Source organism: Algoriphagus sp. AGSA1, from assembly GCF_021390545.1.
GTDB lineage: Bacteria > Bacteroidota > Bacteroidia > Cytophagales > Cyclobacteriaceae > Algoriphagus.
Genome location: NZ_JAJUWR010000023.1, coordinates 57,672 through 106,681 on the forward strand (window position 1 = coordinate 57,672; position 49,010 = coordinate 106,681).

Here is a 49,010-nt window from a genome sequence, read left to right on the forward strand (position 1 = left end):
CGTAGCGGCAGCCAAGAATTCCCTCTATCAATTGATCGTCAGAAATCCTGATGATCTCCGCTATGTAGAAATGCTGGGATCCCTTTATTATGAAGCAGGCCAGTCCATGTCGGCGGCACTTGTTTCCATGGATGTGTTGAAAGTCAATGATAAAAGTATTGCCTCACTGGAGATAGCGGCATATTCCCTGGAGCAGGTAGGCGCTTTGGAGCGTTCCCTCCCTTATTTCGAAAGTTTATATTTGCTGAGTGGCGACAATTTTAGTTTATACAAATCCGGCTATATCCAATATAGCTTGAAGAAATATTCTGAAGCGCTTAATTCTATGGATATGCTTCTAAAAAATTCTAAGGATGATGATAAGGTAGGATTCCCAAAATCACAGACCGAGACACAGGAAATCAGCATGAAAGCAGCTGCGTTGAATCTGAAGGGCATGATTTATCTTGAACAGGATTCGAAAACCGAGGCAAAGAAGGCATTTGAAGAGGCTGTTGCCCTGGAGCCAACTTTTGATTTGGCTAAAGAAAATCTGGCAAAAGTGGATTAATCTATCAAAGAATCTCTAATGAAACCGGCTGAATGGCCGGTTTTTTTATGGCAAGAATGAAATTTATAATTGGGAATGTAGCCAACAACAGTTCATGTGGGGTAAAAAGCAAAGAAAGACAGGAAGTAGCCTCCCTGTCTTTCTTTGCTGATAAATTGACGAGCAATTAAAGTTGCGCGTCCAATTTTTGCGATAATACAGATTTTGGAACTGCCCCAACTTGCTTATCTACAATTTCACCGCCTTTGAAGAAAAGAAGTGTAGGGATAGATCTGATTCCAAAAGCCTGAGCGACCGCAGGGTTGGCATCCACATCCACTTTACCTACAACAGCCTTACCGTCATAATCTCCAGCTAGTTCTTCAACTACTGGGCCGATCATTTTACAGGGGCCGCACCACTCTGCCCAGAAATCCACTAGGATAGGCTGTTCGGATTTGATGATTTCTTCAAAGTTTGCGTCAGTAATTTCGATTGCTTTTGACATTTTATATTAGGTTAATGATTTCTAAGATTTCAAATATATGAGCTAAAGCCTATACCAGATTAATAAGTTCCGACGGATTTGATTTTTTTGGCTATAGGCCATTGAGAAAAGCTATGAATCAAGGAATTAGATGTCCGGGAATTACTGCTAAATGCTTATACTACCCGATAAACCACCTCGGGGATTTCTTTCAGTTCCTTGATCATTTCAGCACTGGGATCAATTGAGAATCTTTTGGAGAAAAGCTCCAGAGTAATATTCTCTTTGCGATCCACCACATCGAAATAGAGCTTGGCATCACCTTTATATTTTTCAGTGATTTTTTCCAGCTTCTCCATCAAGTCAAGCGAAAGATCATCCAAATCTATATTTACCCTTAGTCCTTTTACCATTTTTCCCCGGATCTCATCGAGGAGGGTGATGTTGCTTATTTTGAATTCCAGTTCATTTTCTGCCCATCGTTTTCCCGCCACTGTTCCGCTGATGAACAGAAACCAGCCGGGCATAAAGTATTCTTTGAACCTCACATAATCATCCCCAAAAAGAAAGAAAGTAAATGCCCCTTGATAATCTTCTAGCGTTAGGGTGCCGAAGGGTTTTCCATTTTTTGTTGTCCGGTGTGCAAAAGTGGATACAGAACCTGCAAGTTTGATGTCTGTCCGGTTTCTTAGGGTCTCCAGATCGTTCAGATCGGGCAAAGAAGCATTGGTAAAGGATTCGATCTCTAATTTAAACTGATCTAGCGGGTGCCCTGAAATATATAAGCCCACCACTTCTTTCTCTATGTTTAGTTGCTGTAATTGGGTGAAAGGTTCCATCGGCGCAATGCTAGGAAGTGGTATTTCCATGCTTCCGGCCCCTCCGCCGAATAGGCTCACTTGATTGCTTTCTTCTTCTTGCTGCACTTTTTGGGCGTACTTTGTCGCTTTCTCAATCAGGTTCAGGTCTCCGTCGGCTGCTTCCAAATATTGCCTTCTGTGGTGTTGTGGAAAGCAGTCGAATCCTCCCGCCATAGCCAAGGCCTCCATGGTTTTCTTGTTGAGAGCTTTGGAGCTTACCCGCTTCGCAAAGTCAAAAATGTTTTTATATGTCCCGTTTTTCTCACGCTCATCGATAATTGCGTCCACTGCCGCAGATCCGGCGCCTTTAATAGCTGCCATCCCAAAGCGGATTTCCCCTGCGGCGTTTACTGTAAAGCCATTTTTCGATTCATTTACATCGGGACCTAACACAGGAATTCCTGCACGCTTACATTCTTCCATGAAGAAAGTCACCTGGGTGATATCGTTCATGTTGTTGCTCAATACCGAAGCAAGGTATTCTGCAGGATAGTGGGCTTTGAGGTAGGCGGTTTGATATGCAATCCAGGCATAACAGGTAGAGTGGGATTTGTTAAACGCATACGATGCAAAAGCTTCCCAGTCAGTCCAGATTTTCGAAAGTTTTTTGGCGTCATGACCCTTGGCAGATGCCTGCTCCACAAATTTGGGCTTCATTTTGTCCAGCACATCCTTCTGCTTTTTGCCCATCGCTTTACGCAAAACATCAGCTTCACCTTTGGTGAAGCCCGCAAGTTTTTGGGACAAAAGCATGACTTGCTCTTGGTAAACCGTAATTCCGTAAGTTTCCTCCAGATATTCCTTCATGTCTTCTAGATCGTACTCTATTGGCTCGATTCCATGCTTTCTTTTGATGAAGGAAGGAATGTATGCCAAAGGCCCTGGTCTGTACAAAGCGTTCATGGCAATCAAATCCGCAAAGACAGTAGGTTTCAGCTCCCGCATGTATTTTTGCATGCCGGCGGATTCATATTGGAAGATGCCGACTGTTTCACCCCGTTGGAAAAGCTCATAAGTCTTCACATCATCAATAGGAAAATGATCCGCATTTAGCTCGATACCATGCCTTTCCTTTACAATTCTGATGGCGGTTTTTATAAGAGTCAGCGTTTTTAGACCCAAAAAGTCCATCTTCAGCAAACCGGCTGATTCTACTACCGAGTTATCAAACTGTGTGCAGACCATGTCTGAATCCTTGGCTAAGGCTACCGGGACAAAATTGGTAATGTCAGAGGGGGTGATGATCACACCACAGGCATGGATACCAAGGTTTCTCACAGAGCCTTCCAGCATCGTGGCCTGATTGATGGTTTTGGCTGATTCGTCCTGGCCTTTCGAGATTCGGATCAATTCATCAGCTTTTGCTATCATTTCGCCCTGGCCTTTGAGTTTGTCCGAAAGTGCAGCTCTATTGCCTGCCAAGCCAAAAAGAGCCTTGAGCTTGATGTCAGGGACTAAATTGGCCAATCTCCCGGCCTCTGCCAGCGGAAGGTTCAGCACTCGGGCGGTATCACGGATGGCGGATTTTGCTGCCATGGTGCCATAAGTGATGATTTGGGCTACCTGATTGGAGCCATATTTCTTGATTACATAATCAATGACCCGCTGTCGGCCTTCATCGTCAAAGTCAATATCAATATCGGGAAGGGATACCCTGTCAGGGTTTAGGAATCTCTCAAAAAGGAGTTTGTATTCTATAGGGTCAATGTTCGTAATACCCGTGCAATACGCTACGGCTGAGCCTGCAGCGGACCCACGGCCTGGGCCAACGGAAACTCCCATTTTCCTTGCTTCCACAATGAAGTCCTGTACAATCAAGAAATAGCCGGGATATCCTGTGTTCTCAATGGTAGCAAGCTCGAAATCCAATCGTTCCTCGATTTCTGGGGTGATTTCTTTATACCGTCTTTTTGCCCCCTCGTACGTTAAGTGTCTAAGGAATGCGTTTTCACCCCGTTTACCCCCATCCACCTCATCTTCAGGATGCTTGAATTCTTCAGGGATCTCAAATGCCGGCAGGAGTACTTCACGGGCAAGTTTATAAGCTTCTGTTTTATCGGTGATTTCTTGGGTACACTCGATCGCCTCAGGCAGATCGGCAAAAAGCTTTTTCATCTCATCCGGAGACTTGATGTAAAATTCGTCATTTGGAAAGCCGTAACGGAATTCCCTTCCACGTTTTCCTATGTACTTTTTAGGTTTGTCATAAAGCTCCCCGTCTTTCACACAAAGTAATACATCATGGGCCTTCGCATCAGATTTCTCAGCATAATAGGCATTGTTTGCCGCGAAATATTTGACCCCGTATTTTTTTGCGAATTCGAGTAGCACTTCATTGACCTTTTCCTCCTCCGGCACTCCGTGGCGATTGAGCTCTACGTAAAAATCCTCACCAAACTGCTCTTTCCACCAGACAAAAGCTTCCTCAGCCTGAGTCTCTCCCACATTCAAAATCAAAAATGGGATTTCTCCCCAAAGACCGCCAGTCGTGGCAATCAGGTCGCCCTTGTATTGGACCAGCAGTTCTTTGTCTATCCGTGGAACATAATAAAATCCCTCGATATTGGCATAGGAGGCCAGTTTCGCCAGATTATGATAACCGGCTTTGTTTTTTGCGATGAGTACTGTTTGGTAGCCGTCGTCTTTGTTGCTTTTGTTTTTCCGGTCTCTACACAGGTTGAATTCACATCCCAAAATCGGTTTGATATCTTTTCCCATCGCTTCTTTTACGAAGTGGAATGCACCCATCATATTGCCATGATCAGTCATTGCTATTGCAGGCATACCCAGTTCTTTGGCACGTGCCACCATAGCAGGGATCTCACAGGTAGCCTGAAGTACAGAATACTGACTATGCACATGCAGATGAGTGAATGGGATATCTGTAAGATCCGAGATGTCAGCTTTGCCGGCCTGTTTTAATACATCCTTTGCGGCAGCTTTTTGTGCATCTTTGGCTTGCGCAAAATTTGCTTCCTCCAGCGTAGGGGCTTCATAGTGTACTTCGGAGATTGCTACCCCTGTTTCCGGTGCCTGTACGCCCTGGGTAATTAGTCCAAAGAAACATCGGGCTGTGGCATCCACATCATAAGCAGCATCGTGTGCATCTCCGAAGTCTTTGCCAAAGAGTTTTTGATGTAATTCAGTGAGGGTAGGCCATTTGTATTTGCCCCCCCGTCCTCCTGGGAGCGCACAGAAGTCCGTAGAGATGTCTTTGGTATCCAGCTGCTGCACCGTGAGTGGCATAGTGGCTTCAGCCCGATAATATTCCGAGCCGACTACATTGACATCAAACTCCACATTGTGGCCAACTAAGTATTTGGCTTGCTTCACATCTCCTTCGAAGATTCCAAGAACCTGCTTCAGGTCATGTCCTTCCGCCAAAGCCCGCTTGGTGGAAATTCCATGGACTTTTTCCGCATTGTATGGGATGGTAAATCCGTCAGGACGGATGATGAAGTTATGATTCGAAATCAGATTTCCTTTTGCATCATGTAGTTGCCAGGCGAGCTGGACTAGCCTTGGCCAGTTGTCCACATCGGACATGGGGGCATTATAATCGCGGGGAAGACCTGTGGTTTCGGTGTCAAAAATTAAATACATACAGCTTTGGGAATTGAGACTTCAAATTAGGGCTAATCTCTGAAATGAGACAAGCGGAGTGGGGGTAATTGTCGGATTTTATACCAAATTAAAACAAGTCGGCTTACAAGGTCTGGTTAAATCTCACTTGATACAATTGACATGACTTTTTTTGAAATTTTTCAAATTGTTTCACAGCTTGCGCCTTGTGAGGTACAATTTTTTTCTAAAAGTGTATCTTCAATAATACAGTTTTTAGGTTTTCCTGTTTCTGAAAAATTCGAATTTTGTAGTCTATTATTGGACAACAAGCATCCGACATCCAGCATCTAAACTACCTCTTGTCCTCCCAAGGCATGTAAATCACCTTCTTTGTTTCAAAAAATTCTTCCTTGAAATAGTCTTCTAGGTGGTAAACCACATAAGATTTGCCTAACTCCTCCATTTCTTCATCTACTTCTCCGCCCTTCAGGTAGAGAATTCCGTTAGGATATTCGTTGAGATCTTCCTTACGGATTTTGTTTTTCACCCAAGGATAAAAATTAATCATCCGAGTCACGGCACGGCTGATCACAAAATCATATTTCCTGACCAGCTGCTCTGCCCTTGCCTGCTGTGCTTCGACATTGGATAACTTTAGCTGCTTTACCACATCTTTTACCACGGTGATCTTTTTTCCTATGGAATCCACCAAATGGAAATGGGAGTCGGGAAACATGATCGCAAGAGGGATTCCTGGAAATCCACCGCCAGTGCCAATATCCAATACTTTCGTGCCCGGGACAAAGGGCATCACTTTCACAATGCCTAGAGAGTGGAGCACATGATGAACGTAGAATTGCTCCATATCCTTGCGACTGATCACATTGATTTTGGAGTTCCAATCTTCATAAAGCTCTTGAAGCTTGTCGAACTGTGCAAGCTGAGTCTCGGTAAGGTTAGGGAAATAAGACTGGATAAGCTGGGTGCCAGAGTTCATCAAATGTGTTTTTGTTTGCCGGAGGCAATTTCGTAAAGTAATTCTCTCGATCTGTGAAGTTGAGCCTTCACTGTACCCAAAGGTTTTTCGAGCTCTTGGGCGATTTCTTCATAGCTCAATTCATCAAAGTAACGGAGCTGTACAAGTTTGCGGTATTTCGCAGGAAGCTTGTCCACAAATATCCTCACCATTTCTATCCTCTGGGTCCGGATAAATTCGTCCTGTGGATTATTGTCATCATCTTCCACATCGATGGTCACAGAGTTTCCACCGTCATCAGACATGGTGGTGTTCAGACTCATTGTTTTGAGCTTTTTCTTCCGGATAAAATCAATGGTGTTATTAGTCGCTATCCTGAACAACCAAGTGGAAAAAGTATAGTCCTTCTTAAATCGATGAAGGTTTTTAAAGGCTTTGGCAAAGGCCTCCATGGTAAGGTCTTCGGCATCATCCGCATCCCTGATCATCTTCAGGATCATGTAATACACGGCCTTTTTATAGCGCTTCATCAATGATGCGAAGGCCTGCTGGTCTTTTTGCCCGACCGCCTGATCGATCAACTCAAAGTCTTCTAGTGCTTTCTTAGAAAATCCGCGTTCGTTTATTTCCATTGGATGTCTTTTGCCTGATGGGATATGGTCCCTAAAATCCAAAAATAACCTAAATACAGGAAATCCAGCATCCAGATATATTTCGGTGGTTTAGTTCCTTGGATCTTTTTCTCAGCAGCTTTGAATATAAGCGTAACAAGTAAGGACCTTAGTAGGATAATACCGAAAACTATGGAAAAATGTTCCCAGCTTTGGGCTAAACCCAAATAAATAAGTAAACCAATGCCAAAAATCCAGAAAAATGCATGGGAAAGACTGAAAAGTCCAATCTTCCTTTTATCCGCCCCATCATAATATTTCCCGGCGTTCAGGTGTCGTTTCTTTTGTATTAAATATTCCTTGCGGGTTTCCTTAGGTTTGGAAATCGTGTTCGCCTCTGGGTCAAGTACGATGGCTGTATTTTTTCCTGTGGTATAAAGATTGACAAAGAGATCATCGTCCCCACCTTCTATATGCCATAGTTTTTTGAAAGCTTTCACTTCCATGAAGAAACTTTTACGATAACACAGATTCCTTCCTACCGCCATAAAAGGCCGCTTCCACAGCCCAAATGACATATAGTACAGTGCTGTAAGCAGAGTCTCAAACTGAATCCAATTGTTGAGAAAACCTGGCTTCTGCTCGTAGCCGGAAAAACCCACAGCAAAGGTTTTCTTCTGGTTTCTTACCGGTGCGGTCATTTTTCTGATCCATTGGCTGGATTCGGGCAGGCAATCGGCATCAGTGAGGAGAATCACGTCGTGTTTGGCTACTTTGATTCCGAGAGTCAGTGCATATTTCTTTGCGGTGACATGTAGAGGAGTGTACTTCACCGTGACAGAACGGAGCTTAGGGTACGCTTCCATCATTTTCTCCAAAAGCCTTTTGGTTCTATCCGAAGAGCGGTCGTTGACTATCATGACGTCAAAAACAGGGTAGTCCTGCTCGAAAAGCTTCGGGATGAGTGTTTTAAGATTAAGGTATTCGTTGTGAGCACAGATTACTATTGTGACTCCTTCTTCACTATCTGATAGGGATTGATCCGTATTACCTGGGTAAAAGGCCGACTTTCCAAAAATAACCAAGAGGTAAACCGCCTGGATGAGTATTCCGATTCCGAAGAAAAACCAAAGTAAAAATAGGCCCATAGGTCGCTTTTGCAGCGCAAATATAAAATCAAATTCAGCAAACCATTTAAGAATAAGCGTATATTTTTGATGGAAGCCTTTTGCTTTTTGGCTAAGCCCCATAGACAACGGCTTGCTGTTATGTGAAAGAATAATTTCAGGATTTATCAAGTTTTTGTGTTCCAGAAAATCACTTTTGATGACATTTTCCAAAAATTGCAATAGTGACTCGACGGAGGTTTTGCAGATCTAATTGGGGCTTTACTCATTTTCTTCTATTTTGCCATTTGACTTTTTCGGAATGAAAACAGAAGAAAGCAGGAATTTATCTCAAGAGGAAATATTGCAGGCTCTCCGGAAGAATGAATCCCATGCAGTGGAATCGCTCTACCGGGCATGTTGGCCAATTGTAAAAAATCACATCATGAGTAACAGTGGATCCCTTCAGGAAGCAGAAGATGCATACCAAGAGGCTTTTTTGGTCTTTTGGAATAAAACCAAGCAAGACAGTTTCACTTTGTTTCCCGGTGCGACCCTACAAGCGTTTTTGATCCAAATCACCAAAAAACTCTGGTTGTATCACCTCAGGGAAAACAGAAAGATGCACCCCCTTACCATGGAAGAAATTCCCGAGCTGCAGGAGGAAGTCGTTGTGGAGGAAATCGACCTGGTTCAGGCGACATGGGCCGTATTTCGGAAACTTGGAGAAAAATGTCAGCAGATTCTAAAGGCATTTTACTTTGAGAAAAAAAGTATGGATCAAATCGCTCAAGAAATGGACTTGACTCCACAAACTGCCCGAAACAGCAAGTATCGCTGCATCAAAGAAATGAAGTCAAAACTTAATCCCTGATCGGTGAAGCACTTTCCCAACATATCTCCCGAAAGACTCGAGCAGATCGAGCGCTACTTCCGCAATCAGCTATCTCCCGAGGATAGATCCGCTTTTGAAACCATGCTCTCCCAGGATGGGGAGTTGCGGAAAGAGGTGGCTCATGTAAAAGAAAGCCTTCGGGTTCTAGAACTGAGTCTGATGAAAGATGAGATCAGTAATTACCATAAAAGATTGCCAAGTGCCCGGCAAAACTGGATTAAACCTTGGCAGAAAGTGGCAGCTGGCGGTATCGGATTTCTGTTGATTGCGTGTGCTTATTTCTTGCTTCGTCAGTCTCCCGAGGAAAAGCTATACCTCACTTATTTTGAGCCTGACCCTGGACTGGTCACGGCCATGAACCCTTTTTCTGATTATGAGTTTGATCGCGGGATGGTCGATTACAAAACTGGGGATTACCGAGGTGCCACCAAAAGATGGGAAAATCTGTTGGACGAGGGGTATGACTCGGATACGATCCAGTTTTATCTAGGTAATTCTTACCTGAAGTTGGGAGATTTGGAGCTTGCCATGGAAAGTTTTGATGCCGTTACTACAGACTCTCTTTCGGTATTCCGCTCCGATGCCTTTTGGTACCAAGGGCTGATCCACCTAAAAAATGGAGATCGGGAAAAAGCGATCAAAGCCTTTGCACAATCCGATTTTCCTCAGGCAGCTGAACTCATTCAAAAATTAAGGGAATAAGCATGTTAGGTTTTCGTTTTTTCTACTTGCTGTTAACTTTCACGCTCTTGATCCAAGATCAGCAGGAGACACCTCTGCAAAAACTTCAAGCGACCCAAAACCCCGAAGAAATCAGTCTCTTGTTGGATCAGTTTATTCAGGAGGTGATCTGGAAAATGGAAGGGAAAAACCTCGACCAAGAACTCGATCAGCTGCTTGCCATTGTGAGATCGGGTGAGTCACAGGTTCTGGAACAATTTCTCGGCAAAGTAGAGCCGTTGGATTTACCTCAGTCCGTCCAACTGGAGATTTTCAAAAAAACAGCCCAATACTATTCTGATCAGGGGGAACTGTCAAAAAGCAAGGCAATCTATGAGGACTTGTTAGGAAAGTTTGGTGAAAAGGTTTCTCTGGAAGAGTCGGCCAAGATCAAAAGTGACTTGGGAGAAATCTTCCACCGGATGGGAGAACTCAGCCAAAGTAAGAAATGGCACTTGGAGGCGAGAGGAGAATTTGAGCGAAGTGGTGTTTTGAATGGAGAGAACCAGTACATCTCCGCTCAAAATCTAGGACTGGTGTATTGGTACCAATCCCAGTTTGATTCTTCTTTTTACTATTTCGGTCAAGCAATGGAACTTTTGGAAGATTTGGAGCCCAGTCCAGTCAATCAGGTCTATCGCAAAGCCATGCTCAAGAGCAATCTTGCCGGATTGTATAATTTCACTGGGCAGGCAGCCAAAAGTATGGAGGAATTGAATTCCGCCGTTTTGCTGCTCGATGAATTTATCAGGCAAAATCCTGATGCCAAGGAAAGGGAGCAGGCGCAGACCAATTTTTTTAACGGGAAAACCAATTTGGCGGGTATCTATCGGGGAATCGGGGATTATCACCGGGCATTGAAGCTCTTGCTGGAAGCAGACCGGACAAGTCGTGAGCATCTGCCGGCACTGCATCCCAAAATTGTCGAGCGCAAGATCATGATCGGTCAAACCTACCGCCAACTCAAAGATCATACACAAGCGGAAACTTGGCTAAAGGAAGCCCAAGACGATTTGGAGCAAATGGATGGCGGTTACCCTTTGATGTGGGGTGACTTGCATTACACTTTGGCTTTGCTCTATGAAGAAAAATCGAAGACTCGTCGGGCAGAATTTCATTTTGAACAGGCTGGAAGCTATTACGGATCCATCATGAATGACTTTTATGACCCGATTTTTTTAGAGTATATGGGGCATGCGGCGGATTTTTATTCCAAAAATCAGGGAGCTCACAAGGGTCTGGAAATGGTACGGAAAGCCTTGGACTATTCCGTTTGGGCTCATGGTGAGCAAGTGGATCGAAATTTTCTTCAGTATTTTTTTACTGCAAGGGTCTTGTATAACGTGGGCCAATTTGAAGAATCAAAACGCCAGGTGATCAAGGCCGAACAGCTTTTGACTAGAAGAATGAAAAATGCTGAGAGTTTGATTGATTCCCTGCAAGCCCAATTGGAATTACCTCAGATCATTTATTTGAAGTCACAGCTGGAAGATCAACTCAATAAGGAAAATAGCTTGGCTAACTTACAGCAGGTGGACGCTTGGATGGAGGATGCTTTGGACATCCTGGAGATACGAAAAACGCTTCTTTATGAAATTGAGGATCAGGGGATTTTGACTGCGAGAAATCGGGAATTGATGGATTATTATAAAAGTGTTTTGCTTAGACTTTATTCCCAAACTCAAGAGGAAAACTATCTCGACAAACTGCTTACTCTGCACGAGTCTTCCATTTACGCTCGGCTGAGAAGTCGGATTCTCGCTCAGAAATCGGTCAAATTCAGAGATGTTCCCGCAGAGTGGGTCATGCGTGAAGACTCGATCCGGGCTCAATTCGATACCATGTGGGAAGAGGGCGGAGAAGGGGTGGAGTTTGACAAACTGCTTTCGGAGTGGAAGGCGTTTCTTGATGAGTTAAAGTCTGCCTACCCGGCGTATTTTGAGTTGCGTTACGGAAAAGCTTGGAAAGAATTTGTTTTCGAACCGGCGCAAGAGCCCTTGATCCAGTGGATTCAGGTGAATGATCAGCTTTGTGCGGTAGTGGAAACCAAGGGTAGAAGAAATTTTGTGAACATCGGCGGTATTCCTGGAGAGATCAATAAACTCCTTTCCAAAGAGCTTTCGCTCGAGGAATATAGTCAGGCAGCCTTTGCGCTTTACCAGCAACTGTGGAAGCCGATCGAGCAGTATATCGGATTCGGATCTGTGACAGTGATTCCCGATGGAAGGCTTTTTAGTTTGAATTTAGAGCAATTGGTTAGAGAAGAGTTAGCCTCGTTTGAGGGAATTCGCACCAAGACGCTTTTAAATGACTATGCTTTTTCCTATGCCTTCTCCAGGTCACAGCTGGATCAAATACGAAGGGAGACCTATTCGGATCGGGCAATTGCTTTTGCACCTGTTTTTTCGGATGAAATGAAAGAGGCCTACAAGTCCCAAAATCAGGTGAGCGATTCGGTTATGGAGGATTACCTCAGCTTGCTTCCTCAGCCTTTTGCATTGAATTTGGCCGAGAAAGTAGCGAGGGAGTACAACGGTACTTCCTACCTCTTTGAAGCTTCGAGCATCCAAAATTTCAAGGGTTTAAGAGGCTCATTTCCGGTTTTGCAATTAGCCACGCATGCTTTCTCGGACAATATTTCACCGGAACGCTCCTATTTGGTATTTGCCAAAGAAAAGAGAGAGGTCGAAAATCACTTATACGCCTATGAGCTGTATGATCAGAAGATTGATGCCGGTCTTGTCATGTTGACTGCCTGTGAGACAGGTCAGCCTGTCTATCAAGCGGGAGAGGGGATGATTTCTCTGGCTCATGCATTTAATTACGCGGGAAGTGAATCTTTGCTTACGTCCTTGACCAAAACGGATGAACAGGCAGGAGCTATTATTTCAGAGTATTTTCTGGACTTCGTAGCATCGGGAAGGCCACTGGACCAAGCGCTTCAATTGGCCAAATTGGAATATTTGAAAAACTCCCGGGGGAGGGCGTTAATGCCGACTTTCTGGTCAGGATTGATAGTGATGGGACAAAAGGACCCGATCGCATTAAAAAAAGAAGGGGGCTTTCCATACTATTTCATCTTCGGAGTCCTGGCTGTGCTCTTATCTGTGATTTTTTTCATTTTTATAAAGAGCAAAAAAGCGATGTTGAAATAATTTCTCACATTTATTGATGACATTTTTGAAAAGCTGCAATAGGAGTTTATAGTCAAACTTCTGTGCCATGAACAAAAAGATTTTTACCCTATTCCTCAGCCTTTTCATTTTGATGTTTTCCTGCAAGGAAGACGAGATGATTCCAGCCCCTAACCCTACACCTGATCCCGGTCCCGTGGCCAACATTCCCACTCAGGTGGCCAAGATCAGCCTCCCTGGAGGAGTCAGCTATGAGCTGAGCGGACACAGCATTTGGTCCAATGGGTTAAAAGAGCCTGTTACTTCTAATGGAGATACCAAAATCCCCCAAATCACCGAAGGGTATAACGTTGCCTTTGTGTTTGATGAGGAGGACAATCCTATTCTAGCCGGATTTGTGACCAAAGACCAGAGCATGATCTCAGTGGAAACCACAGCCAAGGTACTCCTTTATTACAGCACTGGTGCCGTGCTGATGGCCGATACGGTCTCCAATATTTTTGTCAATCAAATCCATGAATTGCCAGAGTTTCAAGAGTGGGCCAAGCAGTTCGAAGAACTGTGGAAAGCTGATCCCAAGATTCTATCCAAACCTGCCGAGATCAGAACGGCAATAGCAGGGACAACGAGCGAGGTTCTCGGGGAGTCCCGTCCGTTGGATATCAGAAGTGAGGAAAATGATGGAACTTCGAATGGCCGGGTTTGGTCGGTGGCGGTGGACGATGGGAACATCAAGAGCGGCTTGCAGATTTTTTCAGAAGCCGCAGGTGAGGTAAAAATCAGGAATAGATACAGGAGAAGAGCCCACGCCTTCCTGTATAAGTCTAGATTTAAGCCTAACGGCTCTCAAAACTACACCGAGGTACTCCAAAGCGTCAGCTCCGGAACCACAGCCGATGCGGATTTGGCAGTGGGTCCGACCGAGGGGATTTCCAATGTGTTTGGCTCCCTGATCAAGCAGGTCAAAGGGGACGGTATGGAAATGGCGGTAAAAGAAGAAGGACCTCTCGCTGTACAACTGGAAGAAAATGAGGAGGTGGCAGTTTACTGGCTGCGGATCGTAGGGCCTGGAAACCGTCGTACATCGATGAACAAAAGTGATACCGAGCGTCGTAGGATGGAGCGTTTGGCATTGGAAACATTCGCCTTGGACTTTTTGATTCCGCTGGTCGGTACGGCTACGGGAGGGCTCAAAAATCATTCGGTCAGTCACTTGGATGGTGCTGAAAAGACAAAAGCAGAAGACCTAATCACTGCTGTTGAGGTATTTTTGGATGCCTTTCCGAATATCTATGATGCAGTGAAAGAGGGAGATTTCAAGGCGGCCACAACCGCTTCCATCGATGCTCTAGGTGCTGAGGCTGCTGGACAGGCTGCCGAAACCTTGATCAAGGAAATCGTCAGGGTCTATGTAGATGATATCACAGATGCCGGGATGGAAGGAGTTGAGAAGCTGGCAAGCAGAGTTTTTCTTATAGCAGATGCGTTGCTTCAGACGGCTGATTGGACACGATTGGTTTCAGATTTTAATTCATCCACTTCCCTGGAGCAATGGGAAGTAAAAGCTGTGGCCAGTCAGGTGAAATTGCTTCCCAAAGAGGCGGCGATCACCAATGCTTCCCAACAAAAGCTAACTGCCTCTACAGTCGATATCGATGAGTCTCAGAAGAGGGACCTGAAGTTTAAGTGGAGCACAGAGGGTAAATACGGCTATCTGATCGAGACATCCAGCAATCGTGGTTCCTCGATTGAGACCAATGATCCTGAGATATTCTACAATGCCAGCACCTCTTCAAGCAACCTCTCGGATGATGAAAACCTGGAGACGATCGTGGTAGAAGCCTTTTTGGGGGACAATCTGATCGGTAGTGATACCATGACGGTGAATGTGAAAAAGAGCCTATATGAAATCAAGCCGGACGGGATCACCCTGACCGGCAAAGAGGAAGGAAGTAATCCCACTAATGTGAGACTTCATATCGAGCCGGCAGGAGACAGTGGATCGCCGCTAGGCTCTAATCCGGACTCGGATTACAAAATAGTCTGGACGACTCCTGGCAGCCACGGAGGATTGATGGAAGGAAGCAATGGTCAGACCATGACTACCATCACCACTTATGGTAATGGATCGGTTTGGTACAAAGCCACAGATGACCGGACCAAAGAAAGTGTGGAAAATATCAATGCCCGTATCTACTCTAAGCCCAAAGGAGCATCAGAGGATGAATACCGCCTATTTGAAGATCTAAAGGCAACCGTGAAGATCAATAATGATGAGAAGAAGAAGATTATTCATGTTGCCTTAACGCCAAATTACTTCAGCAGGACATATTTTTTGGGGTCAAGTCCAAGATTAAATTGTGCTGCACTTGAAGCCATTTTAGTCCCCAAGGAAGAGGACGCAGTGAGATATGATGTCAGATTTTATGATCTTTCACATCCTTTACCTGGTACACCAAAAGTATATGGCTGGACACCTAATGGTTCAAATGTTTATCCATTCCCTGAAGACCCCAATCAGGATTTTCCCGCAAGATCCTTTCCCCTTGACCAAGGGGAGGTTTATTTCTTGGGTCTAACATTCTCAGCTGTTGACACCAGTCCAGACGATCCACTGGGCCGTTGTGCGAGATTACAGGGTCAGTTGTTCACAGGTAAAGCTGAAGTGATTATCACTCTAAAATAAAATTGATTAAGAAAGCAGTATTTTCAATAACCGCAGTTTTCTTCATTTGCTGGATTAGCGCATTTTCTTCTTGTGCTAGCCCAGTGGAGAAAGACATTCAAAATTGGAATATTATATCAAGCTTCTCTGGATCTGGAAGTAAACCAAGCAGAAAATAAGCAAGAGCTAAAATCCCATCAAAAAAGGAAATTATGATTACTGGTACACCAATGAGTTTGGTGAATTCCACGGCACCGATGATCCGAACTTTAAGCCGGGGAATCATTATAGTGGGAATTGGAAACCGATTCAGCCATTGAAAGTCGATCACTGATTTTAAAATTGATATCAAGCAAATACAGAGCGAATACATGGAATAAAAGAGGAAAATCCGATCTTTGCGGCCATGAAGTTCACTCTAGAGAAAAAAGATTCCCAATCTCAAGCCCGTGCAGGACTGCTAGAAACCGACCATGGCGACATCCAGACCCCGATATTCATGCCTGTGGGTACAGCCGCCAGCGTAAAGGCGGTACACACCCGCGAGCTAAAGGATGATATCCATGCCCAGATTATCCTAGGAAACACATACCACTTGTATTTGAGACCGGGGTTGGATATACTGGAAAAGGCCGGAGGGCTGCACAAATTTAATGGCTGGGACAGGCCTATCCTTACGGATAGTGGAGGGTATCAGGTTTTTTCATTGTCGGGTACCCGCAAGATCAAAGAGGACGGAGTGATGTTCAAATCCCATATCGATGGTTCAAAACATCATTTTACCCCGGAGAATGTAATGGATATCCAACGGACGATTGGGGCGGACATTATCATGGCTTTTGATGAGTGTACGCCTTATCCTTGCGAGTATGGTTATGCCCGGAACTCCATGGAAATGACGCACCGTTGGCTGAAGCGCTGTATAGGGCAATTTGATTCTACTGAGGGAAAGTATGGCTATAGTCAGACACTTTTTCCTATAGTGCAGGGATCTGTTTATAAGGATTTGCGGAAGCAAAGTGCTGAGTTTATCGCCGCACAGGACCGTGAAGGCAATGCAATCGGGGGGCTTTCTGTGGGGGAACCTGCGGAGATGATGTATGAAATGACTGAGTTGGTTACAGATATTTTGCCTCAGGATAAGCCCAGATACCTCATGGGGGTGGGAACCCCGGCCAATATCCTGGAGTGTATTGCCTTGGGTGTCGATATGTTTGATTGTGTCATGCCGACCAGAAACGCTCGCAACGGTATGCTCTTTACCTCGGAAGGTTTCATTAATATCCGGAATGAAAAATGGAAGGATGACTTTAGTCCCATCGATCCGGCAATTGGTGGATATGTAAGCACATTTTATTCTAAGGCATATTTGAGACATTTAACAGTCTGTAAGGAGATATTGGCTGCCCAAATTGCCAGTATTCATAATCTTAGTTTTTACCTTTGGCTGGTAGGCCAGGCCAGGGAACATATCCTGGCGGGTGATTTTGCCGTTTGGAAAGATCACATGGTGAAAAAAGTGAGCACCAGACTCTAATATGAAATCGAGCATGCCGAAGGCGACTCACAAAGGAATGATTATTCTCCGTGCGAGATTCCATGTGACCATTGAAAAACAATTATAAACACATGAAACTACTCGACAAACTGATCATCAAGGATTTTCTCAAGACCTACTTTTTTGTAGTGGTCATGTTGGTGTTGGTGGTGTTGGTGCTGGATTTCACCGAAAAGAATGACGCTTATATACGGAATGATGTGCCTTCCAACGAGATTTTTAAATACATGGCCAACTACGGCCTGTATCTGAATAATCTTCTGACTCCTATCACTGTTTTTATCTCGGTGATCTTCATTACTTCCAAAATGGCTGGAAGAACCGAGATAATAGCTATCCTCAGTAGCGGGGTTAGCTTTATGAGAATGCTTAGACCGTTCCTTTTTGCTGCGGCCATGATAGGCAGTGTGAGTTTTTTGTTGAATGGATGGGTTTTGCCAGGAGCTACGGAAGGGGTCACCAGGTTTAAGCTGACCTATCTGGAAAATGAAAAAACCTCTGGCGCTTCAAATATTCACCTCAAAGTAGGAGGGGAGTCCTATGCATATATGAGCCGGTTTTTTAAGACAGGAAATACGGGGTGGAACTTTACTTTGGAGACGATCAAAGATGGTGAACTTTTGGCGAAACTCTCTTCCGACCGGATAGAATGGGATACGGCTAAGCGTGTATGGACTCTAAGGAACTGGAGACTGCGGGAGCTACGGGAGCGCGATGAACTTTATTCAGTGGGTGAGAGGTTAGACACGGTGCTTTCGATTAGACCAGAGGATTTTGATTTGCCGGACAATCACCATGAGACGTTAAAACTCCCAGACTTAAGTAAACAGATTAAGATTTTGGAAGATAGAGGTGCGGATAATGTGGAATTCTACAGAATAGAGCGTTATGTTCGTTTAATGTCGCCTTTCGCAGCGATGATCCTGACCTTTATAGGAGTGATTATGTCCGCGCGGAAAACCCGAGGTGGTTCAGGGTTTCAGATCGCTATGGGATTTTTGCTAGCCTTTGTTTATATCATACTTTTTATTTTATCCAGAACCTTTGCGGAAAACGGCGCCACCTATCCGATTTTTGCGGTATGGCTCCCCAATATCATTTTTGCCGCGACAGGTCTTTTACTATACAAAACCGTCCCGCGCTAGATGAAGCCTGCATTCAAGGATTATCTGCTGCTTCATTTGATTGTACTCATATGGGGAGGCACTGCAATATTAGGTTTGCTGATCAGTTTGCCGGCTCTAGAGCTGGTTTTTTACAGAACGCTGATTGCCGCTGTAGGGGTGGCAGGACTTTTCTTGTTCCGCAAGAAAAATCTGCTGCTTCCTTTTCCTGAAATGATCAAAGTAACAGGAGTAGGCATAGTGATCGCTCTCCACTGGATTCTGTTTTTTTGGTCAGCAAGGGTTTCTACAGCATCTGTGTGCCTCGCAGGGATGGCGACCACATCATTGTGGACGGCTTTTGTAGAGCCTCTGTTCAATAGAAGCAAAATCAAATGGTATGAAGTGGGGCTTGGCTTGACGGTGATTTCCGGGCTTTTAGTGATTTTTAGTTTTGAATCAGGATATTGGCTTGGACTGAGTATGGCACTTGCCTCTTCCTTTCTGGCAGCGGTGTTTTCTGTGCTGAATGGGAAACTGACACATAGGCACAATCCCTATCAAATTACTTTTTATGAAATGGCAGGAGCATGCATGTTCGCGGTACTATTTATGCCTATTTATTCCTATTTCTTTACTGAGAGTGGATTAAATCTTACCTGGATAGGTTATGATTGGCTCTGGCTTTTGATTCTTGGAGGAGTTTGCACGGTGTACGCGTTTTCAGTCTCAGTGGAGCTGATGAAGAGATTGTCTGTCTTTTCGATAAACCTGACTGTAAACCTGGAGCCTGTTTATGGGATTGTCTTAGCAGTCTTGATTTTTGGGGAAAGCGAGAAAATGACGCCAGAGTTTTACTTGGGGACAGGGATCATTTTGATATCAGTGTTGAGCTATCCCATTTTGAATTACATCAACAAACGGAGGAAACCTGTACGGCCGCTGGGGTGATAAAAATCTAGAGTGTTGTAATATCCTTAAGGGTATTCAGTGCCATTGTTAATTCCTCATTAGATATTTCTCCCATTTTTTCGATGAGTCTATCCTTCGACAATGAGCGGATATGGAAAACCATCAATTCGGACTCTAGTTTCAAACCATTCTTTTGAGATGGTTCTAGGATAGGATTTCCCTGATAGTTTTTGACTTTGGAAGTCAAGGGAGCAGTAATCACCACCTTTAGGAATTTATTCATCAGGTTCCCACTAAGAATGACAACCGGCCTTCTGCCGGCTTGCTCGGATCCTATCAAAGGATTGAGATCGGACATCCAGATCTCACCTTGCCTCATCTTCGATTTGCTTCAGGTAATTGCCCATCCCTTCTTCCGCCACTAGGAGTATATCATCATCTTGGGCTGCCTGCTTATATGATTTGACATATTCAGCTCTCTTGAGATGGTCGAGGTAGAGGTTGAGGGCATTTTCTACCAGCTTGTTTTTTGGTAGAGAAAGCTTCTTGGCGTAATCCGCAAGCCGCTGAAGAAGATCAGCAGGTAGTGTACTAGTGTAAGTGGCCATTGTGTTTTATATTTATGATTCACAAATATAATCTATTGGATTCAGACTATCAATCTTGTTCTCAGTATTTTACAATATCCCCTCAAATTTAAAATATTGCTCTTCCCATTTTATTGAAGTTGGTTTCTCCTCAAAAAGCCCAAAAACAGAAGAACCGGAACCTGACATGGCGGCATAGTAAGCTCCACTTTCATAGAGCTTGTTTTTTATTGCTGCGATCTCAGGATGGCTTGGGAAAACACTTACTTCGAAATCATTCACCAACTCATCTTTCCATCGCGCTTTATCCGCTAAAATCTCCTCTAGTTTACCCGCCGGTTTTTTGGGAGTGACACCAGCATATGCTTCTTTGGTGCCAATATGAATCCCAGGGTTGATCAGGACCAGATAAGTTCCTTTCAGGTCTAACTCTACAGGTTCTAATATCTCGCCTCGGCCTCTGGCTATTTTTGGTATGTTCTCAATAAAAAATGCGCAATCACTTCCAAGTTGAGCCGCGTATTCTTCCAGGAAAAAATCATCCAAGATCAGGTCAAAAAGATTGTTCATCATGGTAAGTGCAAAAGCCGCATTTGCCGAGCCGCCACCAAGACCTGCGCCCATTGGGATGTTTTTATGCAAATGAATGCTTATATGGGGGAGGTTTGGAAAGTCTTTTTTCAGCAAGTGATAGGCCTTTAGGATGAGATTTTCCTTGGGGTCACCAGGGATTTCCAATCCGGTAGCAGAAAATGTGGTTTTTTTGGAGTCCACGATCATTTCTAGGGCATCCACCAATGGAATTGGTACCATGCAGCTCTCTATTTCATGGTATCCATCTCTTCTTTTGGCGGTAATGTGAAGTCCTAAATTGATCTTTGCGTTTGGAAATGAAATCATTGGCATAAATGTTTGATCAAAAATAAGATAAAAAAGCAGGAGAAGTGAAGCTTTTGGTAATTGAGAATTTTGTAAAAAAAACACTAATTATTGAAGTAAATGTGGTATATCATTTTTCTTGTTAAAAAAAAGAGAATAACTTTTGTTAAAATTTAAAGAAACTCGAAATCAGTACAAAATTTTGGAAATTGAAAAAATAGACAAATCATTTCTTGAAAATGAGGAAAAAAATGAGGTGTTTATGGATTTTAATTTTGAAAAAATAAATTTTGCATACATTTTTTATCTGAGAAAGTTGAAATTTGTAAAATTAAATATTGTAAGTGTGAAAATTCGGTTTTAAGTTTGTCATACAATTCCCCAGCGGATAGGAAGAAACCAGAACATCTATGTATAAAGTAGTCATTTTGCTAAGCGTCATTATTCTCATTGGATTCTAATGTGAGGCACTAGACTATTATTTATAATGAAATAAAAAACATCTAAAGTGCCTCACTGAACTGAGGCACTTTTTTTTATACCCTAAATAAATATGACCCTTAAAAAGCACAGTTGGGAAATAAGTGACAATCCCGAGCATCCGGCAGGTATGGCCATGCTGTATGCTACAGGTATGAGTGACAAAAAGATGAAACAGCCTTTTGTAGGGATAGCCAGTTGTGGTTATGAAAGCAATCCCTGCAATATGCACCTGAACGACTTCGCCGGTCTGATCAAAACGTCCTCACAGGAATATGATCTGACCGGTTTGGTTTTTAACACTATCGGTATATCTGATGGCACTACCATGGGGACTTTGGGTATGCGTTATTCTTTGGTGTCCAGAGAAGTAATTGCGGATTCTATCGAATCATTTATCATAGGTCACTCTTTTGATGGCTGCGTCTCTGTGGCTGGCTGTGACAAAAATATGCCTGGTGCGCTTATGGGCATGATCCGTACGAATAGACCAGGTATATTGGTGTATGGCGGGACTATCGCCTCAGGCAATTATAAGGGGGAAAAACTGAATATAGTATCTGCCTTCGAGGCATTTGGTAAGCGTGTGAACGGGAATATCTCGGATGAGGATTACGATGGAGTGATCCGCAATGCATGTCCTGGCCAAGGTGCCTGTGGAGGAATGTACACCGCTAATACCATGTCTTCGGCCATAGAGGCGATGGGTATGTCTCTTCCGTATTCCTCATCTTATCCTGCCAACTCACCTGAGAAATTGCGGGAATGCCGTGAGGTAAATAAATACATGCGGATACTTCTGGAAAAAGACATCAAACCAAGTGATATCATCACCAGAAAAAGCATAGAAAACGCAGTTACGGTGGCAATTGCATTGGGAGGCAGCACCAATGCGGTAATGCATATCATCGCCATAGCCAGGACTGCTGGAGTGGATTTTACGATTCAGGATTTTAAAGCTATAAATGCCAAAACCCCCATGATCGGGGATTTCAAACCATCTGGGAAATTCATGATGGAAGATCTTCATGAGCAGGGTGGGGTTCCTGCATTTATGAAATACATGTTGCAGAACGGGTTTCTTCATGGGGATTGCCTTACGGTGACTGGCAAAACTTTGGAGGAAAATCTAGAAAATATAGAGCCTGTCATAGTTTCTATGGTGAATGTGATCCATCCGTTAGAGACACCTATCAAAACATCAGGTCACTTGTGTATCTTAGATGGCAATCTAGCTCCTGAAGGTGCTGTGGCCAAAATCACAGGTAAGGAAGGAAATGCATTTACGGGGCCGGCGCATGTGTTTGATTCCGAACAGGAGGCCAATGATGCGATTCGTGATCATAAGGTGAAAAAAGGAGAAGTCCTTGTCATCCGCAACATAGGGCCAAAGGGAGGCCCGGGCATGCCAGAAATGCTAAAGCCGACTTCTATGATCATAGGTGCGGGTCTTGGGGCAGATGTGGCCTTGATTACAGATGGAAGATTCTCAGGTGGTACACACGGATTTGTTGTGGGGCACGTCACTCCCGAGGCTTGGTGCGGAGGTCCGATTGGGCTGGTTAAAAATGGGGATATCATTACGATAGATGCAGACAATCTTAAGCTATCCGTGGACGTGTCAGAGGAGGAACTTGCAGAACGTAAAAGATCTTGGAAGCAACTGGACATTTCTCATCTGCAAGGAACATTAAAGAAGTACAATAAACTTGTTGCAACTGCATCAGAAGGTTGCGTAACTGATAAATTCTAGACCCATGAAGGATTCGATGATCAGAGGGGCTGACATTGTTGTCAGATCACTTATTGCCGAGAATGCCGAAATCATTTTCGGATATCCCGGAGGAGCTATTATGCCGGTTTATGATGCCTTACATGACTATCATGACCGGTTGAGGCATGTGCTTACCCGGCATGAGCAAGGAGCGATCCATGCCGCACAGGGTTACGCTAGAGTCTCGGGAAAAGTAGGTGTCTGTTTGGCTACTTCCGGGCCTGGTGCTACCAATCTGATTACGGGGATGGCTGATGCCCAGATTGACAGCACTCCTTTGGTGTGTATTACCGGGCAGGTAGCCTCACATCTGTTAGGTACTGATGCCTTTCAGGAGACTGATGTGGTGGGGCTGTCTATGCCAGGGACTAAATGGAATATACAGGTACGCCGTGTGGAGGATATTGCACCTGCTATAGCCAAGGGGTTTTATATAGCCAGAACCGGGAGACCGGGGCCCGTATTGATCGATATTACCAAGGATGCCCAGGTAGATTTTGGGAAATTCAATTACGAGGCCTGTAAAGGATTCAGATCATATAGGACACATATCCCTGTAGAGAAAACAGCTATACAGGAAGCTTCTTTTCTAATCAATATGGCCAAGAGACCTTATTTATTGTTTGGTCAGGGAGTTGTGTTGGGACAGGCAGAAGCTGAGTTGAAAGCGTTTTTGGAAAAATCCGGCATACCTGCGGCCTGTACTTTGTTGGGTTCGGGCGCATTGTCAGAAGATCACCCAAATTATGTAGGGAAACTTGGGATGCATGGCAATTATGCCCCAAATTTGCTGACGAATCAATGCGATGTTTTGATCGCGGTGGGGATGAGATTTGATGATCGGGTCACAGGAGACCTAAAGCGCTATGCCAAGCAGGCAAAAGTGATCCATCTGGAGCTGGATCCTGCGGAGATCAATAAAAATGTGAAGTGTGAGGTAGCGGTATTGGGGAGTTGTAAGGATAGCCTGGCATTATTGACTGGGGCGGTGAATGAAAATTCCTACCCGGAATGGATGGCTAAGTTTAAAACGCTGGCCGACCAGGAGAGAGCCACGGTAATCGATCCTGATCTTACTCCTACCAAACCTGGGTTGACCATGGGTGAGGTGATCTTCCAGATCAATAAATATAAAGCTGATGATGCGGTATTAGTGACTGACGTAGGGCAGCACCAGATGATCTCCTGGAGGTATTTCAACTACAAGAAACCAAGGACGCAGGTAACTTCCGGCGGACTGGGTACCATGGGATTTGCGTTGCCTGCGGCACTTGGAGCTCAGATGTACGATTTCTCCCGACAGGTGGTGTGCGTAGTGGGAGATGGAGGTATCCAGATGACCATTCAGGAGTTGGGCACTATCATGCAGACTAAGGCTCCCGTGAAGATTGTTTTGCTCAACAACAATTTTCTGGGAATGGTGAGACAGTGGCAGCAGATGTTTTTTGATAAACGCTACTCATTTACCGAACTTGACAATCCTGATTTCATCAAAATAGCTGAAGCATATAATATTCAAGCTCAGAAAGTGACCGAACGAGGTGATTTGCAGGAGGCGATAGAAGATATGCTGATTCACGATGGCCCTTATTTCCTCGAAGTGGTAGTCGAAAAAGAAGATAATGTGTTTCCAATGATTGCCACTGGATGTTCAGTGGAAGAGGTTAGACTTAGCTAAACCAACCCTATGAAGCGATATACTATATTCGTTATTACCGAGAATTTCATCGGTATCCTTAACCGCATCACCATTATTTTTACCCGGAGAGGTATCAATATTGATGCACTTACAGCATCTGAAAGCCGGCTGGAAGGTATCCACCGGATTACCATAGAGGTGACGGCCTCTGAAGACACGGTCATTCAGCTGGTCAATCAGATCGAGAAAATCATAGATGTGATCAAGGCTTTTTACCATGAAGATGAAAGTGTGGTCTATCAGGAAATCGCCTTGTATAAAATCCCGGTTTCACGTCTTGATGGGGGGCTGGAGAAAATCATCCGACAGCACAATGCAAAAATCATTGCAGCGGAACCTGATTTTGTGGTGTTGGAACTGACAGGCCATAAGGAGCAAACACAGGAATTACTTGAGATACTGAAAGGGTACGGGCTTCTGGAATTTGCCAGGTCAGGTAGGGTCGCTGTAGCCAAAAGAATGCTGACAATCGACAGTTTTGTCAAATAATTATAAACCAATGAAGGATTCCTCCGGAACCTATTGAACACTAGTAATAAATTTTAAAAAATCATGAAATCAAGCATGGCATGAGCGTCATACGAGAGTGTGATTATCAGCCATGCGAGATTCCATCTGACCATCGAAAATCAAAATATAAAAAACAGATGAAATTAAAATTCGGCTCAACAGAAGAAAACGTAGTAACTAGGGAAGAATTCCCACTGGAAAAAGCTAGAGAAGTACTCAAGGATGAAGTGATCGCAGTATTGGGTTATGGCGTGCAAGGTCCAGGTCAAGCTCTCAACTTGAAAGACAACGGTTTCAACGTGATCGTAGGCCAGCGTAAAGGCTCCAAGACCTGGGACAAAGCCGTAGCTGACGGATGGGTGCCTGGAGAGACACTTTTCGAATTGGAAGAGGCGTGTGAGAAAGGAACAATCCTTCAATTCCTTCTATCTGATGCGGGCCAGATTGCTCTTTGGCCAACTGTGAAAAAACACCTTACACCAGGCAAAGCACTATACTTCTCACATGGTTTTGGTGTGACTTATAAGGAGAAAACAGGTATCATTCCTCCAGCGGATGTAGATGTGATCTTAGTGGCTCCAAAAGGTTCCGGTACTTCGTTGAGAAGAATGTTTGTAGAAGGCAGGGGACTGAACTCATCTTATGCAATCTATCAAGACGGAACTGGTAAGGCTAAAGACCGTGTTATAGCTCTTGGAATAGGTGTAGGCTCAGGCTATTTATTTGAGACGGATTTCTACCGTGAGGTAACGTCTGATTTGACAGGTGAAAGAGGTACCTTGATGGGTGCAATTCAGGGTATATTTGCAGCACAGTATGAGGTGTTGAGATCAAATGGACATAGTCCTTCCGAAGCATTTAATGAAACCGTGGAAGAATTGACCCAATCATTGATGCCCTTAGTAGCTGAAAATGGGATGGATTGGATGTATGCCAACTGTTCCACTACTGCTCAGCGTGGTGCGTTGGACTGGTGGAAGCCATTCAGAGATGCTACCAAGCCCGTATTTGAAGAATTGTATAACTCTGTGAAAACAGGTCAGGAGGCTCAGAAGTCAATTGACTCAAACTCCAAAGAAGATTACCGAGTAAAACTGGAAGCTGAATTGAAAGAATTGAGAGATTCTGAGATGTGGCAGGCAGGTGCTGTCGTCCGTCAGTTGAGACCAGAAAATAATTAATATAAAAACCCCCAAGAATTATGAGTGAGAAGCTATGGATATTTGACACTACCCTAAGAGATGGGGAGCAAGTACCCGGGTGTCAGCTGAATACCCAGGAGAAAATTGTGGTAGCAAAAGCACTGGAAGAACTAGGCGTGGATATAATCGAAGCTGGTTTTCCTATTTCGAGTCCAGGAGACTTTAATTCTGTCCTCGAAATTTCAAAGGCAGTTTCCAACCCGATTATCTGTGCCCTCTCCAGAGCTGTGGAAAAAGATATCGAAGTAGCGGCTCAGTCCCTCAAATTCGCAAAAAAAGGTAGGATCCATACTGGAATAGGTGTTTCTCCTTACCATATTCAATACAAACTGCGCTCCACCCCTGAGGATATCATTGCTCGGGGTGTAGCAGCGGTGAAGTTTGCCAAGAGATTTGTAGATGATGTAGAGTTCTATGCAGAAGATGCAGGCCGTGCTGAATCGGACTTTCTGAATAAAATCATTGAGGAAGTTATTAAGGCTGGCGCCACCGTTGTCAATATTCCTGATACGACTGGCTATTGTCTTCCTGAACAATACGGGGCTATTATCGCCAGTTTGAAAAACAATGTTCCAAACATAGATAAAGCAATCATTGCCACGCATTGCCACAATGATCTAGGGATGGCTACGGCCAATACCGTGGCGGGGGTGCAGCAAGGCGCACGTCAGGTAGAAGTTACCATCAACGGTATCGGAGAAAGAGCTGGAAATACTTCTATGGAGGAAGTAGTGATGGCAATTAAATGCCATAAAAGTATTGAAGTCCATACGGAAATCGTCACTCCGAAGATTTATAATACCAGCCGTTTGGTCTCCAAGTTGATGAATATGCCTGTCCAGCCCAATAAAGCAATCGTGGGAAGAAATGCGTTTGCGCACTCATCTGGCATCCATCAAGATGGTGTGTTAAAGCATAGAGAGAATTACGAAATCATTGATCCTATTGATGTTGGAGTAGCAGAATCCACAATTGTGTTGACCGCAAGATCCGGAAGGGCAGCCTTGAAACATCACTTGGATGCGTTGGGAGTAGAATTGGAAGGAGATGCACTTCGTGAAGTATATGAGGAGTTTTTGATACTGGCTGACAACAAACGGGACATTGGCCGAAAAGATCTATTGGGATTAGTAGGTAAGTATGTGGAAGAGTCTAATTTCATAGAACTTGGAAAAGTGACCTATTCATCCAATGGAGCCATAGAAGCAAAGGTGTCCTTGAAAATAGGAGACCAGGAACACACCTCTACCGCCCATGGCAATGGCCCGGTAGATGCAGTGCTGAAAGCCATTGAAAAAAGCGCAAAGCCTGCAGTAGAACTCGAAGAATTCCTGATTCAGGCCATTACCCATGGAAGTGACGATGTGGCGAAAGTTCACATGAGATTAATCAAAGGAGACAAGCCATACTACGGTTTTGCCTCACATACAGACATCGTATTGGCTTCAGCTCAGGCCTTTGTAGATGCACTCAATAAAATACCGGTCAAAGAATACGCGACCGCATAATTATGGAAAAGACAACATTATTTGATAAAATCTGGGATGCGCACGTGGTGAAATCCGTTCCATCAGGACCAGATGTGTTCTTCATCGATAAGCATTTTATCCATGAAGTGACTTCTCCCGTAGCTTTCCTCAATTTGGAAAAGCGGGGAATAGGGGTGAAAAACCCAAGCAGAACAGTAGCTACACCTGATCATAACGTACCCACAGTAGATCAGGATAAAACCATCAAGGACAAACTGTCGCGCATGCAGGTGGAAAGACTTCGTGAGAACTGTGCCAAATACGGTATAGAACTTCATGATTTGGGTTCTGCGCATCATGGAATTGTACACGTAATCGGCCCAGAGCTTGGCATCACCCAGCCGGGCATGACCATCGTTTGTGGAGATAGCCATACTTCCACACATGGTGCTTTTGGCGCTATTGCCTTTGGTATTGGTACTTCCGAAGTGGAAATGGTGCTTGCTACTCAGTGTATCATGCAGTCCAAAGCCAAAAAAATGAGGATTACCATCGATGGCGTAGCCGGGCCAGGCGTGACATCCAAAGATTTGATTCTTTATGTTATTGCCCAGATTTCTGCTGCAGGTGCTACTGGATACTTTGTAGAATATGCAGGATCTGCGATCCAGAGTCTTTCCATGGAAGCTAGAATGACCGTGTGTAACATGTCTATCGAGATGGGGGCACGTGGAGGTTTGATCGCTCCGGATGAGACCACTTTCGAATACTTGAAAGGGAAACAATATGCTCCAAAAGGTGAAGAATGGGACAAAGCCGTTGCCCACTGGAAAACCTTGAAAACAGATGAGGGGGCTGTATTCGACAAAGAATATCACTTTGACGCAGCAGATATAGAGCCGATGATCACTTACGGAACCAATCCGGGGATGGGGATCAAAGTAAAAGGGAACATACCTACTGCCGATGGAATGGAAGGAAGCAACAAAGCTTCTTATCTGAAGTCATTGGCCTACATGGGTTTTGAACCAGGCGAAGCAATCAAAGGGAAAAAGGTTGACTTTGTATTTGTAGGATCTTGTACCAATGGGCGTATAGAAGATATTCGTTCTGTGGCATCTTTTGTAAAAGGACATAAAAAAGCAGACAATATCACGGCATGGATCGTACCAGGTTCCCGTGAGGTAGAAAAAATGGCGCATGAAGAAGGTTTGGTGAAAATCCTGGAAGAAGCGGGATTCGAACTTCGACAGCCAGGCTGTTCAGCATGCCTTGCGATGAATGATGATAAGATCCCATCCGGTAAGTATGCGGTCTCTACTTCCAACAGAAATTTCGAAGGACGTCAGGGACCAGGTGCACGTACCATGTTGGCATCGCCTTTGACCGTGGCAGCTGTAGCCGTGAAAGGTGAAATCTGTGACCCAAGAGAAGTATTTCAAAATTAGAATTATGAAGTTGGGAGTTTTCAAATCTTCCAATCCGCCACGGCGGACAAGTTCTTTCAATCTTTCAATCAACAAAAAATGGCTTACGATAAATTTACTGTGCTCACCAGTACTGCGGTTCCATTACCGACAGACAATGTGGATACAGATCAGATCATCCCAGCTCGATTCTTGAAGGCTACCGAACGGGAAGGTTTCGGCGACAATCTTTTCCGTGACTGGAGATATGATGTAGAAGGAAATCCTAAAAAGGATTTTGTCCTTAACGACCCTACTTACAGTGGTAAAATCTTGGTCTCTGGAAGGAACTTCGGCTCAGGATCCAGTCGCGAACATGCTGTTTGGGCGATCTATGATTATGGGTTTAGATGTGTGGTTTCCAGCTTTTTTGCGGATATCTTCAAAAACAACTGCCTAAATATCGGTGTATTACCGGTGACAGTTTCACCTGCATTCGCTGATAAACTACTTGATACCATCACAGCCAATCCGGAGACCACGATCACAGTGGACATCCCAAATCAAAAGATCACCCTGGATTCTACCGGGGAATCTGAATCTTTTGACATCAATGAATATAAAAAAGACAACATGCAAAATGGCTTCGATGATATCGACTATCTATTGAATATGTCTGATGAAATCGATGCTTTTGCAGCGAATAAATAAGTGAAAATGACTGCAGGGAAGCGCATTGAAATAATGGATACCACACTGAGGGATGGTGAACAGACCTCCAGTGTCTCCTTTTTGCCTTCTGAAAAGCTGCAAATCGCCAAACTTTTGCTGGATGAATTGAAGGTAGATCGTATAGAAGTGGCTTCAGCAAGAGTTTCAGAAGGGGAATTGGAAGGTGTGAAGAAAATAACGAATTGGGCTGCTGAAAAAGATTACCTGGATCGGGTAGAGGTCTTAGGCTTTGTGGACACACCCACTTCCGTGGATTGGTTACTCAAAGCAGGGGCTAAAGTGATGAACCTGCTTACTAAAGGCTCCTACAATCACTTGGTTCATCAGCTGAAAAAAACTCAGGAAGAGCATTTTGCAGACATTCAAAAAAGTGTGACCTATGCTCAGGAAAAGGGCATAGCTGTTAATGTGTATTTGGAAGACTGGTCAAATGGCATGCGTAATTCACCGGAATATACACTGGCTCTGATCGCGTTTTTGACCACACTTCCAGTGAAGAGAATTATGCTCCCTGACACCTTGGGACTACTTTCTCCTGAGGAAACTAAAGCATTTTTCATCCGGATTTCTGAGATATTTCCTGATGCGCACTTTGATTTTCACGCACATAATGATTACGATCTTTCTGTGGCCAATGTCATGGAGGCAGTTATGCACGGGGCATCTGGCATCCATACTACTGTGAACGGGCTTGGGGAAAGGGCAGGAAATGCCCCTCTGGAGTCGGTCATTGCTGTGATCAAGGATTTCACAGATTTCCAGATAAATGTACAAGAACAGAAGATCTATCGGGTAAGCAAGCTGGTAGAACAATTTTCCGGTCAGCATATTCCTGCAAATAAGCCCGTTGTAGGAGAGAATGTCTTTACCCAGACTGCTGGGATCCATGCGGACGGTGATAATAAGAAGAACCTCTACTTCAATGATTTACTTCCTGAACGATTTGGTCGTCAGCGGAAGTATGCCCTAGGCAAAACTTCCGGTAAAGCCAATATTCTGAAGAATCTGGAAGAGCTCGGGATTTCGCTGGAAAAGGATGAACTTACCAAAGTAACCCAGCGGATCATAGAACTCGGTGATAAAAAGGAGCGTGTGACTACTGAGGATCTGCCATATATCATTTCTGATGTTTTGCAAAACAATTCCATCTCTAAGAATATCCATATCGAAGGCTATCACATGACACATTCCCAAGGTCTTAAGCCTTCTGTTCAACTGCGGTTGAATATTTATGGAAAGTCATATGATGCCACAGCAACAGGAGATGGCCAGTATGATTCTTTCATGCGGGCGATCAAGAAAATCTATAAATCCCGTAAGAGGCAACTCCCCAAATTGATCGATTACCATGTTTCCATTCCACCAGGAGGAAAAACGGATGCTTTTGTAGAGACTGTCATTACCTGGGACTATGGAAAAATATTCAAAACAAAGGGACTTGATCCCGATCAAACAGTGGCGGCGATGATGGCCACGGAAAAAATGCTGAACATCGTCGAATCTTTTAATCAAACACCAACGAAAGAAGAATCCAAATTTTATGGAAATGAATATCGCGCTGTTGCCGGGTGACGGCATCGGACCTGAAGTAATCGACCAGGCTGTAAAGGTAGTGAGAGCTATCGGCCAGAAATTCGGACACAACATCACTTTTAAAGAAGCGGTAGTAGGAGCGGCCGCAATTGATGCGACTGGCGTGCCTTACCCAGATGCTACACATGAGATCGCTGCGGCATCCGATGCTGTTCTTTTCGGGGCTATAGGGGATCCCAAATACGATAATGATCCTAAGGCTAAAGTTCGTCCGGAGCAGGGATTGCTGTTGATGCGTCAGAAGCTGGGCCTGTTTGCCAATGTGCGCCCGACGTTTACTTTCCCTTCTTTGGTACACAAGTCTCCATTGAAACTGGATCGCGTCGAGGGTGTTGATTTTGTGTTCTTCCGAGAACTGACCGGTGGAGTGTACTTCGGTGAGCCTAGAGGAAGGAACGAGCAAGGAACCAAGGCTTTTGATACCAACGTATATAGCAAAGAAGAGATCACCAGGCTAGCGAGGATGGGCTTCGAAGCTGCGCAAAAAAGAAGAAAATTGCTTACCTGCGTGGACAAAGCGAATGTAATGGCTACTTCCAGGCTTTGGAGAGAAACCGTACAGGAGCTTGCTCCGGAATATCCAGATGTGAAAGTGGAGTACGAATTTGTAGATGCGGTAGCCATGCGATTGATCCAGTGGCCTAAAGCGTATGATGTTTTGATTACTGAAAACCTCTTTGGGGATATCCTGACAGATGAGGCTTCTGTGATCTCAGGTTCTATGGGCTTGATGCCATCTGCTTCCTTGGGTGCTTCTATCAAATTGTTCGAACCGATTCACGGATCATATCCTCAGGCAGCGGGTAAGGATATTGCCAATCCATTGGCTACGGTTCTTTCCGCAGCGATGATGTTTGATTATGCATTTGATCTGAAAGAGGAAGCCAAACTGATTTCCGATGTGGTAAATCAATCACTTGCTGAAGGCTATGTGACCGAAGATATTGCTGATGGCGGTACCGCTTACAAGACTTCTGAAGTTGGCGACTGGTTAGCAGCGAAGATTTTGGTTTAAGATAGAACCAGTTGAAATTGGTTGTTCGAGATTTTTAATTTCGAACTTCACAAAAAAAACCACCTTGAGAGAGGTGGTTTTTTTGTGCCCAATGTTTATGATAATCTTGTGCTAACCTTTCATTTGCAAGACCTTGTTATATTTGGTGATCACCTTAATGCTAATTGCCATGAAATATCTTCCTCTGATTTTTATACTTATTGTTTTAAGTTTTGTTTCCTGTAAACCTGCAGAGAAAGCTGAGGAATCTTCAAAACAATGGTACAAAGGTAATCTACATACCCATTCCTACTGGTCTGACGGGGACGATTACCCAGAGATGATTATGGACTGGTACAAATCGCATGATTATGATTTTGTTGTTTTGTCTGATCATAATACGTTGGCGGAAGGTGAAAAATGGAAGCTGATTCCAAAATCCCCCTCCCATGAAATGGGTTTTCAAAAGTATGTTGAGAAGTATGGGGACCGGGCGGTTTATCGAGAAGACTCTGCAGGAAGAATTGAAGTGAAACTTAAGACATTATTAGAATATGCGCCGATGTTTGAAGAGCCCGGTGAATTTTTGATCATCCAATCTCAGGAATTGTCGGAGAGTTTTGAGAAGAAACCACTTCATATGAACGTGGCCAATATCCAGAAATTAATTCCTGAAGAAGGAGGGAATTCAGTTGCAGAAATATTACAAAATGGCCTTGATCGGGTAAAGGCACAGCGGGATTCTACCGGTGTTCCTATGTTTTTGCATATCAACCACCCAAATTTCGTCTGGGCGATTACCCCAGAGGATATGATTGAATTGAAAGGAGAGCGATTTTTTGAAGTTTACAATGGGCATCCACAGGTGAATAATTATGGAGATTCACTTCGTCCGAGTATGGAAGTGCTTTGGGATAAAGTGCAGGCGGCTTACTTGCAGGCTGATAAACCACTTCTTTACGGTCTGGCGGTCGATGATGCCCATAACTACCATGTATTTGATCAGAATAGTAGCAATCCTGGCCGTGGTTGGGTGATGGTTTTGGCAGACGAACTCACACCGAGCTCTTTGATTGAAGCAATGGAAAACGGTGATTTTTATTCAACTACAGGAGTGATTTTAAATGAAATCGATTTTGATGGAGAAACTTTATCTGTTGCTGTGAAACCTGATAAAGACATTACTTATACAATTCAGTTTTTTGGGACAAAAAAAACAAATCCAGAGAAGAGTGGAATTCTTTTGAAAGAGATGGAAGGGGAAGCAGCTGCATATACTCTTGAGAATGACGATATGTACGTCCGTGCAAAAATCATTTCTTCCAAACCCAAAGAAAATCCTTACCAGTTAGGGGATACTGAAACGGCATGGATCCAGCCAGTGAGATCGAATCGACTATAATCTTTGAGTAAATGATTGATTTGAGCGAAATTGAGAATAATTTCAAATTTTAAACATCAACTAATTAACGCTTGCAAACCCGCCCATTTTCCTATCTTTTTCCCATTTCCTACTACGGGGCTCGATACAAAGGCTGGGCTCCTCAGCCTAATCAGCCGACGGTGCAGCGGAAGCTGGAGCGAGTACTTCGGCATGTCCTCGGCCATGAGGATTTTTCTCTGATAGGAGCTAGTCGTACAGATTCTGGTGTTTCTTGTGTGGGTGGATATGTGCAGGTTTTCCTTCGGGAAAAAGTTGAAATGGATTCACTCCTTCCTATTATGAACGAGCATCTGCCCCAGGATATCCGGTTGAATTCTGTGGAGGAAGTTTCGGCTAGCTTCAATCTAATCCAGTCTGTGGAGCAGAAGACGTATCGTTACTATTTCTCCAATTCTGCTGATTTTGATCCTTTCGCTTCAGCTTTTGTAGTCAATGTAGTAGGAGAGTTGAATTGGGAAGCAATGAAGGAAGCTTGTCAATTGTATGTAGGAGATCATGACTTTCGGGGATTTTGCAAGCCTTCTGAAAATAAGACTGATTATTGCCGGGAGGTTATTTCGGCTGGGATTTTTGAATCGAATGAGTTTCTTGGACAATTTTTCCCACAGAAAATCTTCTACTTCGAAATCATCGGAACTGGCTTTTTACATCACCAAGTACGGATGATGATGTCAGCCATCTGGCAAATAGGGAAAGGAGAGATGGAGATAGCTGAAATCGAAAAGCGTTTTGATTCTCCTGATCAATTCGAAAAATTACCTCCTGCCCCAGCTAATGGCTTGGTGCTTTGGGAGACGGTATTAGATAACATTTGAGCTAATCGACCTTTGGGGTTTTCAAAACCCCGAAGATCCCACCTCAAAATCTATCGTTGTCCTGCTTCTCCAGAAGCTGGACTTCATAATTAAAGTTGGGGTTTAAACCTTCGAGGAGATTTCTCAGTCGTTCCTCCTTCGAGATAACACCTCAAAGGTTAAGCTCAAACACATAATCATCCATCACATACCCATTCCCGATGTCTATGACTTCTTCATCGATTTTCACAAAGCCCAAGTACTCATAAAATGTAATGGCACCTTGGTTGTATTTATTGACATTTAAAAGCAGGCTTACCTGATCATTTGCTAGAGCAATCTCTTTTGCTTTTTTGATTAAAAGTTTGCCTATTCCTTTTCCTTGGGCTGTTGGGAGAATATAGATTTTATGGATTTTGGTTTTCCCGGGTACTTGATTCACTTCTATTCCAGTGAAGCCCAGTTTTTCACCATTTTCCTCAGCTAAAAAAAACAGGTATCCATCACTGGACTGTTGTTCCAAGGTTTCCAAACTGTACATCCAATTGAGCATGTATTCGATCTGTTCAGGACTTAATATTTCTTCAAATGTGTCAGGCCAAGTTCTTTGGGCAATGGATTGCACATGGATTAGCTCCTCCTTTGATGCTGGGACGATATTTATCATTTAATAGAATTGCTGGTAAAAATATAAAAATAGCAAAGCCGGCCTTTCGAAAAAAGGCCGGCTTTTGTGAGTGTAAATTGGAAGATTATACCTTATCCGGTTCAGGGTGAACATACCCCTTCCTGTAAGGGCGTCTCAGTCGCTCTGTAGCTTCTTTATCCCCGATAACTGTCATAGTTTTCGGATCGTATTTTAATGCTCTACCACCCATGTCCATGGAAATATTAGCCAAAATGCAGGCAGCTGTGGAAATATGTCCTTCTTCAATATCCGCAACAGGGAGCTTGTTAGTTTCGATGGCCTTCAGCCAATTCTGCATATGAAGTCTGGTGGCAGGAGCTGCATTAAGTTCAATATCCGGTTCATTTACATCCTCAGGATATTTCTCCCGTTCGAATAAGCACTCAAAATGTATAGGTTTCTCATCCTTATCCAATGGGGTATAATCTGCCTGCATAGTACTTCCTGCCAACATTCCTTTATCACCGAAAATCTTAAATGCCCAAGGGTATTCTGGGTCGTCCGGATTTCCCCATGTCCGGTGCTGCCAAACCAAATTCAATTCCGGGTATTCAAAAATTGCCGATTGCGTATCCGATATGTTGGATTTCCCGTCTTTCTGCACATAGATACCGCCTGTGGAGGTGATCTGCGTCGGCCAACCCAGCTTTAGCATCCAACGAACGGTGTCCAGCATATGCACACACATATCTCCCGTGATGCCGTTTCCGTATTCTATAAATGTCCTCCACCAGCGCTTGTGGGGAATTCCGTCGTAAGGTCTCATAGGCGCCGGGCCAGTCCATAGCTCATAATTGAAAAAGTCAGGGACAGGTTCTACCGGTGGATTGCCATCGGCGCGCATGTGAAAATAGCAGCACATTTCTACGTGGGATATTTTACCCAACTTTCCGCTATCGATTATTTGCTCTTTAGCATCGATCAGATGTGGGGTGCTTTTGCGCTGGGTTCCTACCTGAACCACCTTATTGTACTTTCTGGCAGCGGCTACCATGGCTTCTCCTTCGATTACATCTACTGATATTGGTTTTTGTACATAGACATGCGCACCCGCTTTCAGCGCATCAATGCATTGCAGTGCATGCCAATGGTCCGGAGAACCGATCAGTACGAATTCGGGCTTTTCTTTAGCTAACAGTTCTTTGTAATCTTCATAGAGAGCGGGGACTTTTCCTGATTTCTGCCGCGTGGCTACCATATCCCCGGCAGCTTTCAGCATGTTTTTGTCTGGATCACAAAGTCCCACAACTTCGACATCTGCCACTTGGATTAGGCGAAAAAGGTCTGATTTACCATACCACCCTGCACCTATTAACGCAACTTGAAGTGGACCTTCCCTGTCTTTGAAGTCCATTCCTAATAATCCAAAACTGGCAAGTGTGGCCAAGGCAGATGAGCCTTTGAGAAAATCTCTGCGATTAAGAGCATTCATTATGTAAGGGGTTGAGGTTTATTGTAGCACATAAGTTACAAAAAGCTATTTCCCTACCAATTAGAATTGTATGAATGGAGGGAGTCCTTGGTAAACTGTCGAAGCTATTCCAAATCGTTAGTTTGTTTTGGAGGGCTATTCTTGAATTCTTCAATCTTCTTGCGAGGTGTAACGAAACAGTTTTTTAAATTCTGAAGGATAAAGCCTTGAAAAATAAAGTATAAGAGATGAAAGCCCCATAAAAAATAATAGAAGAAACAGTCCTCCATTTTCCGTCCGGACTCTTTCAAATTGAAGAGTGGTTTTGTTGTCAGCATCTATTTGAAAAATCTTTGGCTGATACAAGTTTGTTTCACTTTTTTTGACCCAAACAGATACCGAATCTGCTTTTTTTAGGTCTTTTAGAATTCTTTGATATTCTTCATCTTTATATTCGTTTCCAATGTTTTTAACAAGGGTGAATTTTTGATCTTTTTCGAAAAGGTAGAAGATAAGCTCAGATTTTTGGCTTTTTGTTCCCCTAGACTTTTCAGTAACTGTTTTTATCGATGCATTAGCGTTTTGAATGACACCTTTTACTTCTGTCAATTATGATTTGAAAGTTAGAAGTGGAAACAGGAAGAAAAGAGCACAACCCATCGAGGCGACGCCAAACAAAAGGGGCCTGTGAAGGTAGCTGCCAGTAAAACTTCCAAAAATCTTTTTTATCACGACAGTTAAATGGATGAAGTTGTTTTTTGTGCAAGTCCTATCTCCAGGCCTCCGACTTCCGACCTCTTCAAATTTGATCCGGTTCCGGATGTTTATATCCATCCCTATACGGTCTTCTCAAAAGTGCTGTTGCTTCCTCATCACCTGTCACGGTCATCGTTTTCGGGTCATATTTTAAAGGACGCCCGCCTAGCTCCATGGACATATTTGCCAAAATGCAGGATGCTGTAGAAATATGCCCTTCCAGTACGTCTGCCACGGGCAAGGTGTCTTTTTTAATAGCTTGAAGCCAGTCTTTAAGCTGTTCCCGAGTGGCGGGAGCTGCATGGATCTCTATGTCTTTTTCAGTGACATCTTCTGGATACTGTTCTTTCTCCAGTAGTACCGGATAATGGATTGGCTCACCATTGTTTTTACCCTCCGGATAAAAATCAGCGCGCATCGGACTTCCCGCCAGCATCCCGTTTTCTCCATAGATTTTAAAAGCCCAAGGATAATCCTTGTCCACTGGATTGCCCCAAGTGCGGTGCTGCCACACGACATTCAGCTCATCAAATTCAAATAGTGCAGTCTGTGTATCCGAGATATTCGCAATTGATTCTTTGTCCACGTAGATTCCTCCGGTAGAAGTCACCTGAATAGGCCAGCCCAGATCAAGCATCCAGCGAACAGCATCCAACATATGTACACACATATCACCTACGATACCATTGCCATATTCCATAAATGCCCGCCAGCCTCTATGTAAAATCCCACGATAGGGCAGCATGGGCGCAGGTCCTGCCCAGAGATCATAATTCAGATTTTCGGGAACTGGCATTACTTCAGGATTGCTTTTATTCCGCATATGATAATAGCAGCATACCTCCGCATGTGAGATTTTGCCAAGCTTGCCTGAGTCTATAATTTCTTTTTTTGCCTGTACAAGATGTGGCGTGCTTCTTCGCTGTGTGCCGATCTGAACCTTACGGTCATACTTTCTGGCTGCCGCCAAAATCGCCTCTCCTTCTATCACATCTACCGATATTGGCTTTTGCAAATAGACATGAGCGCCGCTTTTTACAGCATCTATGGCCATGAGTGCATGCCAATGGTCAGGTGAGCCTATTAGCACATATTCAGGTTTTTCTTTAGCCAAAAGCTCTTTGTAATCTTCATATAAGACTGGTACTTTCCCCGATTTTTGCCGTGATGCCACCAGCTTTCCTGCTTCTTCCAGCTGTTTGGAATCTACGTCACAAAGTGCTACTACTTCCACATCTGCTACTTGGATCAACCGGAAAAGGTCTGATTTGCCATACCATCCTGAACCTATCAGAGCCACTTGTAGCGGGCCTTCCCGGTCTTTGAAGTCCATACCTAGCAATCCAAAGCCGGCTAAAGACATGAGAGCAGTACTTCCTTTTAAAAATTCTCTTCGATTGAGTGGGTGCATAGGTTATGGGGTTGAGGGTTTTAGATTTTGAATTTACAAAAAGCAAAGGTTATGACAAGGAATTTTAGTAATGCCGGAGCTAAGTTCTGATAATCAGGATTAATAGGGGACATACGTTATAAGTAAGATGTGCTCACTGGGATTATTTTGCTGCCCAATCCAATTGCTTGCCTTCCACTTCTGCTTGTTTATCCTTACCGCTGCCTACAGCCAGTCCGATTCCCATTCCAATAGGCAATCCAATTCCTAAAAATGCCATGTTTCCCAATGCCGCACCAAATACAACGCCTAAAGGAATTCCAAATGTCGCCATGCCCAAAGCAAGCCACTGGTTTTGGTGGTGGTTTTTAGCAACTATCCCAAGCTCATCTTTCACTAGTTTAAGAATGGCTGTTTGCGCCACCCCCATTTGTTTGATCAGTTGGGGATCAGAGCCTTGAAAATTATTCACTCCGACAATGATTTCATTGACCTTGGATTCTGTAGATTCGGGAATACTTTTTTGACCGATAGCAGCCAATAGCGTGCTGAGATTATGAGCAGCTTTTGCAAGCTTTGGATTTTCTTCGAAAGAGGGGCGGCGGATGATGGATGAGAGAGGCATTCATTTATGGGTTTGATTATTTCTTTTCTTCGTAGTAATAATTTGGTGATGATAGACTATCGGAAAATAAGGTTTCAATCAATTCCTGTGGTACTTGTTGTCCATTATACTTGGTTAACAGGAAGCTGTTACCCCAAGTGTAGCTATAACTAGCGATTTCCCCTAATTCTGGATTTAGAATTACAGCCCCGTCTCCATCCATAGGAGGATTAATAAACTCATATTTTAAATACAAAATAGAATCTAGCCCTTTAAATTCATTGACAGAACGTAGATGGGGATGTTTTAGAAGTTCAAATGATCCGTTTTGTGATTTAACAAGTGAATAGGATCGATATTTTTCAGCCATCAATGAGTCAAAATAACTAAAAGTAGTTGTGTCACCGAAAGTAGACTTTATCAGTATTTGACTTTCAGTTTTATATAAATGACGGCCTCCAAAATCTGAGAATTCCACATCCAACGTATCTATTGACCTTTCATATAAATCCGAGTTTTTGCTTTGGCATGCAGGAAGAAATAAGAGGAGAATAGTAGATAGTAGCAGGGATGTGGAAGGATTGGAGGGCATAAGTCAAATTAGAAAAACATTTTCTAAAAAAGAGATCGGTAGGATTCGATATGGATCAAGATAATTGTTGACCAAAGAATTGTCATAATGGCTCCTATTCCATTAATCCATATATAGGTGCGATTATCCTGATATTTATTATTCAGAGATAAATAGGCAGGAATTAAAAATAGATGTGCTATAATTTGAAAAGGGAGGAGTAGAATCCCAAATGCAAAAGGCCCACCTCCAGTCAGCAAAAGCTTAACTGTATAAGGGATGAATAGGAATACATTTGAAATCAAAATAATCACAAACATGCTGCAGTTAAATCTTTGCATGGTAGCGATTATCATTTTCCTTGAGAGCGTGCACTAAATATGGTTTTATCCATCCTAGGCGGGTTATCTATATCATACCCGAAAGCTATGCTATTGAGGTACTTATGGATTCGCATCCTTTCTTGCCAAGTCAAATTTCTGTATTCTTCCCCATAATTGACTTGCTGAGAAGCATTTCTTGCTTGGAAGGCGGATCGGTCGAGCTTAAATTTTCTAGGACTGTCAGACATCTTGTTAAAAGTATAAAGCCAATTTAAAAATTTATGCAAACAAAAGGTCTCTTTTTTACTTGATCTTTTATTCATAAAGAAGCTAAGCTACATCAACTTCCGTCTGCCGTCTCCTGTCTTCCCGCTCTTAAAACTTCACCCCAAATCGTTCCCCTAATTCCGTCAAGTCTTTTACCACCGGATCAAGCAATGGGATTCCTTCTTTCACTCGGATAGCTTCCAGTTCCCGTTCAGGATCTCCAGGGATCAGGACTTTTTCATTTCCCGGAGTTGGTTTTGCAGCTCTGAATCTAGTGATCCAGTTGTCCATATGGGCTTTAAACTCATCCGCTGGACGGAAGGCATCTACACGCATAGCCCCGAAAAAGTGGCCGATTCCTTCTCCTACAGGATTGGGATCTGGTTCTAAGAATGCCACAAATGGCGGAACCCATGGGCCATAATTGGCACCTGAAAGCACAGCTGAGAAAATATCCACAACTGAACCCAAGGCATAACCCTTGTGCGAGCCATGCTCCCGATCACCTCCCAGGGGTAGCAATGCGCCCCCATCTTTCACGCCATTGGCAGAAGTAGTAGGATTTCCGTCTTTATCCTGCACCCATCCGGTAGGGGTCTCCATTCCTTTTCGTTGTAGAATTTCCAATTTCCCATTGGCAGCAGTAGTTGTGGCCAAATCTGCGACAAATGGCGGTTGGTCCTTGGCTGGTATTGCCACAGCGATTGGATTGGTGCCCAATAGTCTTTCCTGAGAAAAAGTAGGGGCGACTAGCGGGCTGGCATTTGTCAAGGAAATTCCGATCATATCATGCTCCAAAGCCTGCATGGCATGATAACCTGCAATACCGTAGTGATTTGAGTTTTTCACGGAAACCCATCCTGTTCCTGCAATCTTGGCTTTTTCTATTGCCACCTGCATAGCAAAAGGAGCAACTACAAGACCTAACCCGCCATCACCATCCACCACAGCTGTGGAAGGTGTTTCATGTACTACTCTTACATTTGGAGTGGCATTGATTCTTCCTTTTTCCCATAAGCGAACATAACCGGAAAGCCTGGCCACACCATGGCTGTCCACTCCACGGAGATCAGCAGAAAGCAATACATCCGTCGCGGTTTTTGCCTGATCGCTAGGACAGCCGATTTTCAAAAGCATATTTACTGTGAAGGAGTGAAGTTGTTCGTAAGTATAGATCATAAGGTTAGTGTCGAATTACAAAAAATAATTTCCAATAGTGACGTAAAGATAGGGAGAGGATTTTCGGAGAAGTTCTATAGAGCTGTTTGCACAGGAACAAGCAAGGAAGCAATTGCCCCTTCCTTCAATGCATAATGAGAGCAAGTGATATAATCCACTTCGATGTAACGGAGGATAAATTCGATTAAACTTGAGGCCACCACTATCATGTCCACCCGCATCGGGATCATTCCGGGAATCTTTAGGCGTTCTTCTTTATTTTTGGTAAGCAACATACGGTGAATTGCTTCATATTCTTCTACAGGAAGTTCGAAGACATGGTGTCCTGTAAGTTTGCATTGAAGCATGGATTCAAAATAGATATCAGTTAGCGTGTCAAACGTGCCGGAAGCTCCTACCAGTCCTGTGGGTTTGAACGTGTTGATTGCATCTATAAGTGGGAGGAGTTTTTCTTCCAAATATTCCTCCAGCCTATCCACTTCCTCGGGTAAGATAGGATCATGGTAATGAAAAAGCTCTAACAGACGCTGTCCGCCAATTTCAAAACTTTGCTTCCAGAACGATTCCTCGTTGTTTCCAATGATAAATTCCACAGAACCACCTCCGATATCCATCATGAGTTCCGTCTGCCCATTCAAAGAGCCCGAAAGGCGGATGCCTTGGTAAATCATCTGGGCTTCCTGAGTGCCTGAAAGCACTTGAATATCAATTCCGATGGTTTCTTTTACGGTTTTGACAAACTCAGGGCCGTTTTCAGCATTTCTTACCGCACTGGTAGCAAAAGCAAAAACCTGATCAATGTTCTCTCCATCAATCAGGTTTTTAAAATGTTTCAGTGTATGATAAGCTCTTTTCTTCGCATCTTCAGCAAGTGTGTTTTGATTAATTCCACCCTTACCCAATTTGACAGGAATTTTTTCCTTGTAAATTGTTTTAAAACTTACACCATCTAGTTCTACCAATAACAAATGAAATGTATTGGTGCCCATGTCTATTACCGCTGCCTTCCGGGTATTCATACGCTGCCAATTTTTTGGATGGGCGAATATAGAAAGTTATTTGAAATGAGATCTTTCAGGTTTGATTTAATTCTTCCTTTTTTATAAAAGTATGTTGAGTGGTTATGTACGGCTTTAGCGGTAATGTGAAATGAATTGGGAAAACAATTGATTGATTTCCATTCATTCTATGAGTTTTTTTCCTTAGCTGACAAAGCCTGCTATATTTGAGCAAGTCAAAATACCATCGCATGGAGAATCAGAATAAACCCAATTATACGTTGCCCGGAAATGAGGGTAAAATCGAACTTCTGAAAAAGAAGAATGCGGAAGCACTGTTAGGAGGAGGTGAAAAGCGAATTGCATCCCAGCATGGTAAAGGCAAACTGACAGCACGTGAGCGGGTTGATTTACTATTGGATGAAGGCTCTTTTCAAGAAATCGACAAATTTGTCATGCACCGGGCTAAAGATTTCGGGCTTGATAAAGAGCATTATTTGGGGGATGGGGTAATTACAGGCTATGGAGAAATAAATGGAAGATTAGTCTATGTGTTTTCCCAGGATTTTACTGTATTCGGAGGATCATTATCCGAGACCCATGCGGAAAAAATCTGCAAAATCATGGATATGGCCATGAAAAATGGTGCGCCTGTGATTGGTTTGAATGATTCAGGAGGAGCCCGGATCCAGGAAGGGGTGAATTCACTTGGAGGCTACGCTGATATTTTTTACAGAAATACACTTGCTTCGGGAGTTGTTCCGCAGATTTCTGCGATAATGGGGCCTTGCGCCGGTGGGGCGGTTTACTCTCCCGCGATCACAGATTTTATACTGATGGTGGAAAAGACCTCTTATATGTTTGTGACGGGGCCAAACGTAGTGAAAACGGTAACTCAGGAAAATGTCACTGCCGAAGAATTGGGGGGTGCTTCAGCGCACAGTACCAAAAGTGGGGTTACACATTTTGCCTGCGCAAATGAGTTGGAATGTATTCAGCACATCAAAAAGGTTTTGAGCTACATGCCTCAAAACTGTGAGGAAATTGCCCCAGTTTATCCATATGAACTCTTGGAGGATGAGAGTAGGAAGGAACTGGATAGCTTAATACCTGAAAATCCCAATCACCCGTATGATATCCGTGATGTAGTGAAAGGAATCGTGGATGAGGATTCATTCTTGGAAATTCACGAGAATTTCGCCGATAATATAGTGGTAGGTTTTGTCCGGGTGGCAGGTAGGAGTATAGGAGTAGTTGGTAATCAGCCACAATCCATGGCAGGGGTTTTGGATAACGATGCTTCGGTAAAAGCGGCAAGATTTGTTCGTACTTGTGACAGCTTTAATGTGCCTCTGTTAGTATTGGTGGACGTACCTGGTTTTTTGCCGGGAACGGATCAGGAATGGAATGGCATTATATCAAATGGGGCAAAACTGTTGTATGCATTTTCAGAAGCGACAGTTCCGAGGATTACTGTAATCACCAGAAAAGCTTATGGAGGAGCCTATGATGTCATGAATTCCAAGCATATTGGAGCAGATCTGAATTTTGCATGGCCTACTGCCGAAATCGCGGTGATGGGAGCAAAGGGTGCAGCAGAGATTATTTTCAAGAAAGAGATCGCTGAAGCTGAAGATCCAGTCGCCAAACTTCAAGATAAAGTAGATGAGTACACGTCCAAATTTGCAAATCCCTATCGGGCAGCACATCGGGGCTTCATAGACGAAGTCATAATGCCTTCTGAAACTCGCATTAAACTTATCAAAGCATTTAAAATGCTGGAAAACAAAGTGGATAAAATCCCAAGAAAGAAGCATGGAAATATCCCACTTTAATTGGTCGAATAACCACTGTCCACAGACCTCAGCTATCTAGAGCTATATTGTAACTTTATTATGTCAAAAAGAATCTAGGTTGATTAAGATGGCATTCACGTTTGAAAAGTTGAGAGTGTGGGAAATGGATATTGATCTTACTTTTGAAGTCAATATCTTGGTCAAGAAATTTCCGTCAGATGAGAAATATGTTTTGGCTCAACAAATGCAACGCGCCGCTGATCCTGTAGCTTTGAATATTGCTGCAGGTTCTACTGGCCAATCCAATCCTGAATTCAAGAAGTTTTTGGGATATTCTATTCGGTCTGGTATTGAAGTGGTGAGTTGCATATACACTGGAAAGAAAAGGGAAATAATAAATGAGGATGATTTTCGAATACTCTATGAGTTTTATGAATCACTAATTACAAAACTTCAAGTGTTAAGAAATTCAATTAATTAAACTACCACCTACTGTGGACTATCGTCTGTGGACAGTGGACAATACTTTATGAACAAAGACACAAACAACGAATCACTAACTTTTCTCACAAAGTACCTAAACAACGCCTCCCCAACTGGCTTTGAAGCTTCTGGTCAGCAGATTTGGCTGGACTATGTAAAGCCATTTGTGGATGATTATTTCACGGACAACTATGGGACGGCCGTGGCTGTCATCAATCCGGAAGCCGATTATAAAGTGGTAATCGAGGCCCATGCCGATGAGATTAGCTGGTTTGTGAATTACATCAAAGACGATGGCTATATCTACGTGCGCCGCAATGGAGGTTCTGACCATATGATCGCACCATCTATGCGTGTAAATATCCATACAGATAAAGGAATGATACCGGGAGTTTTTGGATGGCCTGCCATACATGTAAGAAAAGACGGCAAAGAAGATACCCCTACTTTGGATAATATATTCATTGATGTGGGAGCCAGATCCAAAGATGAAGTGGAGGAAATGGGGATTCACGTAGGCTGCGTGATTACTTTCAAAGATGAATTGACTGAACTTAATGGGAAATTCTATTCAGGAAGAGCTCTTGACAATAGAATCGGCGGTTACATGATTGCCCAGGTGGCAAAGAAAATAAAGGATTCAGGGAAGAAGCTGCCTTTTGGGCTATATATAGTAAATGCTGTGCAGGAAGAAATCGGTCTTAGGGGAGCTCAGATGATCGCGGCCAAGATCAAACCCAATGCAGCCATAATCACAGATGTATGTCATGACACTACCGCTCCTTTATATAATAAGGTGGTAAGTGGCGATTTTACTGCGGGAAACGGGCCAGTATTGACTTACGGGGCTTCGGTACACAAGAAATTGCTGGATTTGATTATTGCGACAGCCAGAAAGAAAGAGATTCCTTTTCAGAGATCGGCGGCATCTCGGGTGACTGGGACTGATACGGACGCTTTTGCGTACTCCAATGAAGGTGTGCCATCGGCATTGATTTCACTTCCTTTGAAATACATGCATACGACCGTAGAGACTGCGAGCAAAGATGATATTGAGCAGGTGATTACCTTGATGTACGAATTCCTGTTGGAGTTCGACCCTACATTTGACTTTAGATATATTAAATAAGTTCATAGCTCAATAGTCCATAGGTAATGGTCTCTGCGCCTATGGACTTTACCCTATGATTTAACATGAATTACACGGATCAGCTTAACCGCACAATCTTCGTTACAGCTCCGCCTCGGCGGATCATCTCTCTCGTTCCTTCTCAGACTGAGCTCTTGGTAGATTTGGGTTTGGAGGAAAAGATTGTAGGCGTGACCAAGTTTTGTATTCATCCCGAAGGCTTGAAAAAACGGAAAGCTATAATAGGAGGCACAAAGAATTATAGACTTGAGGTAATTGAATCGTTGAAGCCAGACCTAATTATAGGAAACAAAGAGGAAAATGAGCGTGCGGGCATTGAGGAGCTTATGGGGAAGTATCCTGTGTGGATGAGTGATGTCTATACACTGGAGGATAGTTTGGAGATGATTGGAAGTTTGGGGGAAATGCTAAGCGCAAACGAGAAAGCCCAGGGGATTATCAGACAGTTGAAAAGAGATTTTGCTTTGCCACTTTCCAGAAAGGGGACATCAATCTATGTGATCTGGAAAGATCCTATTATGGTGGCTGGAGCGGATACGTTTATTAATGAGATGCTGGATTTTGCGGGATTTGAGAATTTGATCCGGACTCCACGCTATCCTCAGGTTTCAGAAGAGGAGTTGGTAGAGGTGAACCCTGAATATCTTTTGCTAAGTTCAGAGCCTTTTCCTTTTAAGGAAACGCATATAAAGTATTTTCAATCTTTTTTGCCTAATACGAAAATCATTCTGGTAGATGGGGAGATTTTCTCCTGGTATGGAAGTAGACTACTTAAAGCGAAAGCGTATTGTGAAAGCATATGAGTGTCACAAATTCTTAATAAGCGCAAATTTAGGATACCGTTCATGAAAAAATTCTTTTAAGCAGAAAACTTTATTAAAAAAATCAATTAACTTTTGAATCGAAATAATTTGAAACTTATCACATTATGAAAAATACAAGATATGCATGGGTGGCCTTGTTCGCCTTGGCTTGGTCATGTGGCCCAAAACCGGCAGATGATTCAGTGACCGAAACTGTTGTTGAGGAGGTTTTGGTGCCAGATAATTCATTGACAGAAGAAGAGAAAGCGGATGGCTGGATGCTTCTTTTTGACGGCACCAATACAGATGGCTGGAGAGCCTTTAATGGGGATAGTTTTCCTTCAGACGGCTGGACAGTAGAAGATGGAGCTTTAAAAGCATTGGGTAAAGGTGGCGATATAGGTGGGGATATTGTTTTTGCTCCGGTGGAGTTTGAGCAGTTCGAAATGGAGTGGACATGGAAAATAGCCCCAGGAGGAAATAGTGGCGTACTATATCACGTTGTAGAAGATCCGAAATACAAGGCTCCCTATGAAACTGGACCGGAATACCAGATGATTGATCAGCTTGGTTTTCCTGAGCCTCTGGAGAAGTGGCAGTCAATAGGTGCAGATTATGCGATGACTGAACCCGATTATGAAGGAGCGGTGAAGCCGGCTGGCGAATGGAATACTTCGAAAATCATTTTTTCAGAGAAAGGTTCGAGTTATTACCTGAATGGAAAGAAAACAGTAGAGTTTGTACCATATTCTGAAGAATGGACAGCTGCTAGGAATTCGGGGAAATGGAATGATTTTCCGGATTATGCCATTTCTAAAACGGGGTTGATTTCTCTGCAGGATCATGGCGCTGAGACTTGGTTCAAGAATATTAAAATCAGAAAATTATAAAATGAAGCCTTGCTAAGGCAGGCATGACTTGATGCTCCGTACAGGGGGATTGATACATGTATGTGAGATTCCCTGTCCGACGGAGGGCAGGCAAATGACATTTAAATGACAAATTATAAACATATGAAAAAATTAGTAGTGGTGTTGTTGTTGGTGGCATCTGTGAATTTTGCCTATGCGCAGAAGAAAGTTAAGCTCTTTAATGGCAAGGATCTTTCTGGTTGGACTGTTTACGGGACAGAAAAGTGGTATGTTGAGGATGGTCTGTTAGTTTCTGAAAGTGGGCCTGATGAAGAATATGGTTATTTAGGAACTGTAGAGGAGTATGATGATTTTGAAGTCACCCTTGAATTCAAGCAAGAAGCCAATGGAAATAGTGGGGTATTTATCCGATCCACTGTAGATGGCACCAAAGTTTCCGGTTGGCAGGTAGAGGTAGCACCTCCAGGTCATGATACAGGAGGAATATACGAATCCTATGGTAGAGGCTGGCTAGTAAAGCCTGATCCTGAAAAAGACAAGAATCTGAAATTCGGGGAGTGGAACAAAATGAAGATTGTTGTTAAAGGAGATAATGTGACTTCTTATTTGAATGGAGTAGAGATGGTGAATTTCTCAGATGCGAAGATTGGAGAAGGAAAAGGAGGAATCTGCCTTCAGATTCATGATGGTGGAGGGATAAAGGTGTACTGGCGAAACATTGTTTTGAAGAAGTTATAAAAGAACCAAAAGTTAAAGACGAAATGCCCTGATGATTGAGTTATCAGGGCATTTTTATTTTGTAAAACTTTTTACCTTAGCTATCAGTCTCTTAAGTGAAATAGCGTTAAATCTTTAAGAAAACCCTTGCCAAACCGATAAAAGTCCTGATATTTGCACTCCCAAACGACGCAAACGGGGTCGTGGAAAAGGAGGGGAGCCTCCAGAGGGATATTGAAAAAAATTAATTTTGCCGCGGGGTTTGGAAGTCAGGGATGACCGCTTACCTTTGCGCACCCATCGGAAGAGAAGGGGACAA

The 49,010-nt window shown here is 43.6% G+C and carries 41 protein-coding genes (1 of these 41 only partly in view); 25 read left to right on the top strand and 16 right to left on the bottom strand.

Translation table 11 applies throughout. The features are described from left to right. A protein-coding gene (locus LZF95_RS17825) for a lipopolysaccharide assembly protein LapB (RefSeq protein ID WP_233756385.1) crosses the window boundary here: on the top strand, window positions 1-550 show its 3' portion. The gene continues 155 nt to the left of window position 1, outside the view; the window shows 550 of its 705 coding nt (coding positions 156-705); the start codon falls outside the window, past its left edge; the stop codon is at window positions 548-550. Window positions 551-716: 166 nt separating this feature from the next. On the opposite strand, the gene trxA is transcribed toward LZF95_RS17825, so the two are convergent. From trxA to LZF95_RS17850, 5 genes are all read right to left on the bottom strand, one after another. Continuing rightward, a complete protein-coding gene (gene trxA / locus LZF95_RS17830) occupies window positions 717-1,037 on the bottom strand; it encodes a thioredoxin (RefSeq protein ID WP_111318348.1) in 321 nt (106 codons plus the stop codon). Between the two features lie 155 nt (window positions 1,038-1,192). Beyond that, window positions 1,193-5,479, bottom strand: a complete 4,287-nt coding sequence (dnaE, locus tag LZF95_RS17835) for a DNA polymerase III subunit alpha (RefSeq protein WP_233756386.1) — start codon at window positions 5,477-5,479, stop codon at window positions 1,193-1,195. Window positions 5,480-5,792: 313 nt separating this feature from the next. Next, window positions 5,793-6,437 (bottom strand): 16S rRNA (guanine(527)-N(7))-methyltransferase RsmG, encoded by a 645-nt coding sequence (rsmG, locus tag LZF95_RS17840; RefSeq protein WP_233756387.1) that lies wholly within the window; start codon window positions 6,435-6,437, stop codon window positions 5,793-5,795. Beyond that, complete coding sequence (locus LZF95_RS17845) at window positions 6,437-7,048, bottom strand: RNA polymerase sigma factor (protein ID WP_233756388.1); 612 nt, start codon at window positions 7,046-7,048, stop codon at window positions 6,437-6,439. Before LZF95_RS17845 ends, rsmG begins: the two co-directional genes overlap by 1 nt. Beyond that, complete coding sequence (locus LZF95_RS17850; RefSeq protein WP_306422363.1) at window positions 7,039-8,325, bottom strand: glycosyltransferase; 1,287 nt, start codon at window positions 8,323-8,325, stop codon at window positions 7,039-7,041. Before LZF95_RS17850 ends, LZF95_RS17845 begins: the two co-directional genes overlap by 10 nt. A 130-nt stretch (window positions 8,326-8,455) precedes the next feature. Between LZF95_RS17850 and LZF95_RS17855 the strand changes: the two genes are divergently transcribed. From LZF95_RS17855 to LZF95_RS17885, 7 genes are all read left to right on the top strand, one after another. Then, complete coding sequence (locus LZF95_RS17855; protein ID WP_233756389.1) at window positions 8,456-9,007, top strand: RNA polymerase sigma factor; 552 nt, start codon at window positions 8,456-8,458, stop codon at window positions 9,005-9,007. A gap of 3 nt (window positions 9,008-9,010) precedes the next feature. Further along, the gene (locus LZF95_RS27800) at window positions 9,011-9,730 is read left to right on the top strand and encodes a tetratricopeptide repeat protein (RefSeq protein ID WP_233756390.1); all 720 of its coding nucleotides are present in this window, start codon (window positions 9,011-9,013) and stop codon (window positions 9,728-9,730) included. Between the two features lie 47 nt (window positions 9,731-9,777). Further along, complete coding sequence (locus LZF95_RS17865) at window positions 9,778-12,903, top strand: CHAT domain-containing tetratricopeptide repeat protein (RefSeq protein WP_233756391.1); 3,126 nt, start codon at window positions 9,778-9,780, stop codon at window positions 12,901-12,903. Window positions 12,904-12,970: 67 nt separating this feature from the next. Continuing rightward, window positions 12,971-15,568, top strand: a complete 2,598-nt coding sequence (locus tag LZF95_RS17870) for a hypothetical protein (protein WP_233756392.1) — start codon at window positions 12,971-12,973, stop codon at window positions 15,566-15,568. A 385-nt stretch (window positions 15,569-15,953) separates the two neighbouring features. After that, complete coding sequence (gene tgt / locus LZF95_RS17875) at window positions 15,954-17,084, top strand: tRNA guanosine(34) transglycosylase Tgt (RefSeq protein ID WP_233756393.1); 1,131 nt, start codon at window positions 15,954-15,956, stop codon at window positions 17,082-17,084. Between the two features lie 92 nt (window positions 17,085-17,176). Next, window positions 17,177-18,250, top strand: a complete 1,074-nt coding sequence (locus LZF95_RS17880; protein WP_233756394.1) for an LptF/LptG family permease — start codon at window positions 17,177-17,179, stop codon at window positions 18,248-18,250. Then, window positions 18,251-19,159, top strand: coding sequence for a DMT family transporter (locus LZF95_RS17885; protein WP_233756395.1), 909 nt, complete (start codon window positions 18,251-18,253; stop codon window positions 19,157-19,159). It begins immediately after the preceding gene. A gap of 7 nt (window positions 19,160-19,166) precedes the next feature. On the opposite strand, the gene LZF95_RS17890 is transcribed toward LZF95_RS17885, so the two are convergent. The 3 genes from LZF95_RS17890 to ispE form a co-directional block, all read right to left on the bottom strand. Then, window positions 19,167-19,499, bottom strand: coding sequence for a type II toxin-antitoxin system PemK/MazF family toxin (locus LZF95_RS17890; protein ID WP_233756396.1), 333 nt, complete (start codon window positions 19,497-19,499; stop codon window positions 19,167-19,169). Then, window positions 19,486-19,728, bottom strand: a complete 243-nt coding sequence (locus LZF95_RS17895; protein WP_233756397.1) for a ribbon-helix-helix domain-containing protein — start codon at window positions 19,726-19,728, stop codon at window positions 19,486-19,488. The genes LZF95_RS17890 and LZF95_RS17895 overlap by 14 nt, the downstream gene beginning before the upstream one ends. A 69-nt stretch (window positions 19,729-19,797) precedes the next feature. Beyond that, window positions 19,798-20,607 carry a 4-(cytidine 5'-diphospho)-2-C-methyl-D-erythritol kinase gene (ispE, locus tag LZF95_RS17900; protein WP_233756398.1) on the bottom strand — a complete coding sequence of 270 codons (810 nt, stop codon included), beginning with the start codon at window positions 20,605-20,607 and terminating at the stop codon, window positions 19,798-19,800. A gap of 532 nt (window positions 20,608-21,139) precedes the next feature. Here ispE and ilvD point away from each other — a divergent pair. The 11 genes from ilvD (at window position 21,140) to truA (ending at window position 34,704) form a co-directional block, all read left to right on the top strand. Continuing rightward, window positions 21,140-22,819: a dihydroxy-acid dehydratase gene (gene ilvD, locus LZF95_RS17905; protein ID WP_233756399.1), complete on the top strand. Its 1,680-nt coding sequence runs from the start codon at window positions 21,140-21,142 to the stop codon at window positions 22,817-22,819. 4 nt (window positions 22,820-22,823) lie between these two features. Further along, entirely contained in the window at window positions 22,824-24,518 is a 1,695-nt protein-coding gene (gene ilvB, locus LZF95_RS17910) for a biosynthetic-type acetolactate synthase large subunit (RefSeq protein WP_233756400.1), read from the top strand. Window positions 24,519-24,527: 9 nt separating this feature from the next. Continuing rightward, window positions 24,528-25,028, top strand: coding sequence for an acetolactate synthase small subunit (gene ilvN / locus LZF95_RS17915; RefSeq protein ID WP_057939693.1), 501 nt, complete (start codon window positions 24,528-24,530; stop codon window positions 25,026-25,028). Window positions 25,029-25,186: 158 nt separating this feature from the next. Further along, window positions 25,187-26,230 carry a ketol-acid reductoisomerase gene (gene ilvC, locus LZF95_RS17920; RefSeq protein WP_233756401.1) on the top strand — a complete coding sequence of 348 codons (1,044 nt, stop codon included), beginning with the start codon at window positions 25,187-25,189 and terminating at the stop codon, window positions 26,228-26,230. A 20-nt stretch (window positions 26,231-26,250) separates the two neighbouring features. Next, complete coding sequence (locus LZF95_RS17925; protein WP_233756402.1) at window positions 26,251-27,759, top strand: 2-isopropylmalate synthase; 1,509 nt, start codon at window positions 26,251-26,253, stop codon at window positions 27,757-27,759. Between the two features lie 2 nt (window positions 27,760-27,761). After that, window positions 27,762-29,168, top strand: a complete 1,407-nt coding sequence (leuC, locus tag LZF95_RS17930; RefSeq protein WP_233756403.1) for a 3-isopropylmalate dehydratase large subunit — start codon at window positions 27,762-27,764, stop codon at window positions 29,166-29,168. 78 nt (window positions 29,169-29,246) lie between these two features. Continuing rightward, complete coding sequence (gene leuD / locus LZF95_RS17935; protein ID WP_233756404.1) at window positions 29,247-29,837, top strand: 3-isopropylmalate dehydratase small subunit; 591 nt, start codon at window positions 29,247-29,249, stop codon at window positions 29,835-29,837. A 6-nt stretch (window positions 29,838-29,843) separates the two neighbouring features. After that, complete coding sequence (locus LZF95_RS17940; RefSeq protein WP_233756405.1) at window positions 29,844-31,430, top strand: alpha-isopropylmalate synthase regulatory domain-containing protein; 1,587 nt, start codon at window positions 29,844-29,846, stop codon at window positions 31,428-31,430. Next, on the top strand, window positions 31,399-32,466 hold the full coding sequence (gene leuB, locus LZF95_RS17945) for a 3-isopropylmalate dehydrogenase (RefSeq protein WP_233756406.1): 1,068 nt from the start codon (window positions 31,399-31,401) through the stop codon (window positions 32,464-32,466). Before LZF95_RS17940 ends, leuB begins: the two co-directional genes overlap by 32 nt. 169 nt (window positions 32,467-32,635) lie before the next feature. Next, window positions 32,636-33,847: a PHP domain-containing protein gene (locus LZF95_RS17950; RefSeq protein ID WP_233756407.1), complete on the top strand. Its 1,212-nt coding sequence runs from the start codon at window positions 32,636-32,638 to the stop codon at window positions 33,845-33,847. 71 nt (window positions 33,848-33,918) lie between these two features. Beyond that, window positions 33,919-34,704 carry a tRNA pseudouridine(38-40) synthase TruA gene (gene truA / locus LZF95_RS17955; protein ID WP_233756408.1) on the top strand — a complete coding sequence of 262 codons (786 nt, stop codon included), beginning with the start codon at window positions 33,919-33,921 and terminating at the stop codon, window positions 34,702-34,704. Window positions 34,705-34,855: 151 nt separating this feature from the next. On the opposite strand, the gene LZF95_RS17960 is transcribed toward truA, so the two are convergent. The 8 genes from LZF95_RS17960 to LZF95_RS17995 form a co-directional block, all read right to left on the bottom strand. Further along, window positions 34,856-35,350, bottom strand: coding sequence for a GNAT family N-acetyltransferase (locus LZF95_RS17960; protein ID WP_233756409.1), 495 nt, complete (start codon window positions 35,348-35,350; stop codon window positions 34,856-34,858). A gap of 85 nt (window positions 35,351-35,435) precedes the next feature. Then, window positions 35,436-36,803 carry a Gfo/Idh/MocA family oxidoreductase gene (locus tag LZF95_RS17965; protein ID WP_233756410.1) on the bottom strand — a complete coding sequence of 456 codons (1,368 nt, stop codon included), beginning with the start codon at window positions 36,801-36,803 and terminating at the stop codon, window positions 35,436-35,438. A 150-nt stretch (window positions 36,804-36,953) separates the two neighbouring features. After that, entirely contained in the window at window positions 36,954-37,391 is a 438-nt protein-coding gene (locus LZF95_RS17970) for a hypothetical protein (protein ID WP_233756411.1), read from the bottom strand. A 190-nt stretch (window positions 37,392-37,581) separates the two neighbouring features. Further along, window positions 37,582-38,949: a Gfo/Idh/MocA family protein gene (locus LZF95_RS17975; protein WP_233756412.1), complete on the bottom strand. Its 1,368-nt coding sequence runs from the start codon at window positions 38,947-38,949 to the stop codon at window positions 37,582-37,584. Window positions 38,950-39,091: 142 nt separating this feature from the next. Next, complete coding sequence (locus LZF95_RS17980) at window positions 39,092-39,553, bottom strand: hypothetical protein (RefSeq protein ID WP_233756413.1); 462 nt, start codon at window positions 39,551-39,553, stop codon at window positions 39,092-39,094. Window positions 39,554-39,569: 16 nt separating this feature from the next. Then, window positions 39,570-40,010, bottom strand: a complete 441-nt coding sequence (locus LZF95_RS17985) for a hypothetical protein (RefSeq protein WP_233756414.1) — start codon at window positions 40,008-40,010, stop codon at window positions 39,570-39,572. 791 nt (window positions 40,011-40,801) lie between these two features. Beyond that, on the bottom strand, window positions 40,802-41,872 hold the full coding sequence (locus LZF95_RS17990) for an Ldh family oxidoreductase (protein WP_233756415.1): 1,071 nt from the start codon (window positions 41,870-41,872) through the stop codon (window positions 40,802-40,804). 74 nt (window positions 41,873-41,946) lie between these two features. Beyond that, complete coding sequence (locus LZF95_RS17995; RefSeq protein ID WP_233756416.1) at window positions 41,947-42,891, bottom strand: exopolyphosphatase; 945 nt, start codon at window positions 42,889-42,891, stop codon at window positions 41,947-41,949. A gap of 230 nt (window positions 42,892-43,121) precedes the next feature. Here LZF95_RS17995 and LZF95_RS18000 point away from each other — a divergent pair, with 230 nt between their 5' ends. From LZF95_RS18000 to LZF95_RS18025, 6 genes are all read left to right on the top strand, one after another. Further along, window positions 43,122-44,705 (top strand): acyl-CoA carboxylase subunit beta, encoded by a 1,584-nt coding sequence (locus tag LZF95_RS18000; RefSeq protein WP_233756417.1) that lies wholly within the window; start codon window positions 43,122-43,124, stop codon window positions 44,703-44,705. 88 nt (window positions 44,706-44,793) lie between these two features. Beyond that, window positions 44,794-45,147 (top strand): four helix bundle protein, encoded by a 354-nt coding sequence (locus LZF95_RS18005; RefSeq protein WP_262912267.1) that lies wholly within the window; start codon window positions 44,794-44,796, stop codon window positions 45,145-45,147. A 48-nt stretch (window positions 45,148-45,195) separates the two neighbouring features. Continuing rightward, window positions 45,196-46,278 (top strand): M42 family metallopeptidase, encoded by a 1,083-nt coding sequence (locus LZF95_RS18010; protein ID WP_233756419.1) that lies wholly within the window; start codon window positions 45,196-45,198, stop codon window positions 46,276-46,278. A 65-nt stretch (window positions 46,279-46,343) separates the two neighbouring features. Beyond that, window positions 46,344-47,102, top strand: a complete 759-nt coding sequence (locus tag LZF95_RS18015) for an ABC transporter substrate-binding protein (protein ID WP_233756420.1) — start codon at window positions 46,344-46,346, stop codon at window positions 47,100-47,102. A 125-nt stretch (window positions 47,103-47,227) separates the two neighbouring features. Beyond that, on the top strand, window positions 47,228-47,992 hold the full coding sequence (locus LZF95_RS18020) for a DUF1080 domain-containing protein (RefSeq protein ID WP_233756421.1): 765 nt from the start codon (window positions 47,228-47,230) through the stop codon (window positions 47,990-47,992). Between the two features lie 123 nt (window positions 47,993-48,115). Then, a complete protein-coding gene (locus LZF95_RS18025) occupies window positions 48,116-48,712 on the top strand; it encodes a DUF1080 domain-containing protein (protein ID WP_233756422.1) in 597 nt (198 codons plus the stop codon). Window positions 48,713-49,010: the final 298 nt, after the last annotated feature.

Coding starts and splice junctions, on each gene's coding strand:
- LZF95_RS17880 (WP_233756394.1), top strand. CDS start 17,177: ATGAAACTACTCGACAAACTGATCATCAAGGATTTTCTCAAGACCTAC.
- LZF95_RS17960 (WP_233756409.1), bottom strand. CDS start 35,350: ATGATAAATATCGTCCCAGCATCAAAGGAGGAGCTAATCCATGTGCAA.
- ilvN (WP_057939693.1), top strand. CDS start 24,528: ATGAAGCGATATACTATATTCGTTATTACCGAGAATTTCATCGGTATC.
- LZF95_RS17980 (WP_233756413.1), bottom strand. CDS start 39,553: ATGCCTCTCTCATCCATCATCCGCCGCCCCTCTTTCGAAGAAAATCCA.
- LZF95_RS17940 (WP_233756405.1), top strand. CDS start 29,844: ATGACTGCAGGGAAGCGCATTGAAATAATGGATACCACACTGAGGGAT.
- tgt (WP_233756393.1), top strand. CDS start 15,954: ATGAAGTTCACTCTAGAGAAAAAAGATTCCCAATCTCAAGCCCGTGCA.
- LZF95_RS17975 (WP_233756412.1), bottom strand. CDS start 38,949: ATGCACCCACTCAATCGAAGAGAATTTTTAAAAGGAAGTACTGCTCTC.
- LZF95_RS17870 (WP_233756392.1), top strand. CDS start 12,971: ATGAACAAAAAGATTTTTACCCTATTCCTCAGCCTTTTCATTTTGATG.
- LZF95_RS17845 (WP_233756388.1), bottom strand. CDS start 7,048: ATGGAAATAAACGAACGCGGATTTTCTAAGAAAGCACTAGAAGACTTT.
- LZF95_RS17990 (WP_233756415.1), bottom strand. CDS start 41,872: ATGATCTATACTTACGAACAACTTCACTCCTTCACAGTAAATATGCTT.
- LZF95_RS17995 (WP_233756416.1), bottom strand. CDS start 42,891: ATGAATACCCGGAAGGCAGCGGTAATAGACATGGGCACCAATACATTT.
- LZF95_RS17925 (WP_233756402.1), top strand. CDS start 26,251: ATGAGTGAGAAGCTATGGATATTTGACACTACCCTAAGAGATGGGGAG.
- LZF95_RS18005 (WP_262912267.1), top strand. CDS start 44,794: ATGGCATTCACGTTTGAAAAGTTGAGAGTGTGGGAAATGGATATTGAT.
- leuD (WP_233756404.1), top strand. CDS start 29,247: ATGGCTTACGATAAATTTACTGTGCTCACCAGTACTGCGGTTCCATTA.
- LZF95_RS18010 (WP_233756419.1), top strand. CDS start 45,196: ATGAACAAAGACACAAACAACGAATCACTAACTTTTCTCACAAAGTAC.
- LZF95_RS18020 (WP_233756421.1), top strand. CDS start 47,228: ATGAAAAATACAAGATATGCATGGGTGGCCTTGTTCGCCTTGGCTTGG.
- ilvD (WP_233756399.1), top strand. CDS start 21,140: ATGACCCTTAAAAAGCACAGTTGGGAAATAAGTGACAATCCCGAGCAT.
- LZF95_RS17885 (WP_233756395.1), top strand. CDS start 18,251: ATGAAGCCTGCATTCAAGGATTATCTGCTGCTTCATTTGATTGTACTC.
- dnaE (WP_233756386.1), bottom strand. CDS start 5,479: ATGTATTTAATTTTTGACACCGAAACCACAGGTCTTCCCCGCGATTAT.
- trxA (WP_111318348.1), bottom strand. CDS start 1,037: ATGTCAAAAGCAATCGAAATTACTGACGCAAACTTTGAAGAAATCATC.
- LZF95_RS17950 (WP_233756407.1), top strand. CDS start 32,636: ATGAAATATCTTCCTCTGATTTTTATACTTATTGTTTTAAGTTTTGTT.
- LZF95_RS18000 (WP_233756417.1), top strand. CDS start 43,122: ATGGAGAATCAGAATAAACCCAATTATACGTTGCCCGGAAATGAGGGT.
- rsmG (WP_233756387.1), bottom strand. CDS start 6,437: ATGAACTCTGGCACCCAGCTTATCCAGTCTTATTTCCCTAACCTTACC.
- ilvB (WP_233756400.1), top strand. CDS start 22,824: ATGAAGGATTCGATGATCAGAGGGGCTGACATTGTTGTCAGATCACTT.
- ilvC (WP_233756401.1), top strand. CDS start 25,187: ATGAAATTAAAATTCGGCTCAACAGAAGAAAACGTAGTAACTAGGGAA.
- leuB (WP_233756406.1), top strand. CDS start 31,399: ATGGAAATGAATATCGCGCTGTTGCCGGGTGACGGCATCGGACCTGAA.
- LZF95_RS17890 (WP_233756396.1), bottom strand. CDS start 19,499: ATGAGGCAAGGTGAGATCTGGATGTCCGATCTCAATCCTTTGATAGGA.
- LZF95_RS18015 (WP_233756420.1), top strand. CDS start 46,344: ATGAATTACACGGATCAGCTTAACCGCACAATCTTCGTTACAGCTCCG.
- LZF95_RS18025 (WP_233756422.1), top strand. CDS start 48,116: ATGAAAAAATTAGTAGTGGTGTTGTTGTTGGTGGCATCTGTGAATTTT.
- LZF95_RS17895 (WP_233756397.1), bottom strand. CDS start 19,728: ATGGCCACTTACACTAGTACACTACCTGCTGATCTTCTTCAGCGGCTT.
- leuC (WP_233756403.1), top strand. CDS start 27,762: ATGGAAAAGACAACATTATTTGATAAAATCTGGGATGCGCACGTGGTG.
- LZF95_RS17855 (WP_233756389.1), top strand. CDS start 8,456: ATGAAAACAGAAGAAAGCAGGAATTTATCTCAAGAGGAAATATTGCAG.
- ispE (WP_233756398.1), bottom strand. CDS start 20,607: ATGATTTCATTTCCAAACGCAAAGATCAATTTAGGACTTCACATTACC.
- LZF95_RS17965 (WP_233756410.1), bottom strand. CDS start 36,803: ATGAATGCTCTTAATCGCAGAGATTTTCTCAAAGGCTCATCTGCCTTG.